Raw genomic sequence first — 57,671 nt, 5'->3', positions numbered from 1 at the left:
CCGCGATGTGGTTTGGCTGGAGGTACCAAAAACCGACCTTCCAGACGGTAAAAATGATGTTAACACAACATATGAAGGCAAGAACCTAGGCTTTGCTATCGATACAGCGAACTCCGTACTCAACAAAGAGTTTGCTGAGAAAAACCCTGCCGCTCTGAAATTCTTCTCTCTTGCGCACATCACCGCTGCTGATGAAAGCGCACAGAACCTGAAAATGCAACAAGGCGAGAACAAACCTGCAGATATTAAGCGTCACGCCCAGGAATGGATCTCGGCCCATCAGCAAGAGTATCACGAATGGATAGAAGCGGCGCGCAATTCCGCAACAGTTGCCGCTAAATAAGCGCACAAACGGGCGGATTTATTTTTATCCGCCCGCTCACTATAAAAATTCACAGTCTAGACAAACCACCCCGCAGTTCAGTGCCCCAGGTGTACGATGGAGAATTCATGATGGGAAAGCACATTCAACCGGACTTGATACTCACTACACTTCCCTCTCTACATGCTGTCAGAGCCTTTGTAGCAGCGGCAAAATATCAAAGCTTTACTCGTGCAGCCGAGTCACTTTGCGTCAGTCAAGCTGCGATCAGTCGACAAATCAAAGAACTAGAAGACAACCTAAAAACCGATTTATTCACTAGAACCGGCAGATCGGTAGCACTTACCAGCGCAGGCAAACTTTTCTTTCAAACGGCTCAACAGTCTCTATGCAACATCTATCAAGCCACCGACCAAATCCGAAGCATTAGAAAATAAAATAAGCACTCAAATCTAGCCTTGCGATAAACTTGACTTCTCATCGAGTACTGTCCGTGATCACGCACATTGCAATCTTGGGTACCGAATTGGCGGACTTCACGAGATGCGTAATTTCCGCGACATCTGTTCGCCTCCGAACCTTTCTCACACAAGCGATGACGTGCAGGGTGCGCGACATCACCGCTGCTACATGTGTCCATCTAGGTGCTACCGTTAGACCTGATCTGAATGAGGATACCTGGATACCCTCGCCCTACATTGGAGAGCGTTACGATGAGGCTGCTGGGCTAAAGATCCAACATGGCCACATCCCGCGCCCCAAAGGCCCAAAGGCCCAGGCTTACCCACCGATAAGGAGCAGTTCGGAAATCCGGTTGCGAGTCTCTAAGCACTGCAGCATCACGCTGGTGCGCCCCATAACCCCCGAACCGCTCCAGCGATTACATTTTGTTATCAAGCTATCCCCCAAAAAATTGATTCCGGCTCGAGCCGTTGCCACATAGACTTCTGTAAAGCGTTTCAGTCGATGAACACTGCATATGACCACCTCACATCTTAAACATACGCGGGTAAGTTATGTGATATGCAGAGTATCTGGCGAATAATTTGCGGTAGAGCTGTGCATGAGGAGTGCAAATAAAAAATGAAAAATTACACCGACGCATTGGACCTGATCAAACAACGTAAGCCTCAACACGGCCTACCTGGCACCGCCTATAACGATCCCGCTCTCTATCAACAAGATCTTGAGCACATTTGGTACAAAGAGTGGATCTTTGCCGGCCACACTTTTGAGCTGGAAAAGCCAGGTGAGTATTTGACCCTCCAAATCGGAGAATACCCAGTTGTCGTAGTGCGCGGCAAGGATGGAGGTGTTCGCGCATTCCACAACGCCTGTCGTCACCGTGGCTCCAAGGTTTGTACCGAAGCTAAAGGCAAGGTCGCAAAATTGGTTTGCCCATACCATAAATGGACTTTCGAACTGGACGGAAAACTTCTGTATGCAGGAAACATGGGGCCTGAGTTCAACCCTGCTGACCACAGCCTGACGCCGGTTCACTGTGAAGTTGTCCACAGCTACATTTATGTGTGCGTTGCTCAGACCGCACCAGATTTTGAAAAATTCAGAAGCGCTGTTTCCCCATTCATTGGCCCTCACTACCTTGAGGACTGTAAAGTTGCCTTCGAGTCAAACCTGGTAGAGAAAGGGAATTGGAAACTGGTTTTCGAGAACAATCGCGAGTGCTACCACTGTGATGGTACTCACCCGGAGCTGCTTTGCAGCTACACCGAGTTGCTTTCTGTACAAGGCTTGGGCGGCGCAGAAGATCCCGTATTCGCCGAGCACTGCGACACCTGTGAAGCTGCAGGGCTGGCAAGCCGGATGGTAATGGATCCAAACGGGCAATTCCGGATGACACGTATCCCGCTGAACCCTGGAGCAAGCAGCTATACCATGGATGGGAAGCCTGCAGTGGCCCGTCGACTGGATCGCAGCGGAGTTGAAAACATTGGTGCCCTGCTGTACTTCAACTATCCGTCGACCTGGAACCATTTCCTGGGCGATCACGCCCTAAGCTTCCGCGTGCTGCCTGTAGGCCCAGGCGAAACTGTGGTCACCACTAAGTGGCTCGTGCCTAAAGATGCCCAAGAGGGCGTGGATTATGACATCGATCGGCTGACCAAGGTCTGGATTGCAACCAATGATCAGGATCGTCGCTTGGTGGAAGGCACCCAGATTGGCGTCACCTCCCCCGCCTACATTCCCGGGCCCTACTCGACCACCATTGAGAATGGTGTCTGCCAGTTCATCGACTGGTACTGCGATTTGATGACCAAGCGCCTGACCGAGGCAACATCGAACCGGATCATCTGAACATCGCCGGCGAAGGCACTATACCTTCGCCGAGCCGTCACCCGTTGTTGAGCGACGCGCTACACGGAATAACTATGCAAACCGTGAACAGACACTTCAATGCTGCATTCGAAGGGCGAAACCTGAAGTTTCTTGAACAAAGGGTGCCGGGAAAGACTTCGAAGATCGGCTTCCTGCTTTTAGATAATTTCTCGTTGCCGTGTTTCACACAGGCGCTTGATGCCTTGGCCACGGCCAATCTGATTCGTCCTGGCTCAGTGCGCACTTACACATTCAGCTATAGCGGTGCTGAAGTGATCAGTGACCTAGGTATTCCGATTCGACCGGACACTCCACTAACTGATATTCGCGTCGCCCAGATCGACTTGATGATTGTCTGTGGGGGCCTGCGAACGCCACGGGCAGTCCCTGCATGGTTGAGTAACCTTTTGCGCAAACTTGCCGGCTACTCCATGGCTCTGGGTGGGTTGTGGAACGGGACATGGTACATCGGCCTTGCGGGTTTGCTCGATGGCTATAAATGCGCCATTCACCCAGAGCAACGCCTGGCTCTTGCCGAGAATGTTCCACAAGCCTGCGTGAGCCAGGACAGTGTTGTATTCGACCGTAACCGGTTGAGCGCTGCAACCCCTGTAGGCGCTTTTCAAGTAATGGTCCAGTGGCTGCGTGAGCGTTGCGACCCTGCGCTGGCTGAAGCAGTCATCGCCCTGCTCGATTACGACCAAACGCGCTTCCAGAGCGCTACTCGGATACACCAGCCAAATATGACCCTGCCGCTGCGTGAAATTATCCGCTTGATGGAGGCCAACTTAGAGGAACCTCTCGATATACAGCAAATGGCCAAATGCGTGAAATTATCTCCACGCCAAATTCAGCGGTTATTCCGGAACCAGACTGGGAACACCCCGCAGCAATACTATCTTCAGTTGCGCATTACTGAGGCCCGACGGTTACTGCAAAATACTGCTTTGTCGGTGATGGAGGTGGGGCTGGCCTGTGGATTTGTTGCAGCAACACACTTCAGCCGGACTTACAGCAAATTTTTTGGCCGGCCACCTTCTAAAGAGACGCGCTACGAACTCTGAACTAACTTGTTTGTCGCTAAAATCCGCGTGAGTGCGTGCAACTCACTTTCGCCCCGATCCGGTTGCGCAGAAGATACCAATGCAATATCTAGATAGCATTTCCAATATCTCCAATATCGACAAGAAGAAGATATTCGAGATTGCACTGAACAGGCGCATCCTAGATATGAGCATGGCACCTGGTAGTGCCATCGATGAAATTGCGCTATGCAAGGAGTTCGGTCTGTCACGCCCCCCGGTGCGGGAAGCTCTGCGCCATGCAGCCGGAGAGGGCTATATCGAAATGACTGCCAACCGTGCACCGAGAGTTTCACCGATCACGGAAGAGTGCTTTAAGCGCTTCGCCCAAGCAGCACGCATGCTCTATGTGGCGATAGCACATCTCGCTGCGAAGGCAGCGACGGAAAGAAACATCTGCAACTTGCATGCACTCCATAAGCAACTTTCTGCCGCAGGCCAAGCTGCCAATCATCAAGCGTGTGTTCTACTGGAGTGCGCCTTGCTCTTCGAGATCGGAAAAATTTCAGGCAATCACTACTTGGCCCCCTCATTGAAACGATTACTGGTCGACCACGCCCGGATCCAAAACCTCATTTATCGCTCGCAAAGCGTTATAAGCGCCGCACGCGACGCGCTGTGGTTCATCTCTCACTATGCACTCCTGATCTCCGCAGTTGAGCTCCGCGACACCGGTCGTGCCTCTCGTACTAGCGATGAAATTTCTCAACGCATTTTGGAGCGCGTCGAAGCCTATTCGACAACCGCGCAGACAACCGGGGAGGATGCTATTTAACCTTGGGTTATGCAGGAAAAATAACAAAAGACCTGCAGCGTGCCCCAAGCAAGCCACACATGGAAGCTGCCCTGAATTGGTGAAGGAGACAAGAATGATAAGTCATCTAATGACGGTCGAAGACGTACCACTAAATAGGTTTCATAAATCTCTAACCGTCCGATCAGGTGGCGGCGGTTTCGCTGACGGTTACGTCCTTTGCGTAATCGGTGTCGCGCTGGCACATATTTCAACATCGCTGCAACTAAGCACCTTCTGGGAGGGGTTGATCGCCGCCTCCTCGCTCATCGGCGTATTTTTTGGCGGTTTTCTTGGCGGGTGGCTAACCAACTTTCTTGGCCGACGTAAGGTCTATTTCCTGGGCCCGTTACTGTTCATCGGTGCTTCGCTGGCTCATCTGTGGGCGGACTCGGCAATGGCCATTTTTCTACTACGCCTTCTGATAGGTGTAGGCGTAGGCATTGAATATCCGGTCGCAACATCCATGCTGGTCGAGTTTATGCCGCGCAAGTATCGCGGTTCTCGCCTAGCCCTGTTGACCCTTCTATGGTTCGCCGGAGCGGCGTCGGCCTATCTGGTAGGCGAAGTGATGCTGCGTACCTTGGGTACTGAGTCCTGGCCCCTGGTACTGGCAAGCTCCGCAATTGTCGGCCTGTTCCTATTCGTTGTTCGCATGGGCACTCCAGAATCCGCACGCTGGCTGTTGAGCAAGGGGCGGAATGCGGAAGCCGAAGCAGTCATCAAAACCGTGTACGGCAATGAGTTTGACCTTCGTCACTTGCCGGAAGAACAAAGCGGCAATTCCCTGAGTTTTTCCAACCTGCTGCACTCGGGCTATGGCAAAAGGATGCTGTTCATCGTCAGCTTCTGGACATGTTCGATCATTCCGGTTTTCGCGGTGTATTCGTTCGCACCCAAGGTATTGGGCGCCCTGAACGTCAAAGGTGACATCGCGTCGCTAGGCTCCGCCCTGATCACATTGTTCTTCGTATTCGGCTGCATGATTGCCACCCGCATCATCAATGTAATTGACCGACGCACCATGCTGATCTACAGCTTCCTCCTGTCTGGCCTTGCTTTGCTGTGTCTCGGTATTTTCCATTCAAGCCCCGGCATGATCATCCTGGTGCTGTTTGCCACCTACGCTTTGTTTATCGGTGGCGCTCAGGTACTCGTTCTGGTTTACCCGAACGAAATCTTTCCAACCGAGATACGTACCTTCGCGGTGGGAATCGGCACCTCTGTATCCCGAATCGGCGCTGCAGTAGGCACCTACCTAGTTCCCCTGTCGCTGGACTCTCTGGGTATCGCGCAAACCATGTACATCGCCGCACTGGTGTCTTTCGTTGGCCTATTCATGTCCTGGGCTCTCGCTCCGGAAACTCGCTCGTTGAACCTGCAACAAGCGGCCTCGCTGGGCTGATAAAACCTCAACACTGACAATGGAGTAGAACATGTCCACGTTGCTGAACAAAGAACAATACGCGGCCATCGCCGCCGACCTGCAACTGCGTACCCAGGCGTTCATCGACGGTGAATTCCGCGATGCCCTCTCGGGCCGCACCTTCGTCACCACCAACCCGGCCACCGGCCAGCAGCTGGCTGAAGTCGCCGCCTGCGACGTCAACGACGTCAACGTGGCCGTAGCCGCGGCCAAGCGCGTGTTCGAAGAGGGCACCTGGTCGAAGATGCAGCCGAACGACCGCAAGCATGTGCTGCAGAAGTTCGCCCAGTTGCTGGAAGACAACGCCCACGAACTGGCTGTGCTGGAAGCGCTGGACAGCGGCAAGCCGGTCAGCGAGTGCCAGACCGTCGACGTGCCGGAGACCATCCACACCATCCGCTGGCACGCCGAGCTGATCGACAAGATCTACGACGCCACCGCCCCGACCGGCAACGCCGCCGTGACCATGGTGGTGCGCGAAGCCATCGGCGTGGTTGGCCTGGTGCTGCCATGGAACTTCCCGCTGCTGATGCTGGCCTGGAAGATCGCTCCGTCGCTGGCCGCCGGTTGCTCGATCGTGGTCAAGCCGGCCAAGGAAACCACCCTCAGCGCCCTGCGCGTGGCCGAGCTGGCCCACGAGGCCGGCATTCCTGCAGGCGTGTTCAACCTGGTGCCTGGCGGTGGCCGCGAAGTGGGCGAGGCCATCGGCCGCCACATGGACATCCCGATGGTCAGCTTCACCGGCTCGACCGACACCGGCCGCCTGTTCCTCAAGTACGCTGCCGAGTCCAACCTCAAGCGCATCGTTCTGGAGCTGGGTGGCAAGAACCCGGCCGTGGTCATGAACGACTGCGAAGACCTCGATGAAGTGGCCCAGTTCGTCACCGCCGGTGCGTTCTGGAACATGGGTGAGAACTGCTCCGCTTCCTCGCGCCTGATCGTCCACAAGGATGTGAAGGACGAGCTGCTGGGCCTGATCGCCAAGCACCTGAAAGACTGGAAGCTGGGTGACCCCCTGGACCCGGACAATCGCCTGGGCGCCATGGTCAGCAAGTCGCACTTCGAGAAGGTCAAGTCGTACCTGGAATACGCCGCCGAGCACAAGCTCAGTATCGTCCAGGGTGGCGAGACCGAAGAAGGCGTGTTCGTGCAGCCGACCATCGTCGACAACGTTGGCCGCGACAACAAGCTTTTCGTCGAGGAAATCTTTGGCCCGGTGCTGAGCGTGACCAGCTTCGAAACCATCGATGAGGCGATCGAGCTGGCCAACGACACCGTTTACGGCCTGGCCGCTTCGGCCTACACCGGCAGCCTGCGCAATGCGCTGCGCCTGTCGCGTGAAATCCGTGCAGGCGTGGTCACGGTCAACTGCTTCGGCGAGGGTGATGTGACCACGCCGTTCGGTGGCTACAAGGAGTCTGGCTTCGGTGGGCGCGACAAGTCCATCTGGGCCCACGACCAATACACGGAGCTGAAGACCATCTGGATCAACGCTTCGTGATCCGAGCAGTACCGGTGCTGTTCTGACGGAGCTCAGCACCAAACCAGCCACCGCCTCCACGCAGGCGGTGGTTACCCCTTGATGGTCTCGGGCAAGAAGGTTTAAGCCCGCATATTACATCACAGTTGGAAAAACTCCAAACTCTTCTAGTATCCAATCTCGAACACGAGTACAACCACCATCGTCTTTCTTCTCCCCCCTGAAGGTCAGAAAATGCTGACTATCCTTGTGAATCAACTCCTCCTCAACTGGCCTGACGAGCAAGCCCTGCTGAACAAGTGGATCTACTAAGTAGTGCCAGCCTAGGGCAACCCCCTGACCAGCTATTGCCAATTGGACAAGTGAATTGTAGTCGTTGGAGTGATACAACTGGGCACCATTAACTACCCGCGCGCTCAAGTCGACATGGTGGTACTCGAACCAAACATACCAATCTACGTGTTCTGCTATCTGAGACCTACCGAATGGACTGAGGTTGAGCAAGGGTTGCTGACTCATACTCTCTAAATTTGTGAGATCAGGATTCTGCTCGAGATACTCAGGACTGCATATTGGATAAATTACGTCACAAACAAGAGGATAACTGCTATACCCCTCTCGTATCTTCGAAAGCTTATTAACAAATATGTCAGGCTGTACACCGGGCTCCATCGTCAAGAAGTTTTGAGTAACCACCGTATTCAGGTCAATATCAGGATTAGCTGCTAGAAACTTAGGTAGACGAGGTGTCAGCCATAAGCCCGAAAAGGCAGGAGTACAACAAATAGTAACAACACGCTTACCACTGGTTTGCCTGCGAATACGGCTTGATGCCTGAGAGATATTGCTAAGTGACAACTGAACAGCATCAAAAAAGGCTGCCCCTGCTGAGGTCAACTCGACTGCGCGCCCGTTCCTTATGAACAATTCCGCGTTTAAGAAATTCTCAAGTTCGCGAATTTGGCGACTGATAGCAGCCTGAGTTACACACAGCGACTCGGCTGCTCGAGTGAAATTCAAGTACTTCGCCGCAGCTACGAATGCTTTCACAGCGCGCAGTGAAGGCATGTGAATCAGAGACAAATCGGGTTCAGTATGCTTTACCATTCGCCTACACCATTTATCAAACAAAAATACGACATTTGCATCACGGCAGCCTTGATCAAGCCTAACCTCTCATCTTTTATTCTTCTTGTATCGTCACACCGCTAGCAGGGCAAAGACCCATCACGGTTTACACCGACTCAGTGACCACCTGCACGCGCTCGCGCATTTCCTCCCCATAATACTGAAAAAGGGCCTCATGGAGGCCCTTTTTCATCTTGCTGTTAAGCCTGAAACCTCATTCGTCTCCAGCACGAAGCTCCTTGAACTTCATGTTAGCTTTCGCACCGATGGTCAGGAAAGGTTGTGGCGGTAGCTGCTTTGGCTTGTCATAGCCCTGCAGAATATCCACCAATTCACTCTTGACACCCAGCGCCAGATCCGCTGCAGCGATACCGGCTGCGCTCGACTTGGACGCTCCCAGACCATTGCAACCACAGGCCGAAATCACACCCTGGGCCACTTCCCCAAAAGCAGGGACGCTGTTCCAGGTCAGTGCCATTGGCCCTCCCCAGCGATACTGCATTCGGAGCCCTTTCAAGGTCGGGAAACGCGTGAGGAATTTCTCGTCGTGAACCCTGCCGGCGCTGTTCACTTGGCTATCACCGATGGTCAAGCTCGGATTGTAGGAGTACCGCCAACGCACCAAAATTCGATCGCTGTCACCATCGTTTATGCGGCGAATGGTTGTACCCATTGGCAATGCTGGTGTAGCAGCCCAAGTGCGCTGACCTGGCAGGCGTTTAGGATCAAATCGCTCAGTCAACGAGGCGTAGGTGAACACATGCAGCAGCTGCCCTTTAAAGAAGCCGAAGCTCTGCGCATGCCCATTGTTCGCCAGAATGATCTTGCCCGCAGTAACGACGCCCTTCGGCGTTTTTACTACCCATGAACCACCCACATTTTTAAACGACAGGGCAGGCGTCTGTTCATACACGCGAACAGGATCACGGAAGGTATCAGCAAAGCGACGTACATAATCAGCGGGCTGAATCATCACAGTACCCGGCATGAACATACCGGACGTGTAAGCAGCGCTTCCCGTTACATCGCCGATTTCTCGGGTGTTCAGCAGTTCGTACTTCTCACCAAGTGCGTCGAGTTGCTTCCCATAGGACAGGATGTGCTCGTCACCTTGGGTACCTCGAGCAACACTGTATCGGCCGCACGGGTCAAAGACCTCTTTGCCCCAGCCGTGCTCCTCAGCCAACTCCAAGCCCAGATCAATCGCGGTACGGTAAAGCTTGATGTCGCGACGTGCGCGATCAAGCGAACCGCCACCCAGCCCTTCAGCTGAGACCTCATGGGGAAGGTCGATTATGAACCCCGAGTTCCGCCCCGAAGCTCCATCGCCGACCAGACCTGCTTCAAGAATTACTACCTTGACGGTCGGATCCAGTCGAACGATTTGACGAGCGGCTGAGAGGCCAGCGAAACCACCACCGATGACCACGACGTCCGCCGTGATCGAGCTCTCCAATGCTGGTTTACCCATGCGGCGAGGCAGCATCTCTACCCAACCAGAGCTGCCATTGTTTTCAGGTAATTTCGAAGCAACAAACATGTCGGCTTCTCCAGCTGTCAGGAAGCAGAGGCTTCGCGCTCGATCAGCGGAGCCAATGCTTCACGCAGCGCATCCAACTTATCTTCGGCCAGGCGGGCAAGCGGACGGCGGGGATTGCCTGCGCCATAGCCCATGATTTCAGCGCCAGCATACACAGACTGCACGTAGTCCCCTTGCCAGATCAGGGACATCACCGGAGCCAACGACTTCCAGATATCCTGAACATCATCCCACTTGCGTTCAGTTGCGGCGTTGACCAGGGCAACACAGGTTTTCGGTGCCATGTTCGCCCCGCCCCAGATCAACCCTGCGGCACCCGCGAACAAAGCGTAAGGTACCAGCGGATCGGCACCGTTCATGGTTGGCAAGCCGGTGCGCACCAGAGAAGCTTGAGCTGCGAGATCACCGCTGCTGTCCTTCACCGAAACAAAGTTCGGAATTTCGCTCAGTTGCTTGAACAGCGATGGAGTGACCTCTACGCCTACCGCCTGCGGGACGTTGTAACCGATGATCGGCAGGCCGGCCTCGGAAACCGTCGAGTAAAAATCGATGATGCCCTGATCATCGGTTGGGCCTTCGAAGAAGGGCGGAAGCACCATGACGCCGTCGGCGCCGCAATCTTTGGCATGGCGGGTACGCTCAACGACCTCATCGGCCAGCAAGGCTGAGGTTTGAGCGATCACGCGCGCACGACCTTTGATGACTTTCGAGCCGAACGCGATCAGTTCCTTGGACTCATCCTTGCTCAGATACACATGCATTCCGGTTCCGGAGCTCAGCACAAAGCCATGAACACCGGCTGCGATGTAACGCTCAATGAGCCCTTCAAATCGCGCGTAGTCGATTTTGCCCTGGGCATCGAACGGCGTGGTGATGGCAAGGTTGACACCGGAAAATTTGAATGCAGACATCGTAAAACCCCTTATTGTTCTCAGCTGGTCGATCCAGCCAAACCATCGAGCGGTGGATGCTCTGAGAAAAGGGTACGTATGAATTCAATCTGTATACAGCGACATTTCCGGAGACGACTTGATGACAAAATGTTATCCGTTAGCCGCAGGCGCTATATCGCTCGTCGAGACAGCTATTGAGCAGTTGAAAAAGCGACCAGAAATAGTCTTTCCCTGTAAATGAGATGGATATTGCGCGACCGACCTAAATGAACCGCCCCTGCATTCCTAGGCACTCTCTAAGCTCAGAAGATACCGTTTCTCATATTCTACTGGCGACAACTGCACAGCACAGCTGTGACGGCGCTTAGGGTTACAGCCAACATCCGCCTGCAAAATTCAGCCCCCCCGCCAGAACCTCCCATGAGTCGTCCTGCCCGTTATATTTTCAGAAGTCATGCGGTGCGATAGTGACTCAAACAACACTTAAAAGTAGATACGCATGTACAGAAACACCTCTACTCCCGCGGATGACAACGGCTGTGGCTGGTTCCATCTGAGCCCTGCCCGTACTCCAAAACAGAGCCACCGTGGCCGCAGTTCGGCTCGCTGGGTTGTGTTGGGCGCAGGCTTTACCGGTCTCGCCGCGGCACGTCAGCTCGCCCACCACTACCCAGGGGACGAGATCATTCTTGTCGAGGCTCAGGTTGTCGGGTTTGGCGCGTCCGGACGAAACTCCGGCTTTGCAATTGACTTGCCACATGATATCGGTGCGGCGGACTACATCGGGCCGCTGCCTACCGCGCGCATGAACTTGAAGCTCAACTTGCGCGCGCAGAGCATCCTCGCGCAACTGATCAAGGATCAGGGCATCGATTGCCAGATCAGGCCTGACGGCAAGTACCAAGCCGCCGTGGAAAGCAAGGGGCTTGCGGTACTGGAGGCTTATCGCAGTGGGCTCGAGAAGCTCGACCAGCCTTATGAAATGATCGAGGCACAAGACCTGCCTGATCACCTCGGCACCTCGTTCTACAAGAAAGCGTTGTACACCCCGGGCACGAAGCTTCTGCAACCGGCCGCCTTGGCCAAAGGGCTGGCAGATACACTGCCGAAGAACGTCACCCTCTATGAGGGAACGGTCATCACGTCGATTGAGCAAGGTGACCGCGTCACACTCAAACACGATGCCGGCGAAATTATCGCGGACCAATTGCTGCTGACCAACAATGCGTTTGCATCGCACTTCGGTTTCCTCCCAGGCCGCCTGCTCCCCATCTTCACGTACGCCAGCATGACTCGCCCTCTGACCAAAGAAGAGCAACAGCGACTGGGCGGCAAAGACACCTGGGGCGTCATCCCGGCAGATCCGTTCGGTAGTACGCTACGCCGGACCCCCGACCAGCGTTTACTCGTGCGCAACAGCTTCAGCTTCAATGCCGATGGACGAGCACACCAACGCTACCTGGATCGCGCAGGGCGCCAGCACCGTGACTCGTTTGAACGACGATTCCCGATGCTTGCAGGTATGCCATTCGAGTACACCTGGGGCGGCTCCATGTGCTTGTCGCGCAATCACATGTCGCACTTCGGCTCGCTTGCGCGCAATGTCCACGGAGCCTTGTGCTGCAATGGCCTGGGCATTACCCGCGGCACCGTCACTGGCACCCTGCTGGCCAACTGGCTCGCTGGCGAACGCGATGAACTGATCGACTTCCTACTGGGTGCAGAGGGGCCAAATCGCAATCCCCCAGAACCGTTCTTAAGCCTCGGGGTCAACTTGAATCTGCGCTGGGGTCAGCACCGCGCAGGAATGGAAAGCTAAAGGGGGCGACATGCAGAACCTTGGCATTATCGGTGTAGGTGACCTCACGGAAAGCATCGTCCGCGGATTGCGCAGAAGCGGGCTTGCCGACGCGATCATGCTATCGCCGAGAAACGCGGAGCGCGCCCAAACGCTTGCTGACGAATGCGCGTGCCAGGTTCTGCAAGACAATCAAGCTGTCGTCGATCGTAGCGATATTGTGCTGCTGGGTGTCCGGCCAGAGGACATCGCGTCCGTGGCAAACCAGGTTCAACTGAAGCCGGGGCAAAAGCTGATATCGCTGGCGGCAGGAATAAGTCTTGAGCAACTGCAGACTGCTTTCCCTCTGGCTGATTGTGTGAGGGCAATGCTCTCATGCGCAGCCAAGCTCAACCGGTCAACGGTCGTCATCTGCCCTGCGGATGCGGCTTCAGAAAGCTTGCTCTGTACTCTGGGCGAACTGGTGGTATTGCAAGATGAAGACTCCTTCGAGCTTGCAACCGTAGCAGCGTGTATGAACAGCTGGTTTTACTTCTTGCTGCATGATCTCGAGCAATGGTTGAGCGATAAAGGCCTGCCTGCTGATGCGGCACGCGCCTTGGTTCTTAGTAACATTAAAGACTGTGTAGGCTCTGCAGAATCGAACCCTGATAAGAGCCTTCAGTCGCTAGGTCGAGCGATCGCCTCCCCTGGCACATTCTCAGCCGAAGGATTGGCTGTTTTGATGCACCAACCTGTAAGTGCTAATTGGGGTGCTGCTTGTGAAGTTGTGCTGGACGCACTCTTAACACGAACTCGAACCCCTCGATAGAGTTTCAAAAACTTGATAATCACTGGCCACACTTACGTGGCCAGCGAATGCGTGTTCGCAATAACAACAAAAAGAGGTATTTTCATGTCAACTCTGAAGCGCTCCGTAGAGGACGCACCACTTAATGCCTTCCATCGAAAGCTAACTATATACTCAGCCGGCGGTCCTTTTTTGGATGGCTATGTACTGAGCATCATTGGCGTGGTCATGATGCAGATCAGTACCGCACTTCAACTGAGTGCACTTTGGGAAGGATTAATCGCGGCCTCAGCGCTCATTGGCGTATTCCTAGGTGGCTTCTTAGGTGGCTGGTTCACCGATAAATACGGGCGAAAAGTTCTCTATCTGGTCGACCTGATCGCGATTGTCGGCTTCTCCCTCGCTCAGTTCTGGGTTGAGTCGGCCTGGCTCCTGTTCGTTTGGCGCCTGCTGATTGGCATGGCTGTTGGGGCGGACTACCCCATTGCAACCTCCTTGCTGGCGGAATTCTTGCCGCGCAAACACCGCGGGCCCCTGCTGGCCGCCATGGTACTGATGTGGTTTGCAGGTGCTGCGGTCGCATACTTGGCCGGGGAAGTTCTGCTGCGCTTTGCAGGCGAGGATGCTTGGCGCTGGGTGCTTGCCAGTGCTGTCGTACCTGGCGGACTGTTCCTGCTGGCGCGAAGCGGCACCCCAGAGTCACCCCGCTGGCTGATTAGCAAGGGCCGTAAAGCTGAAGCCGATGCAGTCATCAAGCGCGTATACGGCCCCGACTACTCCATCAGCGACCTCCCAGAGCCCAGCAACGCAAAACCAGTATCCGTATGGTCCCTGTTCCACTCAGGTTACGGTAAGCGGATGGCTTTCATCACGCTCTTCTGGACGTGTGCCATCGTTCCGCTGTTTGCTATCTACGCGTTTGCCCCGAAAGTTCTGCAGGCTTTGAAACTCACCGGCGACTGGGCAAGCTACGGTTCCTTGGCAATTACGTTCCTGTTCACCTTGGGCTGCCTTGGCGCTACGAAGCTGATCAATGGCATGGGACGCCGCAAGATGCTGATTCACAGCTTCCTTTGGTCAGGCCTGGCGCTTTTCGTGCTCGGCCAGTTCCCTGACAGCGCCCCAATGATTGTCCTGATTATTTTTGGCGCCTATGCCGTATTGATTGGTGGCGCACAAGTGCTCACTTATGTGTATCCCAATGAACTGTTCCCCACGGAGATTCGCGCATCCGCCGTAGGCCTGGCCACCTCGCTGTCGCGTATCGGCGCAGCACTGGGCACTTACCTGGTGCCCATTTCGTTGGATTCGCTGGGCATCGCCAACACCATGTTCATTGCTGCTGGAGTATCGCTGTTCGGCGCAATCATTTCATGGTGGCTGGCGCCGGAAACTCGCTCGCTGGATCTGCAGCAATCGGCAGCTCTTGGCCAACACTCAGGAACGGCTAAGCGCAGCACTGCAACAGGCTTGTCCACTGACCGTCGCTAAAGCAGACAGTTACCAATCACCCCGATACATTGAGTTACCAAGGAATTCCCGATGCCCCAAGTTCTTACCGTTGTACGAAATGCTGCTGAGTCCGCGCTGGGTGAAACCTCGCCAGCCAAACTGCCGATTGGTGACGTGATCGCTGTCGCAGCCACCGGCCAGGCACAGACCGATGAAGGCGTTGGTGCCAGCATCGGCGTCTGGGAAAGCAGCGTGGGTGTTTTCCGTCGCCATCTCAAGAACCGCGAGTTCAGCCACATTGTTAGCGGCTGGTGCACCTTTACCCCTGACGGCGGCGAGCCCGTGGAATTGCGCGCCGGTGATGCCGTTCTGTTCCCTGAGAACTGTGAAGGCATTTGGGACATTCGCGAGCCACTGCGCAAAACCTACGTACTGTTCTAAGGAGCCCCCATGATCGAACGTATCAAGCCAGGCTCTCGTGCCAGCCAGATGGTGATCATCAAAGGGCGAATCGAAACCTCTGGCATTGTGGCCCAAGCACCCCAAGGCAATATCACCGAACAGACGCAGTGCGTGCTGGCGCAACTGGAGCGCTGGTTTTCCGAGGTTGGAGCAGGAAAGAAAGACATTTCTCGGATTCAAATCTGGCTGGCCAACATGGACGACTTTGCTGCCATGAATGCGGTCTACGACGCCTGGGTTGGTGATGAGCCGCCGGTGCGTGCATGCGTCGGCGCGCCACTGGCAGCCCCCGAGTACCTTATCGAGATTCAAGCTTTCGGCGAGATGCCATAGCCTCGATCTCTTGGCTGTCACGCCGCGGGCCTGGCCCGCGGCGTTTTTGCATGCACTGACCTAGAGCTCAGGGTCCAAGCCAACCCGTTCATTGTTCCACTCAAACCGCTCGACCTCGTGCCGGCGTTTGCGAAAGCTGTACGGCGTCTCGCCATACTGCTTGCGGAACCAGAGAATGAAATGCGAAGCATCCGAAAAGCCGCAGGCCAAGGCGATGGTGGTGATGTTCTGGCTGGTATTGACCAGCAGCCGCCTGGCATGGTCAAGGCGCAGTTTGCGCCAATAGTTGGCCGGGGGCTCTTGAGTATTGGCTACGAACTCGCGATGCAACTGCCGAGGGTGAGTACCCACAGCACTCGCCACCGCCTGGATCGTGAGGGATGACCCCAGATTTTCGCGCATGAAAGCAATTGCTCGCTGCACGCGATCGTTCAGATACACCCCACCTTCGGCGCCCTCCGCCTCCTCCTCGCTTCGCTCTTCGACCAACAGGTACTCCAAGCCTTTCTGAGCCCGAACTGCCCCGCAGTGGCGGCGAATCAGGTTGGCAGCCAAATCGATGGCCGTACCACCTGGGCAGGTAATGATGCCCCGGTCATCGACATAGTTTTTATCGATCACCGCAGTAGACAGCGGAAAGCGCTCCTTGAACTCTTCTCGCAGGGTGAAATGGAGTGCACACCGTCTGCCGTCCAGAAGCCCAGCCTTTCCCAGCACGAATGAACCAGAGCACAAGGCGATGATGGGAATGTTGGCAGCATGCACATCCCGCAGCGCATCCAGCAGCCAGTCCGGAGGATTGCGCGTTTCGCCAAGCAACCCCCCCGCGATCACGATGTAGTCATATTGGGCCCACAGATTCAGGGGTTTGGTTGGCAAGATGGGCATTCCGCAACTGGCCACGATGGGCTGGTCATTCAGCGTCATCCAATCCCACTGACAAAAAACCTGCTGACTGCGAAAGGACTTGTCAGCGGCAAACCGCAAGGAATCCACCAATCCGGCAACCGGCACCAAGGTGAAGTGGTTCATCAAGACAAAGCCGACCCTCAGCTCTGGTTTGATAGAGGCAGGAACACTGCTTTGATCTTCGGCTTTCCTGACCATGAGTAGGCACCTCAGCTTGATGGATTGCACCATTCTAAAGCACTACGAGAGTCCTCCATATCATATCAATCTCAGCAAATGGAAAATTTAGGACACTCTGCACGAATAAGCGAAAGCGTACGATCAATTGTCATGACTGTAATATCTCAAAAGCCATTTGCTGAGCATCATGTGTACAAAAACCAACATGCTCAAAGGCACTCACTATGTACCGTGGATTCTGGTATGCCCAGGCACTCGACCTGGACAGCGATCTGGCCCCTGCCCTGCAGGATGCAATTCAAGCGGATGTCTGCATCGTCGGCGGCGGTTTCCTTGGCCTGTGGTCGGCCATCCGCCTGAAACAGGCGCACCCGGAAAAGACCATCGTCATCGTCGAGCGTGATCGCTGCGGTTCGGGTGCCAGTGGGCGCAACGGCGGTGTTGCCACCAACTGGTGGGGCAAATACCTTTCGGTGCGCACTATCTGTGGCGATGTCGAAGCGCGACGCATCTGCGAGGCGGCGGAGTCGGCCATCGACGAGATCGGCAGCTTCTGCCAGGAGCACGGTATCGATGCTCAGTATCGCAAGGACGGCTGGCTGTGGACTGCCACCAACCAGCGCCAGATGGGCTCGTGGAAGGTACTCACCGACGGCCTGCAAAAACTCGACGTCAACCCCTTCCAGGAACTGGACCGCGAAACCATCCGTGGTCGAGTAGGCTCCCCACTCGTGCTGGGTGGGATCTATGATCCCAATGCCGCCACCGTGCAGCCTGCCATGCTGGCTCGCGGCCTGCGCCGGGTGGCGCTGAAACTCGGGGTGAAGATCTTCGAGAAATCGCCTTTCACCCATTTGGAGCGCGGCAAGAACCCGGTGGTACACACCGCCATGGGTCGCGTGAAGGCTAATCACGTGGTACTCGCGCTGAATGCCTGGGGCGCGCAGTTCCCTGAGCTGCGCCGGATGATCGCGATCATGTCCAGCGACATGGTGGCCACCGCACCAGTCAAGGCCAAGCTCGACGCCATCGGCTTCAGCGGCGGCGAGTGCATGACCGATTCGCGCACCGTACTCAACTACTGGCGCAATACCCCGGATGGCCGCGTGGTGTTCGGCAAACCGCTGGGGCAGTTCGCCTTTGCCGGGCGCATCGGCAACCTGTATGAGAAGCCATCGCCGGCTGCAGACAAAGTCGCGGCCGAACTGCGCCGCCTGTACCCGCAATTGCAGGACGTGCCAGTGGTCAGCAGTTGGACCGGCCCGATCGACCGCGCCATGAAAGGCCTGCCGAACTTCGGTTACCTCGACCATCACCAGACCGTCAGCTACGGCATCGGCTTCTCGGGCAACGGGGTGGCCACTACGGTCTTTGCCAGCCGCATCATCAAATCGCTGGCCACCCACGCCAATGACGAGTGGGCCAACTGCGGACTGGTCAACCAGAAGATGAAGCTGCTGCCGCCAGAGCCGTTCCGCTTCTTCGGCGCGCACATGGTGCGCGATGCGCTGGTGCGCAAGGAATCCCTTGAAGACCACGACCAGGACGCCGGCTTCATCACCCGTCAGCTGGTTTCCATGGCGCCTGCCGGCTATGTTCCGGCGCAGAAAAAATAAGAATCAGGATCATGAGCGAACATATCGTTTTCCTAGACGACGACGGCCTTGCGGCTTCGACACGTCTGAAGCGCCCTGACTGCGAACATACCTGGGAGCAGTTTGCCTACACCCACCCCGATCAGGTGCTAGAGCACCTGAAGGACGCCACGATTGCGCTGACCTGCAGCGTGCCGCTGCGCGAGGAGCACCTGCGTCAATTACCGAAGCTGAAGATGATTTCGCTGGCCCTGACCGGCCGTGACATCGTCGACGTCGATTACTGCGATGCCCATGGCATCGAGGTTTCCAGCGTACCCGGCTACGCCGCGAACACCGTTGCCGAGCACAGCATGGCGATGATGCTCGAGCTGTTTCGCCGGCCGGCTGCCTTCAGCCGACTGATGCGCAAGGTGCATGCGGGGCAGGCCGAGTACAAGAACATCTACTTCGACCACCGTATCCGTGATGTGCGCGGCAAGCAGATGGCGATAATCGGCAGCGGCCCGATTGCCGTTCGTCTGGCCGAACTGGCCCGTGCCTTCGGTATGGAAGTGTTGTTCGAAGATCGCGGTGGCAAGCGTTCCGGCCCCGATTGCCGCTCTTTGGAGAGCTTGCTCCGCAGCTGCGATGTGCTGTCTATCAATGCACCGTTGACGCCTGAAACCCACAATTTGATCGACGCTGAAAAGCTCGCGCTGATGAAGCCCGATGCGCTGGTCATCAACACCGGCCGCGGCGGCATCGTCAACGAAGCCGCGTTGATCGATGCGTTGCAACACGGCCGGCTGGGCGGAGTCGCACTGGACGTGGTCGAGGTAGAGCCGCTGCATCCGAGCAACCCGTTGTTCCAGCTGATTGATCGCGACGACTTCATCCTCAACCCGCACATTGCCTGGAGCAGTGAGGATGCCATGCAGCAGTTGATGGACCGCGCCGTCGACAACATCACTCATTTCGTTACCCGCCACACTACCGAGAAAAGGATCCGCAGCGCATGACCATCGCCACTAAAAGCAGCTTCGTCGACGGCGCTTTCGTTGCCCTGGACAGCGGCGCTGACATCCTCGAGAACCGTAACCCATCCAACCCGGGTGAGGTGGTCGAGCGCTTCGTACGTGCCGACCAGAACCTCACCGAGCAGGCCATCGCGGCCGCACGTCGTGCCCAGCCAGCCTGGGCGCGCAGCAACCCTCAGCAACGCGCCGATGCGCTGGACTTCATCGGTAGCGAGATCCTTGCACGCCGTGAAGAACTAGCTACCCTCCTTGCCCGCGAAGAAGGCAAGATCGTCCGCGAAGCGCTCGGCGAAGTCGATCGCGCGGGTCGCTCGTTCAAGTTCTACGCCCAGGAAGCCCTGCGTGCTGAAGGTGAGAAGTACCAATCGGTGCGCCAGGACGTCGGCATCGATGTGTTCACCCAGCCACTGGGTGTGATCGGCATTATTGCGCCGTGGAACTTCCCCATCGCCATCCCGGCATGGAAAATCGCGCCAGCACTGTGCTTTGGCAACTGCGTCGTCTTCAAACCGGCTGAATTGGTACCTTCCAGCGCTTGGGCACTTGCTGAAATCATCAGCCGTTCCGGCCTGCCGGCGGGTGTATTCAACATGCTGATCGGTCCAGGTCGCAGTGTGGGCGACACAATTATCCGCTCGCCAGAAATCGACGGTATCAGCTTCACCGGCTCGGAAAATACAGGTCGTCAGATCGCCAAGCTGGCCGCCGAAGGTATGAAGAAAGTGCAGCTGGAGATGGGCGGCAAGAACCCGCTGGTGGTGCTGGATGATGCCGATCTTGAGCAAGCGGTAGAAGTTGCGCTCAACGGTTCGTTCTACAGCACGGGTCAGCGTTGCACAGCCAGTTCTCGTGTCATTGTGACTGAAGGCATTCACGACGCGTTTGTCGCGCGCCTGGCTGAGCGTACTCGGGCGCTGAAAGTGGGCGACGCGTTGCAGGCGTCCACCGATATTGGCCCGGTTGTGGACGGGCGTCAGCTGGAGCAGAACCTCTCCTACGTCGCTCTTGGCCTGGAACAGGGTGCCAAACTGGTGTGTGGCGGTGAACGAGTCGAAAACGAAGCCGGCGCGTACTACTTCACGCCAGCACTGTTCACCGAAGTGACTTCGCAAATGCGCATCTACCGGGAGGAGATTTTCGGGCCGGTGCTGAGCGTGCTCAAGGTGCGTGATTATGAAGAGGCCTTCGCTGCAGCAGAAGACACTCAGTTTGGCTTGTCCGCAGGCATTGTCACCACGTCGTTGCGTTACGCAGAACACTTCAAGCGCAATAGCTCGGCCGGCATGGTGATGGTTAATTTGCCAACCGCCGGTGTTGATTATCACGTTCCGTTCGGCGGTAACGGCGCTTCGAGCCTGGGCTCACGCGAACAAGGCACTCACGCCAGGCAATTCTTCACCCGCGTCAAGACCACGTATCAACTGGCCTGACGTCACACCCTTAAACGCAAAATGTTCATCTACGAGACCGACGTTGAAATCGGTCTCGTGGAGCCTGCTGTCCGAACAAATATAAACCTGAGGTAGTAAGCAAGATGGCCAAGGCCGCCGATGTCGTTGTGCAATGCCTGGAGAACGAAGGTGTCGAGTATGTGTTCGGCATTCCCGGTGAGGAAAACCTCGACCTGCTGGAATCCCTGCGCAAGTCGAAGATCAAGCTGGTTCTGACCCGCCACGAGCAGTCCGCGGGCTTCATGGCCGCCACCTATGGCCGCCTGACCGGCAAGACCGGCGTCAGCCTGTCGACACTGGGCCCTGGCGCAACCAACCTGGTCACCGCCAGTGCCTACGCCTACCTGGGCGGCATGCCGATGATGATGATCACCGGCCAGAAGCCGATCAAGAAGTCCAAGCAGGGCCGTTTCCAGATCATCGACGTGTGCGGCATGATGGACCCCATCACCAAGTACACCCACCAGTTCGCCTCGGCCGACAACATCCCGGCCCGTATGCGTGAAGCCTTCCGCCTGGCTGAAGAAGAGAAGCCGGGCGCCGTGCACCTGGAACTGCCGGAAGACATCGCCGCCGAGCAGACCGACGCCCTGCCGATCCCACGCAGCCTGCACCGCCGCCCGCTGGCCGAGCACGTGGCCATCGAAGCTGCCGTCGAGAAACTGCAGAAGGCCCGCAGCCCGATCCTGGTCATCGGTGCCGGCGCCAACCGCAAGATGACCGCCAAGGTCCTCAAGCAGCTGATCGACAAGACCGGCATCCCGTTCATCACCACCCAGATGGGTAAAGGCGTGGTCGACGAGCGTCACCCGCGCTTCCTCGGCAACGCTGCGCTGTCGTCCGGTGACTTCGTCCACCGCGCCATCGAAGCGGCCGACCTGATCATCAACATCGGCCACGACGTGATCGAGAAGCCGCCGTTCTTCATGGTCCGTGGCGGCACCGAAGTCATCCACATCAGCTTCCGCTCCGCCGAAGTCGATGCCGTGTACTTCCCGCAGGTGGAAGTGATCGGCGACATCGCCAACGCCGTGTGGCAGATCAGCGAAGCGCTGACCGACACCACGCATTGGGACTTCACCCGCCTGATGACCATCCGTGAAGCGAACGAAGCGCAGATCGCCGAAGGTGCCGACGACAACCGCTTCCCGGTCTACCCGCAGCGTATGGTCGCCGACATCCGTCGCGTACTGCCGTCCGACGGCATCGTCGCCCTGGACAACGGCATCTACAAGATCTGGTTCGCCCGTAACTACAAGGCGCACAAGCCGAACACCGTGCTGCTGGACAACGCCCTGGCGACCATGGGCGCCGGCCTGCCATCGGCCATGGCCTCGCACCTGGTGTACCCGGATCGCCCGGTGATCTCGGTGTGCGGCGACGGCGGCTTCATGATGAACAGCCAGGAGCTGGAAACCGCGGTACGTCTGGGCATGCACATCACCGTGGTGATCCTGCGTGACGACGGCTACGGCATGATCCGCTGGAAGCAGGCCAACATGGGCTTCACCGATTTCGGCCTGGACTACGGCAACCCGGACTTCGTCAAGTACGCCGAAGCCTACGGTGCCAACGGCCACCGCGTGGAAAGCGCCGAAGCCTTCCTGCCACTGCTCGAGCACTGCATCAAGACCCCGGGCGTGCACGTGATCGACTGCCCGGTCGATTACAGCGAGAACGACCGCATCCTGAACATGGACCTGCGTGAGCGTAGCGCTGCCATCTGACTAAGGAAACAGAACCATGCAATTGAAAAATTCGTATCTGTTCCGCCAGCAAGCCTTCATCAACGGTGAGTGGCTGGATGCGGACAGCGGCCAGACCATCAATGTGACCAACCCGGCCACAGGTGAAGTCATCGGTACCGTGCCGAAGATGGGCACCGCGGAAACCCGCCGCGCCATCGAAGCCGCCGACAAGGCCCTGCCGGCCTGGCGCGCCCTGACCGCCAAGGAGCGCTCGGCCAAGCTGCGTCGCTGGTTCGAATTGATGATCGAGCACCAGGACGACCTGGCTCGCCTGATGACCACCGAACAAGGAAAGCCGCTGGCCGAAGCCAAGGGCGAAATCGCCTACGCCGCCTCGTTCATCGAGTGGTTCGCCGAAGAAGCCAAGCGCGTCTACGGTGATACCATCCCAGGTCACCAGCCAGACAAGCGCCTGATCGTCATCAAGCAGCCGATCGGCGTTACCGCGGCCATCACCCCGTGGAACTTCCCGGCCGCGATGATCACCCGCAAAGCCGGCCCGGCCCTGGCCGCTGGCTGCACCATGGTGCTCAAGCCTGCCTCGCAGACCCCGTACTCGGCATTGGCCCTGGTCGAGCTGGCCACCCGTGCCGGCATCCCGGCGGGTGTGCTGAGCGTGGTTACCGGCAGCGCTGGCGAAGTTGGCGGCGAACTAACCGGCAACTCCCTGGTACGCAAGCTGTCCTTCACCGGCTCGACCGAAATCGGTCGCCAGCTGATGGAAGAATGCGCCAAGGACATCAAGAAGGTTTCCCTGGAGCTGGGTGGCAACGCCCCGTTCATCGTGTTCGACGACGCCGACCTGGACAAGGCGGTCGAGGGCGCGATCATCTCCAAGTACCGCAACAACGGCCAGACCTGCGTCTGCGCCAACCGTATCTACGTGCAGGACGGTGTCTACGACGCGTTCGCCCAGAAGCTGGCCGCCGCTGTTGCCAAGCTGAAGATCGGTAATGGCCTGGAAGAAGGCACCACCACTGGCCCGCTGATCGACGGCAAGGCTGTCGCCAAGGTTCAGGAACACATCGAAGACGCCGTTGGCAAAGGCGCCAAGGTGCTGTCCGGTGGCAAGCTGATCGAAGGCAACTTCTTCGAGCCGACCATTCTGGTCGACGTGCCGAACACCGCTGCCGTGGCCAAGGAAGAGACCTTCGGCCCACTGGCGCCGCTGTTCCGCTTCAAAGACGAAGCCGAAGTCATCGCCATGTCCAACGACACCGAGTTCGGCCTGGCCTCGTACTTCTACGCCCGTGACATGAGCCGCGTGTTCCGTGTTGCCGAGGCCCTGGAATACGGCATGGTGGGTATCAACACCGGCCTGATCTCCAACGAAGTTGCGCCATTCGGCGGCATCAAGGCCTCGGGCCTGGGCCGCGAAGGCTCCAAGTACGGTATCGAGGACTACCTGGAAATCAAGTATCTGTGCCTGAGCATTTAGAGACCGAGCCTCGACCGATGGCCGCCTCACCGGTACCTATGCAGTTCAAATTGTGCACTTTCCCTGATGACTAGGGGTACGGACGGGCATTACCCGTCCGTTTTTTTTCGTATCACGTACTGACTCAACCAACGAGGCTCATTTTAAAACTCGAACCACCTGCTGCCAGATGAGGCGTACCTCAATTATGATCCTCCTAACGGTCGAAGCTGCGAAGCAACAGCTCAGGCATTGACAGGATGACTGCGCAACTGAGCGGTTCGTAAAGCAACCCTCGAAACAGAGAATTTATAAACATGAAGCCCACTGAGCCAGGCAATAAGCACAAAGGTTACCGGCGCATCATTCCATCGATGACCGCACTCCTGCAGTTCGAGTCCGTTGCACGCCTGAAGAGCTTCACTCAAGCCGCCAAGGAACTGGGAGTCACCCAAGCGGCGGTCAGCAAACAAATTAAACTGCTCGAAGAAAACCTGGGGGCGCAATTATTTCAACGCGCCTATCGAAATATCGAGCTCACTCATCATGGGCTGGCCTTATTTGCGGTGATCTCCGAGTCCTTGCAGAAAATTGCCACAGTCTTTGATGAGATCAACCAACGCGAGGGGAGCAAAGAGATTACGCTCGGCGCCACTGCCTCGTTTTCTCAGTTCCAGATCATGCCCAGGCTTGCAGCGCTGCATGAAACCATGCCAGAACTCAAGCTTCGCCTCACCACCCAAATGTTCACAGGCGATCTTCGTACGCAAGAGACAGACCTGGATGTACGCTATGGAAACGGTGAGTGGATAGATGGGCAAGCGATCTTTTTGTTCGACGAAGAAATCTTTCCGGTTTGCTCCCCTGCGTGGCTAGCCCGCAACCCGATGCCAACGTCCTTGGAGGAGCTAGCAAACTCAAGTTTGCTGGAGGCTGATTCCACGACAGAGGGATGGATGAACTGGCAGGGCTGGTTCAAAGAGTTGGGCTTGAATACCCACAAGCTGAATTTTGCGCTGCGCTGCAACCTGCACGCCAATGCCGTGCATGCCGCACTTCACGGTCACGGCATTGGCCTGGGCTGGGGGCGGGTGATCGAGCATCTATTGTCCACGGGGGAGCTCGTTCGCCTGGGCGCCTTCTCGGTTCGGCCCAAAGATGCCTACTACGTGATCATTCCTCACGGCCACAATGCAACCCCCGAAGACTGGGCGGTGATCCACTGGCTGCAGAATCGCGCACCTCTGTCCGCGCTGGCAGCAGCTTCATAACTTAAGGTAATGTCACTCGTAAAAATAAGCGCATTGACGGCTTTTTAGGCTACTCAGATAATCCTCGCACAAGCGTTACCAATACTTACAATAAGAGTGCCTGAGGATTTACCATGAGCATTTCGAGTTCTAAAACTCATCGCGAAGTTTTGTCTTCACGACAGCCCGGCTTTGGTATGCCCGGTGAAGTTTTCAGCCGACAGGACATCTTCGAAACAGACGTGGATGTATTCTTCAATAAACACTGGATTGTTGTGGCAGTCACTGCCGATGTTGAAGAGCCCGGCGATGTATTCACTACTGACATCGGAAAGGCCTCCGTCATCATATTGCGCGATGATGATGAGCAAATCCGTGCCTACCGCAATGTTTGCCGTCACCGCGGCGCCCGCCTCAAAGAACCAGGCAAGTCTACTGTTGGTATGCTGGTGTGCCCTTACCACCAGTGGACCTATGATTTGGATGGCAGCCTGAAACATGCAGCGCATATGGGGAAAAACTTTGACCCCAAATGCCGCAGCCTTATTCCAGTCCACTGCAAAGTTATCGGGACCCATGTCTTCGTTTGTTTGAGCGATAACCCACCTGAGGACATTGCCTATCAGGAAGAGGTGATGGGCGCACGCTTTGCCCCCTACGACCTGACCAATACCAAGATCGCGTACGAGCTGGATTACGTCGAGAATGGCAACTGGAAGTTGGTGATGGAGAATAACCGTGAGTGCTATCACTGCCACGGTACGCACCCTGAACTGCTGGTCTCCTATCAATCCGAGGATCTGGGTGTCAGCCTTGAAGAGATGAGCGAAGAACAGCGCGCCTCCTACGACGCCTATCAGATTCGCAAAGCAGGAAGAGAAGCAGACTGGGCGAACGATGGCCATCTCTACGAAACGGTCGAACACCTGGATGACGATGCTGCCACTCAGTTCCGCACTCAGCGCATGATCATTGCCGGTAGCGGCGAATCCCAGACCCTTGACACCAAAGTCGCCTGCACCAAGCTGCTCGGCAACTTGAAACGCAAAGATCTTGGCGATACGCACCTGTGGGGCAACAATGCTTGGGCCCATGTCATGAGCGACCACGCCATGATCAGCTGGATCATCCCGCTCTCGCCGGACCGCACCCTTGTTCGCACCAAATGGCTGGTTCACAAGGACGCCGTAGAGGGTGTCGATTACGACCTGCAACGTCTGACCGAGGTTTGGGTAGCCACCACCAAGCAAGACGCCGACCTTGTTGCGATCACCCATAGCGGTACTCAGGATCCCGCCTACATTCCTGGCCCCTACTCCGAGTTCACCGAGCCCTACGTGGATCAGTTCCTGCGCTGGTACAGCGCACGTCTCCAGGCACACGGAGTTTAAGGTGATGACCATGTTCGAAAATATTGCCAGCCTGCGTGCAGACCAACGTTTCTCGGACACTGACCATTGGGCCGCCCACGGCGCTCAATGGGTCAGCGGAGACAGCAAACGCATCGAGTGCTTGAGCGTCGAGGCTGAAACTCACGACGTTAAGACCTTCACGTTCCACTCCACCGACTACCATGCCCTCGCCTACGAGCCAGGGCAGTTTCTCACCGTATCACCAGTGATCAACGGAGAGAGTGTATCGCGCTGCTACACGCTCTCGTCGACCCCGACACGTCCATTCACGTTCTCGATCACGGTCAAGAGAGTACCTGGCGGCATCGTTTCCAACTGGCTGCATGACAATCTCCATGCCGGAGATGCACTGCTTGCATCTGGCCCAGCGGGGATTTTCACCCCTGTTGCCGGGCCTGCTAAAAAGCTTCTGTATCTCTCTGCGGGCTCCGGCATCACGCCGCTGATGGCGATGACGCGTGCTGCTGCAGACCTTCACGCCGATCTGGACATTGTTTTCGTTCACAGCGCGCGCACGCCTAAAGACATCATTTTCCGTCAGGAGCTTGCACACCTTGAGCGGACCATGCCCAAGATGCGCACCTTGTTCTTCTGTGAAAGCGTGGGCGACGAACCGGAGTGGACGGGAACGGTAGGTCGCTTTTCGATCGAGCAACTCGAGAAAGAGATTCCTGATTTCCAAGAGCGCTCCGTTTTCACCTGCGGCCCAAAGGGCTACATGGATGCGGTCAAGGGGTTGTTGGGTGGCGCTGGTTTCGACCTGCTTCGCTACCATCAGGAGAGTTTTGACATTTCTGCGGAGGTGGTGCTCGAACCGCTGCCGTCGACTGAACCCGGGCAGGCCCAGGACACGTTTACAGTCCGCATGGCACGCTCCGGCAAGACCTTCACCATGACTGCCGATCAAACCGTGCTCAGTGCGGCCAAAAAGGCGGGAGCCGTTGTTCCCTCATCTTGCAGCCAAGGTGTCTGTGGCACCTGCAAAACGGCGCTGCTCGAAGGCAGCGTGGATATGAGCCACAACGGAGGCATTCGGCAACGTGAAATCGACAAGGGTTTGCGTCTGCTGTGCTGCAGCCGCCCCACCTCCGATCTGGTGATCGATCTCTGACAAAAAGGCGCCCTAGGGCGCCTTTCTGGCCTTCCCTATCCGGCCATTAATACAATAAAACGGAACAAAGCCGATGCGTGCCAAAAATGGCCTTTTCAAAGGCCTCAGCCCTGTGGTGACCATTGGGTCACTCTTGATTGTTACTGCTTTCGTCATCCTCTGCACCTCACAAGGCGAACGTGCTGCCGGTGTATTCAAACACGCCTCCGACGTCATCTTGAGCAACCTCAAATGGTTCTATATCGGCTCTGTCAGCGGCGTACTCTGCCTCCTGCTTTTTCTGGCCCTCAGCCGTCACGGCCATATCAAGCTGGGTCGCCCAGACGAAAAGCCTGAGTTTAGCTTTGCTGCATGGATCTCCATGTTGTTCAGCGCTGGCATGGGTGTGGGACTCATCTTTTGGTCCGTTGCAGAGCCCGTGCTGCACTATGCGGGCAACCCCTTTTCGCCAGGCCTTACCAATGAGTCCGCGAGCATGGCGATGCGTATCACACTCTTCCATTGGGGGCTGCACCCTTGGGCGATCTTCACCATCATTGCGCTGGGACTGGCCTACTTCGCTTACCGTGAAGGATTGCCGCTGGCGTTAAGATCGGTGCTCTACCCCTTGATCGGCAAGCGTATCTACGGACCGATTGGCCATACCGTCGATATCATCGGTGCGGCCGTAACGGCTTTTGGTGTTTCACAGTCCTTGGGCATGGGGGTTGAGCAGATCAATACCGGCCTGAACCAGGTATTCGGTGTTCCCGTGAGCCTGTCGTTCAAACTGGGCATCATTGCAGTGGTCACCGTGATTGCCTCACTTTCGCTCGTTGCTGGCGTATCACGGGGGATGAAGCGGCTATCGACGACCAACATGTTCATATCGTTCGGCCTGATGCTGGTCGTGCTCGCGCTGGGGCCAACCAACTACATCATGAACCTGATGCTTGAGGCGACAGGCGATTACGCCCAGAACATCATCGGACTGAGCCTATGGACCGACACCCAGAACGACAGTGGCTGGCAAAACAGTTGGACCGCTTTCTACCTGCCATGGTGGATGACCTGGGGGCCTTTCGTGGGATTGTTCATTGCTCGCATCTCGCGTGGCCGAACTGTCCGCGAACTGGTTTTTGGTGCTTTGTTGGTGCCTACGTTGGTCACCATTTTGTGGATGGCAGTTTTTGGCGGCACTGCGTTGAAAGATGAGCAAAATACCCGTCAGGCCTACCGTAGCTTGCCGGTGGCCGAGCAAACTGAAGTTGGCCCGTTTACGGGCGGACCGATTCTTGAGGCCACACGCAAGGAAACCACATCCGCGATGTTTACCCTGCTTGAGCGCCTGGGAGGTCACACACTCGGCGGCGCGCTGAGTATCATCGTGTGCTTGCTTCTGGCAGTGCATTTCGTGACGGCTGCCGATGCCGGCACTCAAGTCATGTGCATGCTTAACGCGGTCGGCGGGGTCAGCCCGCCAAATTGGTTGAGAGTGCTGTGGTGTGCATTGGAAGGTGCAATTGCGGCGAGCCTGATTATCGCCGGTGGACTCACCGCGATTCAGCTCGCAAGTATCGTCGTGGGACTACCGATTGCCATCTACATGGCCTTGGCAAGCTATTCGTTGCTACGAACGCTGCGCAAGAATGATGGGCTGTCTGCTGCCACATCCGCAGCGGCCCACGCACGTGTTGCAACACCTTCCTGAGACGCCGTAGTGTCACTGCCGGCGGGTCTCTTTCGAGACTCTCCGGCCAGGATTACAGCTGGATAGTTTGCCGCCCTCTCCACCCCTTCGTATCTTGTAATCCAACACCCCAGCAATCAGTTCGCGCCCCCTGTTTAAGAGCAGAGTCGGTCGTCTGTAACGCTTGAACCATCGCCGGTATCGACATCCCATCTGGCCCAGCGTTTTGACCCTCACATTCCCATTGCCCTGGTAATAACCAGATCGACGCGTCGTGGTGATCGTTAACACCCAGCACAGATACGCACCAGGGCGCTGCACTGATCTCGATACAGAAGAACCAATGGCGGTATTGGGGGTTGATTTGAAGGGTGCTGAAGCAGCACATGAGATAACTTGAGAACGTAGTTCGCAGTTCGTGACGGCGCTGACTGCAAGTTGAGTAACCGCTGACCGAGGTTGATCAGCGGTTAACCTTCATTCCCCCGACACTGGATTGATGCCCAAGGCTTTTTGACAAGATGGGCATCACGTGAGTCAGGAGAAGGTGCGGTGTGGATCGATCACGAATTTCTTCGGTACGCCTGCATCGAATTCACCGTAGCCATTAGGCGCCTGGTCCAGGCTGATCACCTGTACACCCACGATTTCAGCAATGTTGATGCGGTCCCACATGATGGCCTGCATCAACTGACGGTTGTACTTCATCACAGGTGTCTGGCCCGTGTGGAAACTGTGCGACTTGGCCCAGCCCAAACCGAAGCGGATGCTCAGCGCACCGATCTTGGCGGCAGCATCATGGGCGCCCGGGTCTTCAGTCACATAAAGGCCTGGGATGCCGATTTTCCCGGCAACACGGGTCACTTGCATCAACGAATTGAGCACGGTGGCCGGGGCCTCCTGCTTGGCGCCTTCATGGCCATGGCCACGCGCCTCGAAACCAACAGCGTCCACCGCGCAATCGACTTCTGGTTCGCCCAAGATGTCGATGATCTGCTCATGCAACGGGGTGTCTTTGGACAGGTCAACCACTTCGAAGCCTTGCGCCTTGGCGTGAGCCAGGCGAGCTGGGTTCAGGTCACCCACGATCACACAGGCTGCGCCCAGCAGACGTGCAGAAGCAGCGGCAGCCAGGCCAACGGGGCCGGCACCGGCGACGTAAACAGTGCTGCCAGGGCCAACACCAGCCGTAACTGCCCCGTGATAGCCGGTTGGTAGAATGTCGGACAAGCACGTCAAGTCCCGGATTTTCTCCATGGCTTTGTCGCGATTCGGCAACTTCAGCAGGTTGAAATCTGCATACGGGACCAGGACGTATTCGGCCTGACCACCTGTCCAGTCACCCATGTCGACATAGCCATAGGCCCCGCCGGCGCGAGCCGGGTTGACTGTAAGGCAGACACCCGTGTGCATTTCTTTGCAGGACCGGCAGCGACCACAGGCGACGTTGAAGGGGACTGACACCAGATCGCCGATCTGCAGATGCTCGACATCCCGCCCCTTCTCGATGACTTCACCGGTGATCTCGTGGCCCAGTACCAGGCCCACCTGAGCAGTGGTGCGACCACGGACCATGTGTTGGTCAGAGCCGCAAATATTGGTGGAGACCACCTTGAGGATCACCCCGTGCTCGATTTTCTTGCCGCGCGGGTCCTGCATTTTCGGGTAGTCAATGTGTTGCACCTCGACCTTACCTGCACCCAGGTACACCACACCTCTGTTATTTGCACTCATGTACTACCTCTCTTTATGACAAAACAGCTTCACTTCAAAAATCGATCTTCAAATGGATAGCGTGTGAGCACCTCACAGCCGTCATCCGTGACCAACAACTGGTTTTCAAGCTTGATCCCGTCTCGCCCACCTACTTCACCGACGTAAGCCTCCACGCATAGCGTCATGCCCGGTTCGAGAACACCTTCATAACCGTACGCATCGACGTCCTCGGGATAACGAATGCATGGGTATTCGTCGCACAGGCCGACACCGTGGAACATCACCCCGTAGCGTTGCGCCCGGCATGATTCGGGCAAACGGTGCCCAAGCCTGGTCAAGTCAGTGAAACCGACACCCGGGCGGACGAGGTCGGTGTTGTAGCGAATGTGCTCGTGGGCGATCTGATACAACCGCTTCTGTTCTGCTGTAGGCGCCAGATCCCCGCAGATCCAGCTACGCGACATGTCTACGCACATGCCATAAGCGCCGATCAGATCGGTGTCGAAGGACAACAGATCACCTTCACTCAAGACCCGCGGACCTGACTCCTGGTACCACGGATTTGTGCGCGGCCCGGAGCTTAGGATGCGCGTCTCGATCCACTCGCCGCCGCGACGAATATTGCCGGCGTGCAACGCCGCCCAGATGTCATTCTCAGTGGCACCTGCATGCATGGCCGCGCGCATTTCGCTGATAGAGGCCTCGCAGGAGGCGACGGCGCAGCGCATGGCCTTGATCTCGTCAGGCCCTTTGATTACGCGCGCATACTCAGTGACTTCCTGGCCGCTGCAGACCTGTACCCCCAAGGCATCGAGGGCTCGCAGGCCCGCGACCTCAATGCGGTCGATAGCCAGTCGACGGTTAGTGCCGCCGTGCGTACGCAGTAGCTCATCTATCTCCCCGGCAAAACGCTTTGCGTGCTCATCCGTACGACCACCCGTTTCAAAGTAGAAGAAGGAGGCGCCGCTACGCAGTTCATTTATCAGCGGCAGATGTGCAGAAAGGTGATCACAGCCATGGAAATCCCACAGCACCACGTGCCCACCCGCCGAGACAAAACAAGCCCTCGCTGGATTGTGCGCCGTCCACAACTGCATGTTCGTGGTATCTGTGGCATAGCGAATATTGAGCGGATCGAACAACAGAATGCCGGCAAGGTCCCGAACTTGGAGTTGCTGGACCAGGCGTCCCAAACGGTACTCACGCATCGTCGGAAGATGCGGCGCATCCAGCGACAATGCAGCCCACTCGGCGAAGGCAAGTGGCGTAGGGCCAATTTCAGTGCGGTCGTTGTTCGCCAGAGAGCCATCCGGGCGGTAGCGGGTGGGATCGATACGCCGGTTGCTGGCAGGGATGGAAAATGGGGTGCTCACCATAGTTCAAGGTCGTCCCGATGTGCTTGTTATGCATTCACCTACACACCAGACCCGCTACTGCCGTGGCTATTTACGCGAGGCGAAGCGGGTTGGTGCCGGAGCCCATGATCTTGTTAGTTACTGGCTTGGGTAGCAGCAGCTCGCGCCGCTTGCAGCCAACCATCAAATTCCTGCCGGTGAGCTGCAATCCAATCTTTGGTATGGCGTTGAATGTCTGCCATGGATTTTTCACCCTGCTGCATCTTCAGATTCTGCGCACTTTCGTCAGCAGCCGGGATTTGCATGAGGGAGAGAAACTTCATCGCTGCCGGATTTTTCTCCGCGAAATTGCGGTTTACCAAGGCCTGCACCTTGTCCAGAGCGAACCCGAGATTTTTGCCTTCGTAGACAGTATCAACGGTGTTATCGCCGCCCGGCAGATCGGTTCTGGGGACCTGCAGCCAAACGACATCTCGCCCTTCGACCAGCACGCCAGCCACCCACTGCGGAACCCACGTGTAGTAGAGCACCGGCTTGCCTTCCTTGAATCGAGAGATCGTGTCGGCCATCAGCGCGAAGTACGACCCCTGGTTCACATGGACAGTGCTTTCGAGATCATAAGCCTTCATTTGGTGAGCAATGACAAGCTCGCACCCCCAACCTGGATTGCAGCCGGTCATGTCAGCCTTGCCATCGCCATCCGCATCGAAAAGCTTGGCAATTTCCGGTTTCTTCAGGTCGGTGATGTACTTGATGTTGTACTGATCAGCTGTCTTTTTATCGATCAGGTAGCCCTGTAGAATACCAGGCAGGATGTTGCCAACTTTGATCATGTTGGCGTCGCCACCGGCCTTCTCGTAGAACGCAGCATGCAACTTGTCCCACGCGTTCACGGTGAAGTCGGCATCTCCAAAACCCACCGCGAGCACCATGGTGGCGTACTCGGTTTCCTTTGGCTGCTGAACCTTGTAGCCAAGCTCGCGCAGGCCCTCCACAGCAACTTCGCCGCGGAAACGTTCCTCATCGACAGTGGGGAACGCCGGCGTAATCTTTACCCCCTCCCCCGGCTTGTCAGCAGAGGCGTTGGCCCCCAAGCACAGCAAGCTCAGTGCTACGGCGCAGGTGCTCTGCAAGAAGTAGCGGGAAATTTTAGACTCGAACATCTTCGCGTACCTTTTTGGGATTGTTGGTTGGACTGCGGCAGATAGAACGGGTAGCTCAGGCGGCCTCACGCCGCCCTCGTGATGGGTCTGCTTTAAACAAACGAAGGACAATGCCTGTCGGCCCGGTGTGGTACCAGCGCAGGCTCGGGTCGGCGCTGGTGCGCGCACCCATGGCTTGGGTCAGGCGGTCGAGGAAGATCGCCAGCAGCACCAGGCCGACGCCGCCGACGGTCGCCAGGCCCATGTCCAGGCGGCCGATGCCGCGCAGCACCATCTGGCCCAGACCGCCTACCGAAATCATCGAGGCGATCACCACCATCGACAGGGACAGCATCAGGGTCTGGTTGAGGCCGGCCATGATGGTCGAGGTGGCCAGCGGCAGCTGCACACGGGTCAACATCTGACGCGGGGTGCAGCCGAAGGCGCGGGCGGCTTCGATCTTGTCTTCCGGTACCTGGCGGATGCCCAGGTTGGTCAGGCGCACCAGCGGCGGCAGCGCGAACACGATGGTCACCAGTACGCCCGGAACGTTACCGATACCGAACAGCATTACCACCGGTACCAGGTAGACGAACGCCGGCAGGGTCTGCATGGCATCGAGCAAGGGCCGGATGATGCTTTCCAGGCGGTTGCTGCGGGCGCAGACAATGCCCAGCGGGATGCCGATCACCGCGCAGAAGAACACCGAGGTCAGCACCAGTGCCAGGGTGGTCATCGACTCGGCCCAGACCCCGATCAGGCCAAGCAAGGTCAGGGTAATGAAGCACAGCAGCGCCATGCGCTTGCCCGCCAACTGCCAGCCCAGCAGCGATGACAGGAGGATGCCGATGGTGGGCGGAATGCTTTGCAGGGTGAACTCGATGCCGTTGAGCACCTGGTCGATCGGCCAGCGAATGGCGCGAAACACCTCGCGGAAGTTGTGCACGAGGAAGTTGAGGGTGGCGGTGACCCAGTCGCCCAGCGGGATGGTGGCCGCCTGGAACGGGTCGAGAAGGCTGAATTCGGACATGAGGGCTTACCTCTTCTTGTACTTAGTGGCGGCTCAGGGTCTGCAGCAGTTCGTTCTTCGACAGCGTGCCTTTTAAGGCGCCCTCGCGGTCGAGTACCGGCACCGGGTACGGCAGGTCGGCCGCGATACCCAGCACCTCGTGCAGCGGCGTGTCGATGTACACCGGCTGCTGCTCGTGCAGGCTGTAGCGTTCGCTGACGCTGGCACCGTTGGCATCGGTGTCGACCACACCGAGCAACTGCCCGCGGTCGTCGACCAGGTAGCCGAATGGCACACCGGCCTGGAAGCTCGGGGCCTTGCCGTTGACCTTGCACACCACCGCCGGGTCGAACCTGGCCACATCGCCGGCCTTGAGCACCCGCGAGCTGTCGTAGCTCTTGAAGAAGGTACGCACGTAATCGTTGGCCGGCTGGTTGATCAGCTCCTGCGGGGTGCCGATCTGCACCACGCGCCCGCCCTCCATGATGGCGATGCGGTGACCGATGCGGATGGCTTCTTCGATGTCGTGGGAAATGAAGATGATGGTGCGCTGCTGCTCGGCCTGCAGGCGCATCAGCTCACCCTGCATCTCATGGCGAATCAGCGGGTCGAGGGCGGAAAACGCCTCGTCCATCAGCAGGATCGTCGGGTCGTTGGCCAGTGCCCGGGCCAGGCCCACGCGCTGCTGCATGCCGCCAGACAGCTGGTGCGGGTAGCTGTGCTCGTGGCCGGCCAGGCCTACCTGGCTCAGGGCTTCACGGGCACGGCTGTGGCGTTCGGCTTCCGCCACGCCGGCAATTTCCAGGCCGAAGGCGGTGTTTTCCAGCACGCTCATGTGCGGCATCAGGGCGAAGGACTGGAACACCATGCCCATCTCCTTGCGGCGCACATCGAGCAGGGCTTTGTCGGAAAGCCCGGTGATTTCCTTGCCGTTGAGGTGGATGCTGCCGGAGGTGGGTTCGATCAGGCGGTTGAACAGCCGCACCATGGTCGATTTGCCCGAACCGGACAGGCCCATGATGACGAAGATCTCGCCACGCTTGACGGAAAAGCTGGCATCGAACACGCCAACCACATGGCCGGTCTTGCTGAAGATTTCGTTCTTGTCGGCCCCCTTGCGGAGCATCTCCATGGCCATGTCGGGGTTGGGCCCGAAAACCTTGAAGATGTTTTTTACCGAAAGAATCTCATCGGCGTGACTCATACGACCCTCGTTATTATATTTATGTGCGATTTGGAAGAAAGCGAGATGAGGCTCAATGCCCCTACTTTAACCCCGGCGGGGGTTAACGCATCGGACAGACCGGTCAATTTGTATAACGAATAGGCAGCGACGACCAGCCCCATGAAAAGAGGTAATACCATGCCCACTTAAAGTTATGCGCATGCTATCAATCATTGCACGATGGGCAACGCGCTCGACACACAGTGTCGCCTTCCTAGTCAGCACCATCCTGGCGAAAATCAGAGGTCACCACGCGGCCTGGACGCCTTCGCGCTCGATAGCAGCCTTGAGCCAAGAGACGCTGGAATCTTCCATGATGCGTCCCGTACATTATGTTTTTGCAGAATAAACAATGGGATATTGGATCATTAAGGCTACCGCAACGACTTGCAACTTAGCCTGCTTAGACCCACCCTCCAGCCCAACAGCATTCAATCTTCGTTTCCAAACCAAATAAACAGAACGCTGTTGCCGCTGACCGAAAACTGACCCAGTTTCGCCCGTTGTGCTGACTGAAAACTGACCCAGGTGTTCCACTGCACCTGCTCAATTTTTGAGCAGGAGAACACAGGGTGATCAGCATGGAAATGATGGGCAAAATTCGGCGGATGTATTTCCGCGACAAGCTGTCGTTGCATGAGATAGCCAAGCGCACCGGACTGTCGCGCAACACCATCCGAAAATGGGTCAGAGCGCCGGAGTCCAAACAGCCGGTTTATCAGCGTCGAGCCGTGTTCAACAAGCTCAGTCCCTTTCACGAGATGTTGGAGCAAGCGCTGCGGGCTGATGCCTTAAGGGCCAAGCAACATCGTCGCAGTGCCAAGGCGCTGCTGGCCATGATCCGCGCTGAAGGCTATGACGGCGGCTACAGCCAGCTCACTGCCTTCGTTCGTCATTGGCGCGGAGAGCAAGGCAAGGCGGTACGGGCATTTGTGCCGTTGGCATTCGCCTTGGGCGAGGCCTTCCAGTTCGATTGGAGCGAGGAAGGCCTGCTGGTTGGCGGTGTTTTCAGGCGCGTCCAGGTCGCGCACATGAAGCTATGTGCCAGCCGAGCTTTCTGGCTAGTGGCCTATCCCAGCCAAGGGCATGAAATGCTGTTCGATGCCCATACCCGCTCATTCGCCGCCTTAGGTGGCGTGCCGCGTCGCGGCATCTACGACAACATGAAAACTGCGGTCGACAAGGTCTCCAAGGGTAAAGGCCGCACGGTCAATGCTCGCTTCATGGTGATGTGCTCGCACTACCTGTTCGACCCGGACTTCTGCAACGTAGCGTCCGGCTGGGAAAAAGGTATCGTCGAAAAGAATGTCCAAGACAGTCGGCGCCGCATCTGGCTGTCCGCCCGCGACAATACTTTCCATAGCTTCGAAGAGTTGAATGCCTGGCTTGCCCAGCGCTGCCGGGCTCTCTGGCATGAGCTGATTCATCCGCAGTACAACGGCCTTACCGTCGCAGAAGTCTTGGAATTGGAGCGCGTCGAAATGATGCCGATGCCGACGCCTTTCGACGGATATGTAGAACGCACGGTTCGCGTTTCCAGCACCTGTCTGATCAACGTGGCTCGCAACCGCTATTCAGTACCCTGTGAGCGTGTTGGCCAGTGGGTCAGCAGTCGGCTCTATCCCTCGCGAATCGTCGTGATTGCCGATGAGGGTGTGATTGCTAGCCATGAGCGCCTGTTTGATCGCGATCAGGTCAGCTACGACTGGCAACACTACATCCCCCTCATTGAACGCAAACCGGGGGCCCTACGCAATGGTGCCCCGTTTGCCGATCTGCCTAAGCCACTACGCCTGCTCAGGCGCGGGCTGCTGCGGAATCTACAGGGTGACCGGGTTATGACCCAGGTCTTGGCCGCCGTGCCCATCGCTGGCCTGGATGCTGTTCTCGTAGCGGTTGAGCTGGTTTTGGAGTCTGGCAGCCTGAGCGCTGACCACATCCTCAACATCGTGGCCCGTCTGACCGCTCGTGAAGCACCACCCTCGGTCGAAACCAACCTGCAACTGAACGTTACCCCTGTTGCCAATACCGCACGCTATGACCGGTTGCGCAGCACGGATGAGGAGGTGCGCAATGCGTGATCTCACAGAGGAACTCAAAGACTTACGCCTGCACGGCATGGCCGATGCCTGGGCAGAGCTGGCCGCACAAGGCGAATCTTCCACTGCGTCATCGAAATGGCTGATCGAGCATCTCCTTGATCAAGAGCACGCCGACCGAGCAGTACGCTCGGTGCATCATCAGATGAGCATGGCGAAACTGCCCATGCACCGTGACCTGGCTGGCTTCGACTTCGGTGTATCCAGCGCCGATGTCCGATTGATCAGGGAACTGTCCACTCTGGCCTTCACCGACACAGCGCAAAATGTGGTGTTCATCGGTGGCCCTGGCACCGGTAAAACGCACCTCGCTACTGCCTTGGCAGTGGCCGGCATCACCCAACATAACAAGCGTGTGCGTTTTCACTCCACAGTCGATCTGGTCAACCTGCTGGAGCGTGAAAAACATGAGGGCAAGACAGGGCGTATCGCCCGAGGACTACTGCGTGCAGATCTGGTAATCCTTGATGAGCTTGGCTACCTACCTTTCAGTCAGAGCGGCGGAGCCCTGCTGTTCCACCTGCTTTCGAAGCTTTACGAGCACACCAGCGTGATCATCACCACCAACCTCAGCTTCGCCGAGTGGTCGAGCGTATTTGGCGACGCCAAGATGACCACGGCCTTGCTCGACCGATTGACACACCACTGCCACATCGTCGAGACGGGGAATGAATCATACCGCCTGCAAAACAGCACCTTGGTGGCCAAGACCAAGATCCAGGCGAGGGAGCGCAGACGGCAGGATGTCGAGGAATCGGAGGACGACCCGTTTTGACCTCTTTGGGCTGGCCTTGCTGAGTGCAGGGTCAGCACTTTCACGACGCTGTCGACTGCTAGGCTTATCCACAATTGCCGGGGTCTAAATCGGCAAGCAGCCCTGGGTCATTTTTCAATCGGCAGGGTGGGTCAGTTTTCAATCAGCGCCGACAGCACCAGGCCGCTGAACTCCATCTGTAACCGGCGCGGCAGGACGATACCCTGCTGCTCCAGGAGATAGGCCACACCACCCTTGCCCGACTGGCTGTTGACCCGGATGACTGCCTCGTAGCTGCGCCCCATGTCGGCCGGGTCGATCGGCAGGTACGGCACCTCCCAGAAACCGTCGGGGTTTTTCCGCCGTTGGGCGAAGCCCTTCTTGATTGCGTCCTGGTGAGAGCCGGAAAATGCCGTGAACACCAGCTCTCCCGCATAGGGATGACGTGGATGGGTCGGCAACTGGTTGCAGAACTCGACCTCACGCTGGACATGGATGATGTCAGAGAAATCCAGCTCCGGGCTGATGCCACTGGTGTAGAGGTTCATGGCCAAGGTCAGGATATCGACATTACCGGTGCGCTCACCATTGCCGAACAAGGTGCCCTCGACCCGCTCGGCGCCTGCCAGGCAGGCCTGCTCGGCGGTAGACACACCTGTGCCACGGTCATTGTGCGGGTGGATACTGATGATCACGCTATCGCGCTTGCGTACGTGGCGGCAGAACCATTCGATCTGGTCGGCGAACACGTTGGCGGTCGAAACTTCCACGGTGGTAGGCAGGTTCAGGATCATCTTGTTGGTGGGAGACGGTTCGAATACGTCGATCACCGCTTCGCAAATTTCCAGGCCAAAATCGAGCTCGGTGAAGCAGAAGGTTTCTGGTGAATACTGGTAAGTCCACTGCGTCTGCGGATTGGCCTGCATCAGCGCCTTGATCTCCCGGGTAGCCTGCGTGGCGATGCCGATGCAACCTGCGCGATCCACGCCGAACACCACATCACGAAATACGGGAGCCGTTGCGTTGTACACATGAACGATGGCCCGTGGCGCCCCCTTGAGCGCTTCGAAGGTACGCTCGATCAAGTGTGTACGGGCCTGTGTCATGACCTGGATAGTCACATCTTCGGGGATCCGACCGCTCTCGATCAATTCACGCACATAGTCGAAATCGGTTTGCGATGCTGCCGGGAAGCCAACCTCGATCTGCTTGAAACCGACCTTCACCAAAAGGTCGAAGAATCGACGCTTGCGTTCGGCGTTCATCGGCTCGATCAGTGCCTGATTACCGTCTCGCATGTCGACGCTGCACCAGGTGGGAGCGACCTTCTGGACCTGATTGGGCCACTGGCGGTCTGGCAGGTCGACTGTGGCGAAGTGGCGATATTTGATTGATGGATCCTTGAGCATCATGGCGGCTTTCTCCTGGGCCTGTGTAACACCTTGTACTTGCCCGTGATGGACAAGCCCAAGCATTGGATCCAATTTACACAGAACCTGGCTTACCTCGATTGCGTTATTCAGCATCAATTCGGGAACTGGCGAAAATTTATTGCTATAAATAATGAAAAAATGGAATTTTATATCGAAAAATGAAAATAGTCAGCCACATCCGAAATCTGTCAAAAACGAATGCGGCTTCAGAACAAAGGGCTTATTGGCTTGCCTCCACCACCTCCTCCTGCTTGAAAATACGGAAACCTCGCGCCTGATAATTTCGAAGCGCGGCAGGATGGTCGAAGGTGCAGGTATGTACCCACACCCGCTCTGTACCGCTCCACTCCCACGCTGCTCGAACAGCGTGACTCAGGAGCGCTCCGCCGAAACCACAACCCAGGAATTGAGGTGCCAGCCCGAAGTAGCGTATCTCTGCGTTACTGCCATCGGGGCGATAGAGCTCGTAATAGCCGGCTATCGCACCACGGTAATAGGCAACCCAGGTACGGTGGCAATCCTGTTCGACGAGTGCCTGCCAGTCAGAAATCCCCCAGGTGTCAAGATCGCCCCACTCCCAAGGTGTGCCTACCAGCTTGTACAGAAACTGATTGAATTCCGCCTGAGGCACTTCACATTCAATGATCTGGAGTTCGTGAGGCTGTGGTTTTTCCTTCAGCTCGGATGCCGAGACCATTTCCAGATAATAAGTGGTGCAAGACCGTTCCATCGTAGACTCCCTACCCTACAGGCCAGCTATTGGTGTGAAACATGACAATGACCACCGGGGCCGACATCGAGCCCGGTGGTTTTTCACTACCTTACCAATTGTGCGTGTAACTGGCAGTCAATACCGTGCCGGGTGCCGGCAGGTGGCTGGTGTTGTTGTTATTGCGCAGCAACTGGCTGTAGAGCGGGTAGTAGTCGCGGTTGAACAGGTTCTGGATGCCGACGCTCACCTTGTCGTCTGCGGAGATCTGGTACTGGCTGACCAGGTCGACTGTCGTATAACTGCTAACCTGATGTCGACCAAAGCTGTCCACCCCATCGAGCCTGTAGTCCTTGGCATCGAAGAACGTGGCTTGCAAGCGGTTGCTCCAATCCAGGGTCGGCTTGTATTGCACGTAGGCGGTCAGCTTCAGCGGCGGAACGCGATAGCCTGTCATGTCTTGCCAGTCTTTACCGTCCGGTTTTTCTCGTCCGCGCATCCAGGTCGCACTCCCCCCTGCGCCCCACACAGCATCGTCCGACAGCCAATCGGCACTGGCTTCAGCACCGTAGATGCGCTCCTTGGTGCGGGTCAGAATCAGGCCGTTGTTGAAACTTTGTACATCCCCCAGTTTGGAGGTGGTGTAGAACAGCGCCAGGGTGCCGAGTGTGTTGCTGCCCAGGTCTCCTCGCCAGCCAAGCTCATAGTTGTTGGTCTTGACCGGCTCCAGGTTCGATGCGCCGATGTCGAAGCCACGGCGCGCATTGCGCAGCTGGATGCCCACGTCGGGCAACTGGAAGCCCTGGCTGAAGGAGGCGTAGATTTCCTGGCCAAGTACCGGCGAGTAGACGATGCCCAGGTTCGACAGCACCGCATCGTAATCAATGTCGCCACCCTTCACCGCCACCGGGGAGGCAGCCGTGGATTCGGACAACGGAACGAAGTCATCGAATTCGGCGGTGGAGTATTCGTAGCGCAGGCCGCCGTCGACCGACCAATGCTCATCGAAGCGATGCTGCAGCTGGGCGAAGGCACCGGCGCTTCGCGTCCTCAGCGGGGGCATGTACGTGAGCTTGCCAGTCTTGTCGAAAACCAGGCCGCCACTGGCGTCATAAGCCGCCGGGTCGAAGACATCGAGCGGCATGTCGCTGCGCTCCTGGTTATAGTCACCACCCCACACCAGTTCGGTACTGCCGCTGTCGCCAATCGGCGTGCGCAGGGTCAGGCGGCTTCCGAAGACTTCGCTGTTTTGCATGATCTGGTCAACATTGCCGCCGCGGGTAGCAACGGCACGGGCATCGAACGGGGTGAAGCGTGTGAAGTAGTCCCGGTAGTACATCTGGGCAGAAAGCCGGCTCCCGAGGATGTCGAGATTTTCATACTCCAGGTTCACCAGCGTGTTGCGAATGCGGTTCTGCTCGTCAAGATCCAGGCCCTTGATCGTATTGGCCGGCACAGAGCCAGCAGGGAGTTTCGCGACGCTTGGGTCGGTAGCGTAATCGGTGTCCTGGCGGGCATCGTAGTGGCTGACTGCAAGCTGCACTCGCTGGTTCTCGTCAATGTGCAGCCCCAGCTTGCCGCCAATGTTGTAGATGTTCGAATCGAACAGGTCGCCTTGGCTTGGCTCCGGGGCGATCCGGTCACCGTGCGCATCATACGAGGCACCGATATGGCGGGTACCGAAGTCGAACGAGTAGTCCACCGCACCCTGAGAGCCCGCGAAATATTGCTGGAACTGCCCCCCCAGGCCATCGCTGCCAAGGCGGGTCAGCGGCGACGTCGCGCTCAGGCTGGTTTCGGCGCGGTTTTCACCACCCGCGGGCCGTGTGGTAATGGAGATGATGCCCCCCGTGGCGCCGCTGCCGTAGATGGCGCTGCTGCCACGAATGACTTCGACCCGTTCGATCAGTGCCGGGTCGATGTTGGCCAGGTTGCGCGAGGAGTCGCGGTTGGTATTGAGCGGCACCCCGTCGACCATGACCAGCATGCTGCGCCCGCGCAGGGTCTGGCCATACTCGGTGACGGTGCGGCTGGAGTCGGACATGCCGGGAACCGCCTTGGCCAGTACCGTAGCCAGGCTCTCTGACCCCTGGCGCAGCTCCTGCAGTTGTTCATGCTCGAGAATGGTGGATTGCCGCGTCGCGGAAACCAGGCTGCTGCTGGTGCGCGAGGCGGTGATTTCCATCTGGGCCATTTCCACGGGTCCGCTCTGGATTCCAGCACTTGATGCAGGGGTACCCTGCGCGACAATGACGAACGTGCGCTCATCCTTGGCCTGTACCTGCAAGCCACTGTCCTTTAGCAGTGTTTGAAGTGCTTCCTCGGGTGTGAACCGCCCCTTCACCGCAGGCGCGTTTCGGCCTGCACCAAGATCGCTGGCGAAGATGATCTGTACCGAAGATTGCTGTGCGAGTGCGTTGATGGCATCGCCCAGCGGTGCGGCGGGGAGATCCACGTTCACCTTTTCCCGGCCCTGGGCCGACATTGCGATGAGCAGGCTACTGGCAAGCAATGACAGGCGTAGCTGGCGACTGCGGAGGGGAAAATGCACTTCTCGAGTTCCTTTTTGTGGTTGGGCTTTTTCAGTAGCCGCCATGGGGATCGAGAAACCCTACCTGCGCCTGAGAATTATTTTCTTGTCGGTTTGCGTTGAATCCGGACACTGCCGTCCCCTACCTGCAGCACGGCGACAGGCAGAATGCTGGGGAGCAGATCCAGTAGCAGGTCGACATTGCGCGCTTCGAACACCCCCGTCACCTTGAGTGCGGCCAGGCTTGGGTCGCTCAGCTCGATGGGGGCCTTGCGATAGTGGCGCAACAACGACACCGCTTCATCCAGCGGCGTCTGCTCGAACACGATGCGATCATCTTTCCATGCCATCGCCTTGGAGGCGTCAGCCTTTGCAACCGGCATCAGTTGCCCGCCAATCGAGTCGACCTGTTGCCCTGGCGTCAGGGTGACAGGCGCCTGTGCTGCAGCAGCGGTGACGTCCACGCGCCCACGGGCCAGGGTCACACGCACCGCGTCGTTATCCAGCCGGCGGACATTGAACAGCGTACCGAGCACCTCGACTTTCGCGATGCCAGCGGACACTACGAAGGGGCGGTACACGGCCGAGGACACATCGAAAAGCACCTGCCCTGCGCGCAGGTCGACTTCGCGGCTGAGCAGACGCCAACTGATATCGACATGCGTGCCACTGTCGAGCAGCAGCTTGCTTCCATCGCTCAGCAGCACAGCGCGCCGCTCACCAATGGCGGTAGAGAAACGCTCGCTCTTGTAGGCTGGGTTCAGCCACGCCAGGGCCGCAAAGGCGATCGCAACCGCTAGTGTGATACCGGCCGACTTCACCGCTTTGGAGGGCGCTGACCTGGACGGCGGCATGGGGAACAGCTGCTTGAGCTCTTCACGATGTCGCCCCAGTGCCTCGTCCAATGGCACCTGTTCGGGCTGCTTGGTCATGGATGCACCTCATCGCGCCCAAGCCGTTGCCTGCACGCCGCCAACCCCAGGCGCAGATGCTTTTCCACAGTCTTGAGGGAAATACCGAGGCGCGCAGCGACTTCTGCCTGGGGGATTTCGTGAATCTTGTGCATGACGAAAACAGCCTGGCAGCGTGGTGGGAGATCAGCGATAGCGTTGACGAGCAGTTGAAACTCGCGCGCGCTGTCATACCTGGTCACCGGGGTGGCTGCCGGGCAGGCCACCTCTGGCAGCTCGGAAATTGCCTCTACCCAGGCGCCTCGGCGCCGATCGCTACGATAGCGGCTCACGGCGGTGTCGTGGGAGATTTTTCGTAGCAGGGCCAGTGGGGTTCTGACGTCTTCTTTCTCACCGCGCTCAAGCAACTGCACACACACGTCATGCACTACATCGCGCGCCATGCTTCTGTCGCCGAAGCGTCGGCGAATGTGGTCCACCAGCTCGTCATAGTGACGGACCAATGTAGACAGCAGCGACGGTTTGGCGGGATCGAACGACACGATGCATCCTGGATAAGAGGTAGGCCTCGAAAACAAGACACAAGTGTAAATGAGAAATAATTGCGAATAAACAAGCTACAGCATCGAGCCATGCTAAACCGAGAGAGGGCGAGGAATGGTCAGACCGTTGGCAATGGCACTGGCTTCCAGCTTTGCACGCTCCGCATCCAGAAAGACATAGGCGGCTTGCAGCGTGTTGATCTTCGCTTGAATTTCAGCCATCTTGCCGGCTACCAACATCGCGCCTTGGGCGCAATCGATCGTGTTACCGCGCTTGGCCGCAAGGATGTCGCCAATCTCGGCGAGCGAAAAACCGCCGCTCTGGGCACTTTGAATAAAGGCCAGGTCAACAACGGTCTGGTCGCTGTAGCTGCGGTAATTGTTGGCTTGGCGATGGGCCACGATAAGCCCGAGTTGCTCGTAATAACGCAGTGTATGGCGGCCCACCCCACTCCGGCGCTCCAACTCTCCGACATTCACGATAAAAATTCCTTGACTGTAGAGTAGGCTCTACACCTTAGCCTGCGCCGATCATCCAGACAAGGATTCAGATATGAGCGTGGAATGCTTCGTCACTGGCGGCAGTGGGTTTGTGGGTCAACATCTGCTGGCCCATCTTACCGCGACAGGGCACAAGACCTGGGTGCTCATGCGCAACCCTGCAAACATCGAACGCCTCAAAGAGCAGGTAGGCCAGCTGGGAGGTAATCCCGCGTATTTAAACGCAGTTGAAGGAGACATCAGCAGGGATGGGCTTGGACTCAGCGAAGCAGACAGGCAATGCGTAACTTCGGCCGCGGTGGTCTTTCACCTCGCGGCGCAGTTTACCTGGGGCCTTACAATGGAACAGGCCCGCGCAGTCAACGTACAAGGGGCGCTGAGGGTCGCCAGGCTTGCGGCGAGCCAGCGTATCCGCTTGCTAATGGCTGGCGGTTATATGCTGCAGAACCTTACTCATCTTGCAAGTATCGGGGTTGATACCGCGCACCCTGAAAACACCAATTGGCCTGCAGTATACGGCCGTGTCGGGGGCTACGAAGGCAGCAAGCTGGAGTCCCATTTCGCAGTCATCCGTTACATGCAGGAGGTAGGCGCAGATTACTCGATCGTTCATCCTGCTACCGTATGTGGTCACAGCGAGAGTGGGCATATCCCTGAAGGTCAACCTCTGGTGGACCTCATCAGAAACCTGGCACTGGGCCGGTTCAAGGCTGTCCCCGGTTCCGCCAGCCACTGGTTGCCGCTGGTCAGCGTTGATTACCTGGTAAAGATGGTGACCTGCGTGGCGTTCGACCCATCAATGGTCAACCGGCAGGTCCTGGCGCTGTATGAGCACACGCCGAACCTGCAGGGTATGCTTGAGCAAATGGCACAAACGCTGGATATAGAGCCCCCCCGCCGCCATGTACCCATAGGGTTGCTGAAGTGGCTGTTGGCGATTCCAGGACTGGCCAACCGATTATCGATCAGCGCGGAGTCACTGAACTTCATCCAGACGCAGCGGTTCGACATGAACGACAGCCAGCAACTGGAACGAAAGTATCAGTTGGCCCATCCCGACATGACGCGAACTTTGGAAAAGACGGTGCGCTACGTTGAGGGCTACTTGCCCAATCGTCATGTTCATACTTCTGCATATCCTGCCGGCAGATAACAAACGGGTTCTGACAGAACGCGTGATTCTGTCGAACATTCCAGCAACTTCGGTGTTATATTGTTGCACATGAACCGATTGGTTACTTTCTGACCGTCTGGTTAGCTAAAGCGTGTCGACGTTCAACTTGGTCTTTAGGGAAAAAGGCGTGTGAATTGACGTGAAGCGTGACATCCACCTCGTTGTACTACTGCTATCGGTCATCGGTTGTTCTCTCGCCTCGCTAACGCTGTGGAAGGTCATGGCTTCTCGCGAGCGTGCCCTGGAAGACGTCAATGTCCATGGCCTTAACCTGACCCAGGCATTGTCCACCTATTCGGAAGGTATTGTCCGTCAGAGCTCAATGCTGCTGCTCGGGCTGGTCGAGCGCCTGGAAACCGAGGGCTCGGGACCTGCGCAGATCGAGCGGCTGGATCAACTGGTCAAGCGCCAGCAACCATTGATGCCGCCAATGAGCGGTATCATGATCTACGCCAGGGACGGACGCTGGCTGATGTCGTCCAACCAGCCGACCCCCGTCGGTGCCAACAGCAGCGACCGCGCCTTTTTCATACACCATCGTGACGACCCGTCCCGCGACCCTTTCATCGGCCTGCCAATCCGTAGCCGCGTCAACCAGGAATGGGTGATCACCATCAGCCGGCGGTTCAACGATGACCACGGCGAATTCGCCGGCGTTGTCGCCATGACGCTTGGCGTGGAGAACTTCCTGCAGCTATTCGGCAAACTCGATGTCGGCCATGAGGGTGCCATCGGGCTGGCCTATACCGACGGTTCCATGCTGGTGCGCTACCCGTTTCGGGAACAGGACATGGGTCGCAACTTTTCGAAGTCGCCCATATTTACCAAGTATCTCGTCGACCAGTCAGCAGGCACTGCATCGTTCACCTCCAGCCTGGACGGCGTGGAGCGCCTCTATGCGTTTCGCAAGAGCGACAAGCTACCTTTGGTGACAACGGTCGCGCTGGGCAAGCAGGAGGCACTCTCGGCCTGGCGGCTCGAAGCGCTGCTGTCAACGCTGGTGGTCGCTGTGCTGCTGGCACTGACCGGGGCCATTGGCTGGCTGTTGATTCGCGCCATGAGCCGGCGAAATGCGGTCGAAAGCGAGCTTCGACTGACCCAGCAACGGCTACTCGACAGCAACCAGCAGCTCGAGAGCCTGGCGATGCACGATGCGCTCACGGGGCTTGCCAACCGGCGCTGCTTTGACGAAGCGCTGACTCAGGAAATCCGCACGGCCCATCGCAATGGCACCACGCTTGCTTTGCTGATGATCGACATCGATCATTTCAAACCCTACAACGACACCTACGGGCATCCGGCGGGCGATGCCTGCCTGCAGCAGATTGCCTCCCTGCTCTCCTCCTGCATTCGCCGCCCTCGCGACCTGCTGGCACGCTACGGGGGTGAGGAAATGGCGGTAATCCTGCCCGATACCGACAACGATGGAGCGGCCGTCGTCGCCAGGCTGATGCTCGAGCGCCTGGCCTTGCAAGCCATCCCTCACAACGGCAGCCCATTCGGACACATAACCGCCAGTATCGGCATCGCCTGCTCCGAAGGTACGGCCCTGGACAGCGCGCCATCACTGATTGAGCGCGCCGACCGGGCGCTCTATATCGCCAAGCAGGCCGGCCGCAATCGCCTCCATGTCGACCGGGCGAAGACATAAAGCCAAATAACAAGGAATGTATAAATGCAATCTCATTTCAGCAAAGGCTTGCTCTTTGCACTCTGCGCCGCTGCACTGAATGCAACGATCGGTGTACTCAGCAAGGTATTGATGAACAGTGGATTCAGCTCCAGCAGCATCGCCCTGATAAAAACAGTCCTCGGCTGCCTGTTGCTGTCAGCACTACTACTGTTCCTCAAGCGGCCACTGCATACGGCCAAATGGTTCCATGCCGCCGTTTGCGCCTTTCTCGGCATTTTTGTGCTGTTCCACTTTGAGACTTCGGCCTATAGCCATTACGCCGCGGCAGGCGTCGTGGTGATCCTGATGGCAAGCGCCTCCATTTCTTCGATATTACTGGGACGGATAGTCCTCAAGGATCCAATCACCGCCAATGCGACAGTAGGCGCCGGTTTGACCATAGCTGGTATTGCCGTGATTTTTGGAGCCGACCTGGAACAAGGCTTCACGCTGCAAGGCGCAATGCTCGCTGCGACTGGGGGCTGCGGCTACGGTGCATTTTCAGTTGCCATGAAGCGCATGGGCGTTTCCGGGGGGCTGCATTTCACTCGGCAACTATTGTTTTTCGGCAGCCTCTACCTGCTGATGCCGGCTGCAACCGATGGGTTCATCATTGGTGAACTGTCGCCGGGAGCGGTCCTGGCATTGCTGGCGCTGGCTGCGTTGCCGACTATCCTCGGCTTCTTCTGTACCACCAAGGCCATCGAGTACCTGAAACCCTCGCAAGTCCAGGCGCTGGAGCTGACCGAGCCGCTGTTTGCCGCACTGCTGGCGTTCGTGGTGCTCAATGAAGTACCGCGGGACACGTTGTACCTGGGGGCCGGGCTGATTCTCTTCGGCCTGTGCTTCTCCAATGAGCTGATCCGACTGGGCAAGAAAGCGCCACAGCCGTCCAAAGCATGAAACGCGTGCGAGCAAGCACCTCGAGGCATGCATGCTCGCACGGCCGCATTACCAGATCGCAATATCGTAGGTGAGATAAATCCGGTTGCTGTCACGACCTCGGGCAAAGTCAGAGCGGTATACATAGTTGCGAAGTTTCACGCCCAGCCCTTTGACTGGCCCGGACTGCACCACGTAGGCAAGCTCCACATCACGCTCCCACTCGCTGAGCCCGGCATCACCGGAACGACCGTTGTCCCCGCTCAGGTAACGCGCCATGAAGGTCAGCCCGGGCACACCGGCCGCTGCAAAGTTGTAGGCGTAGCTCGCCATCCAGGTTTTCTCTTCCTCCTCGATGAACTTGCCTATGCCAACGTTACTGAACGAGTAAACCGTCGCGCCGCTGATGTACGGCAGCCCTGCCTCGCCGTCGAGCACCTGGTAACCGGCACCGACAGTGTGCCCGGAGTGGGTATAGGACAACTGCCCACTGAACATGTCATTGTCTATCTGACCACCATGAGCGGCCCCGCTGTCGCGGCTCTTGAAATAGCGCAAGTCGGTGGTGAACACCCCTCCACCCAACGGCAGATCGTGTACCAGGCCGGCATAGTCCTGGCGATAGAAGTGTTCGAGCTGGCCGTGGAAATAGCTCAAGCGCAGCTGCTTGCTGACGGCATAGTCGGCCCCGGCAAAGTTGAAATCGCCAGACTCGCCGCCACCATAACCATCCAGGAACAGACCGGTGCTGTCCGAGGAGTCCCGCTGCTTGAAGCGGTCCAGGTGGCCGGCGGTCAGGGTCAGGCCATCGACATCGGTACTGGTCAGCTGCGTACCCTGGTAGGTCTGAGGCAACAATCGTGCATCGTTGTACACCAACACCGGTGTCTTGGGCAGCAAGGTGCCATGCTTGACGATGGTCTGCCCCAGTCGCGCTTTGGCGGTTACCCCGGCACTGGCGAACTCGTCCGCGGCACGGCCATCGTCATGCACCGGCAGCAAGCCGGTACCGCTGCGGCCGCGGCCCGAATCCAGCCGTACGCCTACAAGCCCCAAGGCATCGAGCCCCAGGCCCAGCGGGCCTTGGGTGAACCCTGATTGGTAGTCGAGCAGAAAACCCTGCGCCCATTCCACCCGCTCGCTCTTTGCAGTTGCAGCAGCGCGGGCGCTCATGCCTTGTTCGTCGCGGAAGTTTTCGTTGAAGTAAACGTTGCGCAGCTGCAGCTTGAGCTTGCCGTCGTCGATGAATCCGGCAGCGCCGGCCACAGGCAGCCAGCCGCAAAGCAGGCCACAGGTGGCCCGGCGGAAAACAATTCGGGACATTTTCGATACTCTGTTGTTGTTCTTGGATGAGGTGGGCGCCAGCGGCGCCCGAAGCAGATCAGACGAAGAAGGACAAGGCACCCGTGACCAAGGCCAGTGCGGTGATGACCAGTGATGTCAGCACCGCCCATTTCACGGTGGCCTTCTGGAAGTCGCCGATGTCGCGATCGACCATGCCCACCAGCAGCAAGGTCGAGGCCACCAGCGGGCTCATCAGGTGCACTGGCTGCCCCAGCACCGAGGCGCGGGCGATTTCAACCGGGTCGATGCCGTAGGCGGCCGCAGCGTTGGCAAGGATCGGCACCACGCCAAAGTAGTAAGCGTCGTTGGACAGTACGAAGGTCAGCGGCATGCTGGTCAGCGCCACCACCAGCGGGAACCAGTGGCTCCACGCCTCGGGAATCCAGTCGACCAGGGTCTGAGCCAGCGCATCGACCATCTTGGTACCCGAGAAGATCCCCGCGAAGATGCCTGCGGCGAATACCAGCAGTACCACTGTCATGGCATTGCCAGAATGGGCGAGGATGCGCTCTTTCTGCAGATCCAGCTGCGGGTAGTTGATCATCAGCGCCGCGACGAAACCGATCATGAACAACAGTGCGGAATGCATCACGCCCATCACCAGCGCTGCCATGACGGCAATCACCAGCACCAGGTTCACATACGCCAGGCGTGGGCGCTTATGTGGGCTCTCGCCGAGGATTTCCTTGATGTAGCAGTTGCCGCCACCCGACTCCAGGGCGATGTTGCCGATGCGTCGGCGCTCGGCGCGGCCCAGCAGGAACGCGGTGAACACCACCCAGGCCGCACCGCCGATCACGGTCGGCAGCATCGGGATGAAGTACTCGGTCGCATCCAGCCCGAGCGCGGCAATGGCCCGGGTGGCCGGCCCACCCCAAGGGCTCATGCCACTCATGATGCTCAGCGACAGCATGGATACCGTTGCCAGGATCATCGGGTTCATGCCGATGCGCTTGTACAGCGGCAGCATGGCCGCGCAGGTGATCATGTAGGTGGTGGTGCCATCACCGTCGAGCGCCACCAGCAGCGACAGCAGCGCGGTACCGATGGCGATCTTGACCGGGTCGCCATTGACGCGCTTGAGGATCTTGCGGATCAGCGGGTCGAACAGGCCGGCATCGATCATCAGGCCGAAGAACAGGATGGCGAACAACAACAGGGCCGCCGAGGGCGCCACCATTTTCAAGCCATCGAGCATCATCTTGCCCAGCTCGGGGGCGAAGCCGCCGATCACTGCAAAGACAATGGGTACCACGGTGAGCGCAACGATTGGCGACAGGCGTTTGCTCATGATCAGGTAGGTGAAGGTCACCACCATGATCAGGCCCAGGAGTGCGAGCATGGTCTTTTCTCTTGTTTTTATTCTATTGCGGCCATCGGCAAGGCAGACGGCCCCCTACCCCACTCGGCATCGCTGGGATGCTGAGTGGGATTCTAAGTCAACTATGGAAGGTGAAGAGGCTTTTCAGCCGTGATGCCGAGGCTCGGCAGACCAGTCGGCCTGCGCAATATCCGCCTCGTCCGGTGCAGCCGGAATGCCGTTCAGGCGGCGCAGCAAGGTTTCCCGCTCACAGGCATTCTCCGACAGCGAGATGACCACCGTGGCCACGGCATTGCTGGCCAGGCTGGTCAGGGCACGCGCCTCGGACATGAAGCGATCGATGCCGATCAGCAAGGCAAGCCCTGCCAACGGGATGTCGTGAATGACGGTCAAGGTCGAAGCCAGCGCAACGAAACCACTACCGGTCACACCCGCCGCGCCTTTTGACGACAACAGCATGATCGCCAGCATCGTCACCGTCTGGCCAAGGCTCAGGTCGATGTTGCAAGCTTGAGCGATGAAGACCGCCGCCAACGACAGGTAGATGGCAGTACCGTCGAGGTTGAAGGAGTAACCGGTTGGCAGTACCAGCCCGACCACACCTTTCTTGCAGCCCAGTTTCTCCAGCTTTTCCAGCATGCGCGGCAGTACAGGCTCGGTGGACGAGGTGCCGAGCACCACCAGAAACTCCTCGCGGAAATAGCGCAGCAGCTTCCACAAGCTGAAGCCATGGGCACGGCAGATGCCGCCAAGCACCACCAGCACGAAAAACGCACAGGCGATGTAGAGCGTACCTACCAGCTTGGCCAGTGCACCCAGGGACGTCACGCCATACTGCCCGACGGTGAAGGCCAGGGCACCGAAGGCGCCGACCGGTGCGAAACGCATCAGGTAGCCAAAGATGCGAAACACCATGGTCGAGGCAGACTCCAGCACATCGAGTACCGGCTTGCCCTTCTCGCCCATCGAAGACAAGGCGAAGCCGCTGAGCACCGCGATGAACAGCACTGGCAACACTTCACCCTTGTTGAACGCCCCGATGAACGTGTCGGGAATGATATGCATGAAGAAGTCGACCACGCTGAGCTTCGCCGCAGATGCGGCGTACTGGCCGAGCCCCGCAGTGCTGAGAGTGGCAGGGTCGATGTTCATGCCGACACCAGGGCGGAACAGGTATACCGCTGCCAGGCCGATCATCAGGCTGATGACAGTCAATACCAGGAACAGCAGCAAGGTCTTGCTCATCAAACGCCCGAGGGAGCGCTTGTCGGTCATCCCGGCGATACCGGTGACGATGGTGCAGAAGACCACCGGCGCGATCATCATCTTGATCAGCTTGATGAACGCATCACCCAGGGGCTTGAGCGCAACGGCCTGTTGCGCCCAGAAGTGACCGACCACCACGCCCAGCAGGACGGCGCAGAGGATCTGGAAGTACAGCGATTTGGCGAGTCTCATGAGGCATCACCCATTGTTGAAATTGTGCGGATGCGCTTGTTGCGAATGTACAGGTCTGGACTACCGCCTGGGCCTACCCCGCCAACCTGCGGAATGTAGGCGCGTAAACGAAGCCTGAGAACAACCGCCGGGCAGTTCGCACCACAGAGGCCTGAATCGTCTTGCCATCTGCGCCACTGCGCGACAGCGCGACATCGATACCGCCACTTGGATGTTCCAGACGCACTTCGGTCAACTGCACGGCGCCCTCGCCCAGCAGATCGCCGATCACCGTATCTGGGCTGACGCAGGCAGTCGCCAGCCCTATCGCTCCGGTGATGGCCAAGGCGCGGTGGCAGTTGTGCGGCATGAAGTAGCGAACCTGCAACGTGCCGTCATAACGGGGCTTGGACACCAGAACAGGCTTGGGGATGACCATGCCGCTGACATCACCCAGGCCCATGGCCTTGCCGGCCTTCAGGCGCAACGCCTCGAGGCGCTCGAGCAGTTCGCCGTTGGCGTCGAGTTCGGCCGGGGATTCCGAGCCGGTGACGCCCAGCTGGCTGGCCTCCACCACCATCATCGGCATGGCCATGTCGATGCAGGTGACCGCAACGCCGTCGATCACATCCTTGGCCTTGCCAGTCGGGAACAGTTTGCCGGTCTTGCTGCCGACCGCATCGAGGAAGGTCAGGTGTACCGGGGCGGCAGTGCCCGGTACGCCATCGATCGCCGTGCGGCCTTCATAGCGCACGATGCCGCCGGGGGTTTCCACCAGCGAATTGACGAAAGTGCCGGTGTTCAGGTTGCGAATACGCACCAGTGTCTTGCCGTCCTGGCCTTTGACAAGCCCTTGCTCGATGGCGAACGGGCCAACGGCGCACAGCATGTTGCCGCAGTTGGGCGCGGTATCGACCCGGCGCTGGGCGACCATGACCTGCACGAACAGGTAGTCGACGTCGGCGTCGGCATGCAGCGAGGGGCTGACAATCGCTACCTTGCTGGTCTGCGGGCTACCGCCACCGATGCCGTCGATTTCCAGTTCATGCCCGGAACCCATCAGGTTGATCAGCAATTCGTCGCGTTCGACCACATTGGCAGGAAGGTCCCATGCATGGAAAAAGGGGCCCTTGGAGGTGCCACCGCGCATGAGTACGCAAGGAATTCGTTGCATGATTTCGCACTCTTGTTGATCAATGGACATCATTGATGCTGTGGACAAAAGATTGACAGGGATGGATAAATCAATCCAATGCAAATATCGTAGTTATTGTTCCGATTTGAGCATCAATACCGAACCCAATGCCAAGAGCGATCCGAGATGGAATATGAGCTGCAAGACATACGATCTTTCGTGAAAATCGCCGAACTCGGCAGTTTCCACGAAGCCGCAGAAGCGCTGCACCTGTCCCAGCCCGCCTTGAGCCGACGGATCAAGAAGCTCGAGGAAGGCTTGGGCACTTCGTTGCTGGAACGCACTACTCGTCGCGTCAGCCTGACCAGCGTCGGGCGTGACTTCCTGCCCAAGGCCAGGCGCCTGCTGGATGACTTCGAAGACTCGATCCTGAGCATTCGCGAACTCGCAGAACGACAGACCGGCCAGGTAACCCTCGCCTGTATTCCGACCGCAGCGTTCTATTTCCTGCCATCGGTGATCCGCGACTACAACGAGCAATACCCCAAGATTCGCATTCGTCTGCTGGACCTCAGTGCCAACGACGGGCTCGAAGCCGTGCTGCGGGGTGAGGCCGATTTCGGCATCAACATGATGAGCGGCCAGCACCCGGACATCGAGTTCGTCTCCCTGGTACAGGAGCACTTCGTGCTGGCCTGCCGCAGGGACCACAAGCTGGCGAACCGTGAGGCCGTCACCTGGACAGAACTGGCCGACTACCGCCTGATCGGCGTAGGCCGGCTTAGCGGTAACCGGATGCTGCTGGACCATGCCCTGTCCGGGCTCAACCTGCGGCCCAAGTGGTTCTATGAGGTTCAGCACCTGTCCACTTCGCTGGGCATGGTCGAGGCCGGGCTGGGCGTGTCGGCCATGCCCAGCCTGGCCATGCCCAGCGCCGACCACCCGACGCTGGTCAGCGTGCCGCTGATCGAGCCCCAGGTAACCCGCACCCTGGGGTTGGTCTACCGCAGAGGGGCGTCGCTGTCGCCGGCAGCGGAGAAGTTCGTGTCGATCCTGCTGGACAAGTGGCCCAACCGTTGAACGAAATGCCTTGCTTCCGGCTCGGCACGGCGCAGGGGAAATACGGGCTGAGTTCATGGTTCACTCCCCGCCCAGGCCCAGCTTGTTGGGCCGGCGCTTCTCGATTGCAAACTTGAGCAGTGCCGCGCTGCGGAACAGGCCATGGGCAAACTTGCCATAGGGCAGCGTGATGAACAGCGCCATCACCGTCCCCAGGTGAAGCGCCAGCACGATCGCCATCGCGGCGGTATCACGCAGGCCCAGCAAGGCAAGGCCTGTGGCGCTGACCAACAGCAGAAGCAGAATGAAGGCCCGGTCCATGGGGCGCTGGGCCACATCGCCCTGCTCCGGCGCCCTGCGCAGGTTCAGCGCCAGCAACCCGGCCGGCCCGACAATCAAGCCAATTCCGCCCAGGGTTCCGAGCAACACCGGTGCACTCAGCAGCGGGTACGGCGCCTGCTGGCCCAGCAGGTAGTGATAACCGGTGGCGACCACCGTGGCGGCAAAGCACAGCATGAAGCCGTAGAAGGTGAAGTGATGGAAGCGACGGCGCCAAAGCGTGTAGCGATCATCGGCATTGTTGCAACCTTGGCCGTGCCCACCGTCGAGGTATTTCAGGGTCAACACCGCGCTTGATGCCTCAAGCACTGCCCCTTTGGCCGGTTGCGCCAGCGCCTCGGCAGGCGAGACCGAGCGCCAGAAGCGACGTACCGCCACCGCCAGGGCCAGCGCTGCAGCTGCAAAGACGCTACCGAACATCAGTGCCAGGGTGTTGTGCGGGAAGACCGCATAGAAATTCCCAGCCAACCGCCCGGGCAGCAGCGTGCCGTTGACGAACAAGGTCAGCAGCAGGAACAGCGACAAGGCTAAGGCCAATGCACTGGCGACATAGGTACCGTTGTGCCTGTACAGCCGCCCGAAGAGGGCCGGCCAGGCGTACTCGGCGTATGTCTGCCCGCGCACCTTGGCCATCGCCTGGGGCACGTTCACCGCGAATTCGTGGGGCTGCGCGTACTGGCAGGCATGCAGGCAGGCGCCGCAGTTGTGGCACAGGTTAGCCAGGTAATGGATATCGGCCTTGCCGAACTCCAGCCTGCGGGTCATCGCCGGGAAAACGGCGCAAAAGCCCTCGCAGTAACGGCAGGCATTGCAGATCCGCATTTGCCGGTCCACTTCCTGCTCCTCGACGTTCAACACCGGGATCAGTTCGAGGGCCGGCCCGGCGGTGTCAGGCTGGCGTGGCTCAGGCAGTTGCGCAGTCATGGCTGTTCTCTTTTTCTGGATGTTCGTAACCCGCCGCCGCAGCAGCGCTGGTCCCGGCGATACGGCCGAAGGCGGTGCCAATGGACATGCCGACGCCTGCGGTGTAGCCCTTGCCCAGTACATTGCCCGCCATCATTTCGCCGGCAACGAACAGGTTCGGGCTGGGACGCCCGTCGAAATGGACGGCGGCGGTTTCATCGGTGCGCAGCCCCAGGTAGGTGAAAGTCACGCCAGGGCGCAGCGGGTAGCCGTAATAAGGCGGCGTATCGATCGGGCGCGCCCAGTGGCTTTTCGCCGGTTCCAGGCCTGCGGTGTGGCAGTCGTCCAGCCGGGTATGGTCGAAAGTGCCCACCTGGCAGGCTCGGTTGTAGGCATGCACGGTTTCGAGGAAGGCCTGCACAGGCAAACCGAGCAGGCCGGCCAACGCCTCCAGGCTATCGGCAGTGGCGCCTGGAAAAACCGGTGGCATGAAGCGCCCGAGGGCTTTCTGGTCGATGATAGAGAACCCCACCTGCCCAGACTGATGCGCCACCAGGCGCCCCCAGATGGCATAGCGCTTGGGCCAGAAATCCTCGCCTTCATCGTAGAAGCGCTGGCCGTCGCGGTTGACCACCACGCCCAGCGACACACAATCGATGCGCGTGCAGATGCCGCCGTCGTACAACGGCGCACGAGCATCGATCGCCACCATGTGCGCCTGGGTCGGGTCGCCAATCGTGTCGGCGCCCTGTTCGATCATGCGGCGCAACAGCACCCCGTCATTGAAGCGCGTGCCACGGATCAGGAAATTGTCCGAAGGCCACTCCCCTCGCTCGTTCTGCCCCCACGCCTCGCGCAACCACTCACGGTTGGACTCGAAGC

At 58.0% G+C, this 57,671-nt stretch carries 46 protein-coding genes and 2 pseudogenes (2 of these 48 only partly in view); 27 read left to right on the top strand and 21 right to left on the bottom strand.

Annotation, left to right across the window (positions count from 1 at the left end):
- The 7 genes and pseudogenes from proX (NY023_RS12135) to NY023_RS12105 all read left to right on the top strand — a co-directional run.
- Window positions 1–343, top strand: partial view of a glycine betaine/L-proline ABC transporter substrate-binding protein ProX gene (gene proX / locus NY023_RS12135; protein WP_044046980.1) — the end only. 686 nt of this gene lie to the left of the window's left edge; the window shows 343 of its 1,029 coding nt (coding positions 687–1,029); its start codon lies off the left edge, out of view; its stop codon occupies window positions 341–343.
- Window positions 344–453: 110 nt separating this feature from the next.
- Window positions 454–747 (top strand): annotated as a pseudogene (locus NY023_RS12130) (LysR family transcriptional regulator); the annotation flags it as partial.
- A 658-nt stretch (window positions 748–1,405) separates the two neighbouring features.
- Window positions 1,406–2,638, top strand: coding sequence for an aromatic ring-hydroxylating oxygenase subunit alpha (locus tag NY023_RS12125; protein ID WP_013972270.1), 1,233 nt, complete (start codon window positions 1,406–1,408; stop codon window positions 2,636–2,638).
- A gap of 74 nt (window positions 2,639–2,712) precedes the next feature.
- Window positions 2,713–3,723: a GlxA family transcriptional regulator gene (locus NY023_RS12120; protein ID WP_013972269.1), complete on the top strand. Its 1,011-nt coding sequence runs from the start codon at window positions 2,713–2,715 to the stop codon at window positions 3,721–3,723.
- Between the two features lie 79 nt (window positions 3,724–3,802).
- Window positions 3,803–4,516, top strand: coding sequence for a GntR family transcriptional regulator (locus tag NY023_RS12115; protein ID WP_013972268.1), 714 nt, complete (start codon window positions 3,803–3,805; stop codon window positions 4,514–4,516).
- A 94-nt stretch (window positions 4,517–4,610) separates the two neighbouring features.
- A complete protein-coding gene (locus tag NY023_RS12110) occupies window positions 4,611–5,939 on the top strand; it encodes an MFS transporter (protein ID WP_044046979.1) in 1,329 nt (442 codons plus the stop codon).
- 31 nt (window positions 5,940–5,970) lie between these two features.
- On the top strand, window positions 5,971–7,461 hold the full coding sequence (locus NY023_RS12105) for an aldehyde dehydrogenase (protein WP_013972266.1): 1,491 nt from the start codon (window positions 5,971–5,973) through the stop codon (window positions 7,459–7,461).
- A 114-nt stretch (window positions 7,462–7,575) separates the two neighbouring features.
- Here the strand turns inward: NY023_RS12105 and NY023_RS12100 are convergent, their stop codons facing one another.
- The 3 genes from NY023_RS12100 to NY023_RS12090 form a co-directional block, all read right to left on the bottom strand.
- A complete protein-coding gene (locus NY023_RS12100; protein WP_044046978.1) occupies window positions 7,576–8,547 on the bottom strand; it encodes a LysR family transcriptional regulator in 972 nt (323 codons plus the stop codon).
- Between the two features lie 235 nt (window positions 8,548–8,782).
- Window positions 8,783–10,108 (bottom strand): NAD(P)/FAD-dependent oxidoreductase, encoded by a 1,326-nt coding sequence (locus tag NY023_RS12095; protein WP_013972265.1) that lies wholly within the window; start codon window positions 10,106–10,108, stop codon window positions 8,783–8,785.
- Between the two features lie 17 nt (window positions 10,109–10,125).
- Window positions 10,126–11,019 (bottom strand): dihydrodipicolinate synthase family protein, encoded by an 894-nt coding sequence (locus NY023_RS12090; protein ID WP_013972264.1) that lies wholly within the window; start codon window positions 11,017–11,019, stop codon window positions 10,126–10,128.
- 481 nt (window positions 11,020–11,500) lie between these two features.
- Here NY023_RS12090 and NY023_RS12085 point away from each other — a divergent pair, with 481 nt between their 5' ends.
- The 5 genes from NY023_RS12085 (at window position 11,501) to NY023_RS12065 (ending at window position 15,836) form a co-directional block, all read left to right on the top strand.
- Complete coding sequence (locus NY023_RS12085; protein WP_044046977.1) at window positions 11,501–12,820, top strand: NAD(P)/FAD-dependent oxidoreductase; 1,320 nt, start codon at window positions 11,501–11,503, stop codon at window positions 12,818–12,820.
- A 10-nt stretch (window positions 12,821–12,830) separates the two neighbouring features.
- Window positions 12,831–13,610: a pyrroline-5-carboxylate reductase family protein gene (locus tag NY023_RS12080; protein ID WP_013972262.1), complete on the top strand. Its 780-nt coding sequence runs from the start codon at window positions 12,831–12,833 to the stop codon at window positions 13,608–13,610.
- 84 nt (window positions 13,611–13,694) lie between these two features.
- The gene (locus NY023_RS12075) at window positions 13,695–15,080 is read left to right on the top strand and encodes an MFS transporter (RefSeq protein WP_044046976.1); all 1,386 of its coding nucleotides are present in this window, start codon (window positions 13,695–13,697) and stop codon (window positions 15,078–15,080) included.
- Between the two features lie 51 nt (window positions 15,081–15,131).
- The gene (locus tag NY023_RS12070) at window positions 15,132–15,482 is read left to right on the top strand and encodes a cupin domain-containing protein (RefSeq protein WP_013972260.1); all 351 of its coding nucleotides are present in this window, start codon (window positions 15,132–15,134) and stop codon (window positions 15,480–15,482) included.
- A 9-nt stretch (window positions 15,483–15,491) separates the two neighbouring features.
- The gene (locus tag NY023_RS12065) at window positions 15,492–15,836 is read left to right on the top strand and encodes a RidA family protein (RefSeq protein WP_013972259.1); all 345 of its coding nucleotides are present in this window, start codon (window positions 15,492–15,494) and stop codon (window positions 15,834–15,836) included.
- A gap of 60 nt (window positions 15,837–15,896) precedes the next feature.
- Here the strand turns inward: NY023_RS12065 and NY023_RS12060 are convergent, their stop codons facing one another.
- Window positions 15,897–16,943 carry a GlxA family transcriptional regulator gene (locus NY023_RS12060; protein WP_049798472.1) on the bottom strand — a complete coding sequence of 349 codons (1,047 nt, stop codon included), beginning with the start codon at window positions 16,941–16,943 and terminating at the stop codon, window positions 15,897–15,899.
- A gap of 206 nt (window positions 16,944–17,149) precedes the next feature.
- Between NY023_RS12060 and NY023_RS12055 the strand changes: the two genes are divergently transcribed.
- The 9 genes from NY023_RS12055 to NY023_RS12015 all read left to right on the top strand — a co-directional run bounded on the left by NY023_RS12055 (window position 17,150) and on the right by NY023_RS12015 (window position 29,618).
- Complete coding sequence (locus NY023_RS12055; RefSeq protein ID WP_013972257.1) at window positions 17,150–18,541, top strand: NAD(P)/FAD-dependent oxidoreductase; 1,392 nt, start codon at window positions 17,150–17,152, stop codon at window positions 18,539–18,541.
- 11 nt (window positions 18,542–18,552) lie between these two features.
- A complete protein-coding gene (locus NY023_RS12050; protein WP_013972256.1) occupies window positions 18,553–19,521 on the top strand; it encodes an NAD(P)-dependent oxidoreductase in 969 nt (322 codons plus the stop codon).
- Window positions 19,518–20,969: an aldehyde dehydrogenase family protein gene (locus NY023_RS12045; protein ID WP_013972255.1), complete on the top strand. Its 1,452-nt coding sequence runs from the start codon at window positions 19,518–19,520 to the stop codon at window positions 20,967–20,969. Before NY023_RS12050 ends, NY023_RS12045 begins: the two co-directional genes overlap by 4 nt.
- A gap of 104 nt (window positions 20,970–21,073) precedes the next feature.
- Window positions 21,074–22,717 (top strand): acetolactate synthase large subunit, encoded by a 1,644-nt coding sequence (locus tag NY023_RS12040; protein ID WP_316927904.1) that lies wholly within the window; start codon window positions 21,074–21,076, stop codon window positions 22,715–22,717.
- A 16-nt stretch (window positions 22,718–22,733) separates the two neighbouring features.
- Window positions 22,734–24,176, top strand: a complete 1,443-nt coding sequence (gene gabD, locus NY023_RS12035) for an NADP-dependent succinate-semialdehyde dehydrogenase (RefSeq protein WP_316927903.1) — start codon at window positions 22,734–22,736, stop codon at window positions 24,174–24,176.
- Window positions 24,177–24,472: 296 nt separating this feature from the next.
- Complete coding sequence (locus NY023_RS12030) at window positions 24,473–25,426, top strand: LysR substrate-binding domain-containing protein (protein WP_013972252.1); 954 nt, start codon at window positions 24,473–24,475, stop codon at window positions 25,424–25,426.
- A gap of 113 nt (window positions 25,427–25,539) precedes the next feature.
- On the top strand, window positions 25,540–26,796 hold the full coding sequence (locus NY023_RS12025; RefSeq protein ID WP_044046975.1) for an aromatic ring-hydroxylating oxygenase subunit alpha: 1,257 nt from the start codon (window positions 25,540–25,542) through the stop codon (window positions 26,794–26,796).
- Between the two features lie 4 nt (window positions 26,797–26,800).
- On the top strand, window positions 26,801–27,928 hold the full coding sequence (locus NY023_RS12020) for a hybrid-cluster NAD(P)-dependent oxidoreductase (RefSeq protein ID WP_013972250.1): 1,128 nt from the start codon (window positions 26,801–26,803) through the stop codon (window positions 27,926–27,928).
- Window positions 27,929–28,001: 73 nt separating this feature from the next.
- Entirely contained in the window at window positions 28,002–29,618 is a 1,617-nt protein-coding gene (locus NY023_RS12015) for a BCCT family transporter (RefSeq protein WP_080563768.1), read from the top strand.
- A 516-nt stretch (window positions 29,619–30,134) separates the two neighbouring features.
- On the opposite strand, the gene fdhA is transcribed toward NY023_RS12015, so the two are convergent.
- The 5 genes from fdhA to NY023_RS11990 form a co-directional block, all read right to left on the bottom strand.
- Window positions 30,135–31,331, bottom strand: coding sequence for a formaldehyde dehydrogenase, glutathione-independent (fdhA, locus tag NY023_RS12010; RefSeq protein WP_044046974.1), 1,197 nt, complete (start codon window positions 31,329–31,331; stop codon window positions 30,135–30,137).
- 29 nt (window positions 31,332–31,360) lie between these two features.
- On the bottom strand, window positions 31,361–32,689 hold the full coding sequence (dddP, locus tag NY023_RS12005) for a dimethylsulfonioproprionate lyase DddP (RefSeq protein ID WP_013972247.1): 1,329 nt from the start codon (window positions 32,687–32,689) through the stop codon (window positions 31,361–31,363).
- Window positions 32,690–32,802: 113 nt separating this feature from the next.
- The gene (proX, locus tag NY023_RS12000; protein ID WP_044047238.1) at window positions 32,803–33,831 is read right to left on the bottom strand and encodes a glycine betaine/L-proline ABC transporter substrate-binding protein ProX; all 1,029 of its coding nucleotides are present in this window, start codon (window positions 33,829–33,831) and stop codon (window positions 32,803–32,805) included.
- Window positions 33,832–33,886: 55 nt separating this feature from the next.
- Window positions 33,887–34,840: a glycine betaine/L-proline ABC transporter permease ProW gene (gene proW / locus NY023_RS11995; protein ID WP_316927902.1), complete on the bottom strand. Its 954-nt coding sequence runs from the start codon at window positions 34,838–34,840 to the stop codon at window positions 33,887–33,889.
- 22 nt (window positions 34,841–34,862) lie between these two features.
- The gene (locus tag NY023_RS11990; RefSeq protein WP_013972245.1) at window positions 34,863–36,023 is read right to left on the bottom strand and encodes a glycine betaine/L-proline ABC transporter ATP-binding protein; all 1,161 of its coding nucleotides are present in this window, start codon (window positions 36,021–36,023) and stop codon (window positions 34,863–34,865) included.
- Between the two features lie 602 nt (window positions 36,024–36,625).
- Here NY023_RS11990 and istA point away from each other — a divergent pair.
- Both istA and istB read left to right on the top strand, forming a co-directional pair.
- On the top strand, window positions 36,626–38,125 hold the full coding sequence (istA, locus tag NY023_RS11985) for an IS21 family transposase (protein WP_169725187.1): 1,500 nt from the start codon (window positions 36,626–36,628) through the stop codon (window positions 38,123–38,125).
- Window positions 38,118–38,918 carry an IS21-like element helper ATPase IstB gene (istB, locus tag NY023_RS11980; RefSeq protein WP_013970780.1) on the top strand — a complete coding sequence of 267 codons (801 nt, stop codon included), beginning with the start codon at window positions 38,118–38,120 and terminating at the stop codon, window positions 38,916–38,918. The genes istA and istB overlap by 8 nt, the downstream gene beginning before the upstream one ends.
- Window positions 38,919–39,073: 155 nt before the next feature.
- Here the strand turns inward: istB and NY023_RS11975 are convergent.
- The 6 genes and pseudogenes from NY023_RS11975 to NY023_RS11950 form a co-directional block, all read right to left on the bottom strand.
- Window positions 39,074–40,309 (bottom strand): annotated as a pseudogene (locus NY023_RS11975) (2-isopropylmalate synthase); the annotation flags it as partial.
- Between the two features lie 241 nt (window positions 40,310–40,550).
- The gene (locus tag NY023_RS11970) at window positions 40,551–41,060 is read right to left on the bottom strand and encodes a GNAT family N-acetyltransferase (protein ID WP_013972242.1); all 510 of its coding nucleotides are present in this window, start codon (window positions 41,058–41,060) and stop codon (window positions 40,551–40,553) included.
- A gap of 91 nt (window positions 41,061–41,151) precedes the next feature.
- Window positions 41,152–43,590 carry a TonB-dependent siderophore receptor gene (locus tag NY023_RS11965; protein WP_044046973.1) on the bottom strand — a complete coding sequence of 813 codons (2,439 nt, stop codon included), beginning with the start codon at window positions 43,588–43,590 and terminating at the stop codon, window positions 41,152–41,154.
- Between the two features lie 77 nt (window positions 43,591–43,667).
- Window positions 43,668–44,501, bottom strand: coding sequence for a FecR family protein (locus NY023_RS11960; protein WP_013972240.1), 834 nt, complete (start codon window positions 44,499–44,501; stop codon window positions 43,668–43,670).
- A complete protein-coding gene (locus NY023_RS11955; protein WP_013972239.1) occupies window positions 44,498–45,022 on the bottom strand; it encodes an RNA polymerase sigma factor in 525 nt (174 codons plus the stop codon). Before NY023_RS11955 ends, NY023_RS11960 begins: the two co-directional genes overlap by 4 nt.
- Window positions 45,023–45,115: 93 nt before the next feature.
- A complete protein-coding gene (locus NY023_RS11950) occupies window positions 45,116–45,502 on the bottom strand; it encodes a MerR family transcriptional regulator (protein WP_023660557.1) in 387 nt (128 codons plus the stop codon).
- 73 nt (window positions 45,503–45,575) lie between these two features.
- Between NY023_RS11950 and NY023_RS11945 the strand changes: the two genes are divergently transcribed.
- The 3 genes from NY023_RS11945 (at window position 45,576) to NY023_RS11935 (ending at window position 49,272) form a co-directional block, all read left to right on the top strand.
- A complete protein-coding gene (locus NY023_RS11945) occupies window positions 45,576–46,676 on the top strand; it encodes an SDR family oxidoreductase (RefSeq protein WP_013972237.1) in 1,101 nt (366 codons plus the stop codon).
- A 160-nt stretch (window positions 46,677–46,836) separates the two neighbouring features.
- Complete coding sequence (locus tag NY023_RS11940; RefSeq protein ID WP_013972236.1) at window positions 46,837–48,348, top strand: sensor domain-containing diguanylate cyclase; 1,512 nt, start codon at window positions 46,837–46,839, stop codon at window positions 48,346–48,348.
- A 24-nt stretch (window positions 48,349–48,372) separates the two neighbouring features.
- Window positions 48,373–49,272, top strand: coding sequence for a DMT family transporter (locus NY023_RS11935; RefSeq protein WP_013972235.1), 900 nt, complete (start codon window positions 48,373–48,375; stop codon window positions 49,270–49,272).
- Window positions 49,273–49,320: 48 nt separating this feature from the next.
- Here the strand turns inward: NY023_RS11935 and NY023_RS11930 are convergent, their stop codons facing one another.
- From NY023_RS11930 to NY023_RS11915, 4 genes are all read right to left on the bottom strand, one after another.
- On the bottom strand, window positions 49,321–50,574 hold the full coding sequence (locus NY023_RS11930) for an OprD family porin (RefSeq protein ID WP_044046971.1): 1,254 nt from the start codon (window positions 50,572–50,574) through the stop codon (window positions 49,321–49,323).
- A gap of 58 nt (window positions 50,575–50,632) precedes the next feature.
- On the bottom strand, window positions 50,633–51,937 hold the full coding sequence (locus NY023_RS11925; RefSeq protein ID WP_013972233.1) for a CitMHS family transporter: 1,305 nt from the start codon (window positions 51,935–51,937) through the stop codon (window positions 50,633–50,635).
- Window positions 51,938–52,060: 123 nt separating this feature from the next.
- The gene (gene dctA / locus NY023_RS11920) at window positions 52,061–53,374 is read right to left on the bottom strand and encodes a C4-dicarboxylate transporter DctA (protein WP_003256769.1); all 1,314 of its coding nucleotides are present in this window, start codon (window positions 53,372–53,374) and stop codon (window positions 52,061–52,063) included.
- A gap of 73 nt (window positions 53,375–53,447) precedes the next feature.
- A complete protein-coding gene (locus NY023_RS11915) occupies window positions 53,448–54,527 on the bottom strand; it encodes a 4-oxalomesaconate tautomerase (protein WP_080563767.1) in 1,080 nt (359 codons plus the stop codon).
- A 147-nt stretch (window positions 54,528–54,674) separates the two neighbouring features.
- On the opposite strand from NY023_RS11915, the gene NY023_RS11910 reads away from it, so the two are divergent.
- Entirely contained in the window at window positions 54,675–55,568 is an 894-nt protein-coding gene (locus NY023_RS11910; protein WP_013972231.1) for a LysR family transcriptional regulator, read from the top strand.
- 60 nt (window positions 55,569–55,628) lie between these two features.
- Here NY023_RS11910 and tcuB read toward each other — a convergent pair whose 3' ends face one another.
- Complete coding sequence (tcuB, locus tag NY023_RS11905) at window positions 55,629–56,810, bottom strand: tricarballylate utilization 4Fe-4S protein TcuB (protein ID WP_013972230.1); 1,182 nt, start codon at window positions 56,808–56,810, stop codon at window positions 55,629–55,631.
- Window positions 56,791–57,671: the 3' portion of an FAD-dependent tricarballylate dehydrogenase TcuA gene (gene tcuA, locus NY023_RS11900; protein ID WP_044046969.1), read on the bottom strand. 574 nt of this gene lie beyond the right edge of the window; only the last 881 of its 1,455 coding nucleotides appear in the window; its start codon lies off the right edge, out of view; its stop codon occupies window positions 56,791–56,793. The genes tcuB and tcuA overlap by 20 nt, the downstream gene beginning before the upstream one ends.

It is taken from the genome of Pseudomonas sp. NBB (assembly GCF_032701105.1).
GTDB lineage: Bacteria > Pseudomonadota > Gammaproteobacteria > Pseudomonadales > Pseudomonadaceae > Aquipseudomonas > Aquipseudomonas asiatica.
This window is presented reverse-complemented; position numbering and strand designations above follow the sequence as displayed.

Excerpts from the sequence above, each read along its gene's own strand:
- NY023_RS12095 (WP_013972265.1), bottom strand. The coding sequence starts at position 10,108 with ATGTTTGTTGCTTCGAAATTACCTGAAAACAATGGCAGCTCTGGTTGG.
- proW (WP_316927902.1), bottom strand. The coding sequence starts at position 34,840 with ATGTCCGAATTCAGCCTTCTCGACCCGTTCCAGGCGGCCACCATCCCG.
- NY023_RS12060 (WP_049798472.1), bottom strand. The coding sequence starts at position 16,943 with ATGGTCAGGAAAGCCGAAGATCAAAGCAGTGTTCCTGCCTCTATCAAA.
- istB (WP_013970780.1), top strand. The coding sequence starts at position 38,118 with ATGCGTGATCTCACAGAGGAACTCAAAGACTTACGCCTGCACGGCATG.
- NY023_RS12015 (WP_080563768.1), top strand. The coding sequence starts at position 28,002 with ATGCGTGCCAAAAATGGCCTTTTCAAAGGCCTCAGCCCTGTGGTGACC.
- NY023_RS12050 (WP_013972256.1), top strand. The coding sequence starts at position 18,553 with ATGAGCGAACATATCGTTTTCCTAGACGACGACGGCCTTGCGGCTTCG.
- proX (WP_044047238.1), bottom strand. The coding sequence starts at position 33,831 with ATGTTCGAGTCTAAAATTTCCCGCTACTTCTTGCAGAGCACCTGCGCC.
- NY023_RS12120 (WP_013972269.1), top strand. The coding sequence starts at position 2,713 with ATGCAAACCGTGAACAGACACTTCAATGCTGCATTCGAAGGGCGAAAC.
- NY023_RS11970 (WP_013972242.1), bottom strand. The coding sequence starts at position 41,060 with ATGGAACGGTCTTGCACCACTTATTATCTGGAAATGGTCTCGGCATCC.
- istA (WP_169725187.1), top strand. The coding sequence starts at position 36,626 with ATGGAAATGATGGGCAAAATTCGGCGGATGTATTTCCGCGACAAGCTG.
- NY023_RS12070 (WP_013972260.1), top strand. The coding sequence starts at position 15,132 with ATGCCCCAAGTTCTTACCGTTGTACGAAATGCTGCTGAGTCCGCGCTG.
- NY023_RS12115 (WP_013972268.1), top strand. The coding sequence starts at position 3,803 with ATGCAATATCTAGATAGCATTTCCAATATCTCCAATATCGACAAGAAG.
- NY023_RS12040 (WP_316927904.1), top strand. The coding sequence starts at position 21,074 with ATGGCCAAGGCCGCCGATGTCGTTGTGCAATGCCTGGAGAACGAAGGT.
- NY023_RS12100 (WP_044046978.1), bottom strand. The coding sequence starts at position 8,547 with ATGGTAAAGCATACTGAACCCGATTTGTCTCTGATTCACATGCCTTCA.
- NY023_RS11945 (WP_013972237.1), top strand. The coding sequence starts at position 45,576 with ATGAGCGTGGAATGCTTCGTCACTGGCGGCAGTGGGTTTGTGGGTCAA.
- NY023_RS12055 (WP_013972257.1), top strand. The coding sequence starts at position 17,150 with ATGTACCGTGGATTCTGGTATGCCCAGGCACTCGACCTGGACAGCGAT.
- NY023_RS11990 (WP_013972245.1), bottom strand. The coding sequence starts at position 36,023 with ATGAGTCACGCCGATGAGATTCTTTCGGTAAAAAACATCTTCAAGGTT.
- NY023_RS12080 (WP_013972262.1), top strand. The coding sequence starts at position 12,831 with ATGCAGAACCTTGGCATTATCGGTGTAGGTGACCTCACGGAAAGCATC.
- NY023_RS12125 (WP_013972270.1), top strand. The coding sequence starts at position 1,406 with ATGAAAAATTACACCGACGCATTGGACCTGATCAAACAACGTAAGCCT.
- tcuB (WP_013972230.1), bottom strand. The coding sequence starts at position 56,810 with ATGACTGCGCAACTGCCTGAGCCACGCCAGCCTGACACCGCCGGGCCG.
- NY023_RS11915 (WP_080563767.1), bottom strand. The coding sequence starts at position 54,527 with ATGCAACGAATTCCTTGCGTACTCATGCGCGGTGGCACCTCCAAGGGC.
- NY023_RS12045 (WP_013972255.1), top strand. The coding sequence starts at position 19,518 with ATGACCATCGCCACTAAAAGCAGCTTCGTCGACGGCGCTTTCGTTGCC.
- NY023_RS12105 (WP_013972266.1), top strand. The coding sequence starts at position 5,971 with ATGTCCACGTTGCTGAACAAAGAACAATACGCGGCCATCGCCGCCGAC.
- NY023_RS11935 (WP_013972235.1), top strand. The coding sequence starts at position 48,373 with ATGCAATCTCATTTCAGCAAAGGCTTGCTCTTTGCACTCTGCGCCGCT.
- NY023_RS11925 (WP_013972233.1), bottom strand. The coding sequence starts at position 51,937 with ATGCTCGCACTCCTGGGCCTGATCATGGTGGTGACCTTCACCTACCTG.
- NY023_RS12075 (WP_044046976.1), top strand. The coding sequence starts at position 13,695 with ATGTCAACTCTGAAGCGCTCCGTAGAGGACGCACCACTTAATGCCTTC.
- NY023_RS11960 (WP_013972240.1), bottom strand. The coding sequence starts at position 44,501 with ATGACCAAGCAGCCCGAACAGGTGCCATTGGACGAGGCACTGGGGCGA.
- fdhA (WP_044046974.1), bottom strand. The coding sequence starts at position 31,331 with ATGAGTGCAAATAACAGAGGTGTGGTGTACCTGGGTGCAGGTAAGGTC.
- NY023_RS12020 (WP_013972250.1), top strand. The coding sequence starts at position 26,801 with ATGACCATGTTCGAAAATATTGCCAGCCTGCGTGCAGACCAACGTTTC.
- dddP (WP_013972247.1), bottom strand. The coding sequence starts at position 32,689 with ATGGTGAGCACCCCATTTTCCATCCCTGCCAGCAACCGGCGTATCGAT.
- NY023_RS12025 (WP_044046975.1), top strand. The coding sequence starts at position 25,540 with ATGAGCATTTCGAGTTCTAAAACTCATCGCGAAGTTTTGTCTTCACGA.
- NY023_RS12090 (WP_013972264.1), bottom strand. The coding sequence starts at position 11,019 with ATGTCTGCATTCAAATTTTCCGGTGTCAACCTTGCCATCACCACGCCG.
- NY023_RS12030 (WP_013972252.1), top strand. The coding sequence starts at position 24,473 with ATGAAGCCCACTGAGCCAGGCAATAAGCACAAAGGTTACCGGCGCATC.
- NY023_RS11930 (WP_044046971.1), bottom strand. The coding sequence starts at position 50,574 with ATGTCCCGAATTGTTTTCCGCCGGGCCACCTGTGGCCTGCTTTGCGGC.
- NY023_RS11910 (WP_013972231.1), top strand. The coding sequence starts at position 54,675 with ATGGAATATGAGCTGCAAGACATACGATCTTTCGTGAAAATCGCCGAA.
- gabD (WP_316927903.1), top strand. The coding sequence starts at position 22,734 with ATGCAATTGAAAAATTCGTATCTGTTCCGCCAGCAAGCCTTCATCAAC.
- NY023_RS12110 (WP_044046979.1), top strand. The coding sequence starts at position 4,611 with ATGATAAGTCATCTAATGACGGTCGAAGACGTACCACTAAATAGGTTT.
- NY023_RS12065 (WP_013972259.1), top strand. The coding sequence starts at position 15,492 with ATGATCGAACGTATCAAGCCAGGCTCTCGTGCCAGCCAGATGGTGATC.
- NY023_RS12085 (WP_044046977.1), top strand. The coding sequence starts at position 11,501 with ATGTACAGAAACACCTCTACTCCCGCGGATGACAACGGCTGTGGCTGG.
- dctA (WP_003256769.1), bottom strand. The coding sequence starts at position 53,374 with ATGAGACTCGCCAAATCGCTGTACTTCCAGATCCTCTGCGCCGTCCTG.